We start from the raw sequence: 57,671 nt of genomic DNA on the forward strand, positions 1-57,671 counted from the left end.
GCCAAAGCTACGCTTGAATCAATTGTGGATAACTATGATGCGAAAGACGATATTTTGCCTGCAGCAAAAGAACGTCTAAATAAATTGAACAACAAAAAGAAATAGGATATAATGAAGAAGTTGCAAAATAGAAACGTGAAGAAATATACTTTAGCAGCGCTTTTGATGGGCGTGGGATTGAATTCTTTTGCACAAGAAACAGGCAAGAAGAATGATCCTGAGAAACCAGTCACTATCGATTCTTTTGATGTTGTTCGTGATTATAAACCCATTCTTGCGGATGCTGTGAAAATTCGGCGCAGTCCGGATATGACCAATAAAAGGGAATACCAGCCCAAGTTGACCTACAACAATATTTTGGATAAGAAATTGGATATCAATACTGGATTGAAACAGTTAAATGTGCAGGAGATTCCTTTCGCACAACCTTTTGAGCATAGTAGCAACTATGTCAAGTTTGGTATCGGTAACTATAACAGTATATTGGGCGAGGCTTATTTAGCTTCTGAACAGTATGAGAATACGCGATTCGGCTTATTTGCAAAGCATCTGAGCCAAAAGGGTAATATTGACGGACAGAAGTTCAGTACACAAGATATTGGTGTTTTTGGTCGCCGGGTGTTGGATGCGGTAACAGTAAAGGGGACGCTTGGTTACAATCGTTATGGTACAAATTTCTATGGTCAGACCTTTGATCAATCGGGAACAACATTGTTAAATACAAGTCCAGATAAACAGACATTTACAGATATCTATTTAAATGGTGAACTATCGAGTAATGTAGATCCCAAAAATGAACAGGCGATCAGCTACTCGGCGAAAGTTGACGGCTATTTATTTAAAGATGCCTACAAAGCCAAAGAAAATTCCATCGCATTATCTGGTTATCTGAACAAGCGTTTAAGTGCATTTAATGTCGGTGCAAATGTGAGCGTGACGATGAATAACGTGAAAGATAGTGCTGAAGTAAAGAATCATTTAGCCGTAGTCAATCCGTATATTCGTTTTAAAGGCGATAATTATAACGTTACCTTGGGAGCAAATTTAACTTCCGAATTTGGTGATAGCTCACGGTTCAATATTTTTCCTTCAGTAGAAGCTGATTTTGCTTTGGCACCTGAATATATCTCTTTGTTTGCCGGAATTAATGGGGGAGTAAAGCAAGCTTCTTTCCGCAGCTTTGCGAAAGAAAATCCTTATTTGGCCCCGAACGCTAAAATGATTAATTCGATCGAGAAAATGAACATTTATGCGGGATTAAAAGGGAATGCCGGAGCAACTTTTGGTTATAAAGTAAAGGTATTCTACAAACAGATCGAGGGCCTGCCTTTATTTAAAAATAGTGCATTTGGCGATACCCAAAATGGTTATGTTCCTTGGGCATTCGATGTCGTTTATGATGGCGTGATCAATAAGGCGAAGCATATGGGATTTGAAGGTGAAATTAATGTGCGCCTTTCACAACTGGTTAATCTAGGAGGTAGGGTGTATATCGACGATTATAATTTGAGCGATGAAGAGGAAGCTTGGGGATTGCCAAAATTCCGCATGCAGGCCAATGCGCGTTTCAATATCTCTGATAAACTTTTCGTAGATGCTGAACTTTCTACTCAGGGTAACACGTATGCATATATCTATGATTATGATACAGATGGCAGCCGTATTACTGGCAGTGGTCATAAGGCAACAATCGCTTCGTTCGCTGATCTTAATGCAGGCGCAGAATATCGGGTCAAAAAGCAATTTGGTATTTTCGTCAAAGCAAATAATATCTTTGGAAAAGAATACGAACGTTATATGTATTACCCACGATTGGGCTTTAATGTAATTGGTGGTCTTAATTATTCGTTTTAACGAATTAAGATTATAAATTTGCATCTTAAAATAGTGCGCAATGAATCTAGGCAAAAACATCAATAGTTTATTAAAACGTTATGCGGAAGTATACGTGCCGGGAATAGGTGTGTTCAAACGAATTCATTCTCCGGCTCAGTTCGATAAACAGCATAATGTATTTTTGCCGCCAATTTCCTATGTCGAACTTGACTATTCTGCGCAGCATGGATTTAATATCGTTCATTATATCCAGCAACAGGAAAATTTGGGACTAAGTCAGTCGCAGCAGATTTTATCGGATGCTGTTGATAGTCTGAGAGCTGATTTGGGTCAGTTTGGACAGGCTAAACTGGATGATCTTGGCCTATTGATTAGTTACGGTTCAAGCTTAGTATTCAAACCTTTGGATCTATCGGGTTTCGACTTCCAGCCCGTAACGAACCTTTTTGCACCGGAGATTGAAACAGTTGTTTCTCCTTTGGAAGGCGAAGACGAGCCTGCGGAACCAGCTTTGGAAGAAGAACCTATTGTAGAAGTCGCTCCTCAAGAGGACACTGTTGAGGAGTCTATTCCAGATAGGCCTGATGAAGATGAAGCCGTGGTGGTTGAAGAAGTTAGCGAAGAGGACGCCGAAGCGACAGATGAACCGGAAGCAGAAAAGAGTACGGTTGTTGATGAGCCTGCGCAGGAGACTGGATTAACAAGCAATCGCACCGATGATGTCGAAACCGAAGGATCTTCGGTAACGGAGGACAAAGATCAGCAGTCTGAACTTGTGAATGCACCTATGGTGGCTGATAACAGTCCATCTATTACTCCAAATGCAGAAACAGATTCAAACAAGGAAATCGGTGCTATAGCGACGGCTAATGCCAGCTCAACATATGCACCCAATAGCTATGAAGAGGAGCCACGAAATTCAAATGCGGTCTGGTATTGGATGACTGGAGTTATTGTGCTCGCCATGGTTGCCGTAGCGGTCGTTTACACCAATCCATCGTTGAAAGATTCGTTATTCGGGTCGACCAAGCCTGTTGTAAAAACGGCAGATACGCTTATTCAACCCAAGCCAATCATACCTGCTGATACAGTGTCCAATACGTTGCAAGCCGATAGTTTAAATAAAGTCGATTCATTGGCTACAACCGCTTTAAAAGATTCTGTTAAAAATACAGCAACTGTACCATCGAGTAGTGGAGCGGCCAAACCGACGGCTTTGGACGCGAACCCGGTGATCAAAGAATCTATCCCCGTGGCACAGCCAAGATATCAGGTAGTTATTGGATCTGCAAAAACTATGGTAAGTGCTGAGCAAGAAGCACAGCGTCTGCGAGCAATGGGCTATAAGACGGCACGCGCCGTTGAAGGAAAGAATAAAAAAGATAGAAAGAAAATTATCTTAAATACTTATATGACTAACCAGGAGGCTCAGCTCGCAAAAAGATCGGTGGTTAATAAGATTAAGGATGCTTGGGTAGAAACATTATAGAAACTATATAAAACTATTAATAATTATGTCATTAGTACAGGATACAGCAACAGCTGCTGTGGATTCATTTAATCAAGCTGCGCAACAACCGTTACCTGCCGCTGCAAGTACAGAAAACATGAGTTTGATCGATATGATGATCAAAGGGGGATGGATTATGATTCCGATCCTATTGTTGTTTTTTATTGGATTGGTAATCTTTTTTGAACGTTATTTAACCATTCGTCGTGCCGCAAAATACGATAATAGCTTAATGTCGCAGGTGAAAGCGAATGTACTGTCGGGAAATCTGGATTCTGCCTTAGCGGTGTGTCGCTCAAGTAACTCTGCATTGGGACGTATGTTGCAAAAAGGTTTATTGCGTGTAGGTAGACCTATCAAAGATATTGAAGGTGCCATCGAAAATGTATGTAAGCTGGAAGTTGCCAAATTGGAGAAAAATATTAATATCCTGGGTATCATTGCCGGTATTGCTCCAATGCTGGGCTTCGTGGGTACGATTTTTGGGGTAATTAAGATTTTCCATGAGGTTGAATTAGCAGGTGGTATTGATATTGCTTCTGTGTCAGGAGGTTTATATGTGAAAATGGTGTCATCTGCATCCGGTCTTGCGGTTGGTATCTTAGCTTACTTGGGTTACCATATTTTAAATATGATGGTCGAGCGTTTAATTTTGCGTATGGAAACTGATGCAGTTGAATTTATTGATTTATTGGATGAACCAGGAAGATAATGAATTTACGAAGTAGAAAAAATAAACCATCTGCAGAGGTTCATACTTCAGCGCTGAATGACATCATGTTTTTCTTGATGTTGTTCTTCCTGTTGGCCTCAGCAGTGTCTAATCCTCAAGTTGTTAAGCTCTTGTTGCCAAAGTCCAGCGCAGGAGAGCAATCTGTTGCTAAAAAGACCGTTACGGTTTCGATTACCAAAGATTTAGGTTATTTTATTGACAAAACTCCAGTTCCTATCGAAGGGTTGGAAGCTGCAATTCAATCACAAATGGCTGCCGGCGAGGAGTTGACAATTATGCTTTACGTCGATAATACGGTTCCTATCCAAAATGTTATTTCAGTGATGGATGTAGCCAATCGGTTAAAAGTGAAGGTCGTGTTGGCAACTGAGCCAAAAAAAGATAAGTAACCACCATTAAACTTTTTTTAAGTTTAATGGTCAGCTATTAATATAGGAGATTAATGCGATGAGATATCATCTTCAACATGAAGAAAATAATTTCCCCAAGGCATTGGGGATATCGACTCTGGTCATGGCATCGTTGCTCTTGATTGGTTTTTTTGTGGTGTTTAAGGCGGAAGAACCTCCTATGATAGGTATGGGAGGACTTATTGTTAACTATGGTACTTCTCCAGAAGGTATGGGGGATGACTATATGAGTGTCGAAGAACCTTCTGTAGATCCGAATGCCAATAATGAGCGTCCTGACCGTATCGATCCTGTGGAAACGCCGACACCGACCCCAACGCAACAGGTTGCTGAGAAGGCTGTCGTCACTCAAGATCTGGAAGATGCTCCTGCGGTTACAAAGACAGAGAAGAAAGTGGTGTCAAAAGCACCAGAAACAACCAAAGAAGTTAAAGAGGTAGCACCACAGGCGAATGCTAAAGCACTTTTTAAAGGCAATAAAAACAACGGTACTGGAGCAGGTGACGGCACAGGAACAACACCGGGTAATCAAGGTTCCAAATTAGGGGATCCCTTGGCAAGTAATTATGGCGAAGGGGGATCTGGAAACGGTAATATGATGTTATCCATTGAAAACCGCAGCTTCACCCAAAGACCAAGTATCGACGACAATGGACAGCAGGCGGGAAAGGTCGCTGTAGAGTTCAGAGTCAACAAGCAGGGAATTATAACCTATGCGCGTGCTGGTGTGAAGGGAACTACAATTACTGATCCTTCCCTTTTGGAAAAATGTGAGCGTGCTGTTAGAGGTGCTCGGTTGAATCAATTGCCGAATGCCCCAGACTCGCAGACTGGACGGATTGTATTCAATTTTAGATTAAGATAAAAATCATTCACATGAATGCTTATAATGAGGCAATCGAGTATCTGTATACTCGATTGCCTATGTTTACAAGGGATGGCGCCTCAGCCTTCAAAAAAGACCTTGACAATACCATCAAACTTTGCGCTGCGTTAGCTAATCCACAGCAAAAATTCAAAACATTGCATATTGCCGGAACAAATGGAAAGGGATCTACCTCCCATATGCTAGCCGCTATCTTAGCAGAAGCAGGTTATAAGACGGGCCTCTATACTTCGCCACATTTACTGGATTTTCGAGAACGTATCCGCGTCAATGGCCAGTTATGTGATAAAGAATTTGTTGTTGATTTTGTTCATGCACATCGCGAGCTGATCGAACAAGTAACGCCCTCTTTTTTTGAAATCACTGTAGCGATGGCTTTCGATTATTTTGAGAAAAAGAAAGTTGATATCGCCGTTATTGAAGTTGGCCTTGGCGGACGTTTGGATAGCACCAATATTATTCACCCGCTATTGTCGGTGATTACCAATATTGGGTTTGATCACATGAATCTCCTCGGTAATACGCTGGCGGAAATTGCAGGCGAAAAAGCAGGTATTATCAAAAGAGATACGCCCGTGATCATTTCGGAGTATGCCGAAGAGACAGCTGCTGTATTTTTGAAAAAAGCAGCACTTGAGGAGGCTCCCATACAATTTGCTTCCGACACATATCGGACAAAAATGTTGGGGGTAGATCAAGACTATCTGACCGTGCAAACTACCGATTCTTCTGGCCATTCATCATCATATCAGCTGGATCTGAAAGGTTCTTACCAGGTGAAAAATCTTGCTGGTGTTTTGTCTGCTGTTGATGAATTGCGTAAACAGGGCTTTGAGATCAGTGATCATCACGTTCATGAAGCCTTGAAGAAAGTACAAACGACCACAGGGATCCAAGGCCGTTGGCAACAATTGTCTAAAGAACCTTTTGTTATCTGTGATACAGGACACAACGAAGACGGAATTCATGAAGTGTTGAAAAACCTGGCGACTACAAATTATGATCAACTTCACTTTGTCATCGGGGCGATGCGCGATAAGGACTTAACACATATGCTCCCCCATTTGCCCAAAGACGCAATTTATTATTTCTCTGCTCCGGATATGCCGCGTGCGCTGCCAGCCAGTGAATTGCGTAAAGAAGCTCTTGGATTTGGATTAAAAGGGTTGGACTTTCCGAGTGTCGCGGCCGCATTTGATGCAGCAAAAAATGCTTACCAGCAGGGCAATCTTATTTTTGTTGGTGGAAGTAATTTTGTTGTTGCGGAAGTGCTTGCTGGCCTGCCCACTGAACAATAAAAATTGACATTGTAGCGAGATCTATACCGTGGAAATACATAGATCACAAAAGACTTATCACTCGATAAGTCTTTTGTGATCTATTGTCATTTATACTTAGTCATTTACAGTCAATTCACCGCGGATATCCTTTTCAATCCAATAAGCAACTTCTCTTTGATCTTCAAGTTCGCCCTGAAGATACATTAATTTGGTTACTGCAGCCTCAAATGTGAGGTCATAGCCATTGAGCACGCCGATGGATTTAAGACCTTGTGAGGTTTCATAGCGCCCCAATTCGACCGATCCAACTTTACATTGAGAAATATTGAGGATGTTTTTACCCTGCTCAATCGCTTCCTTTAGTAAATCCAGAAACCACGTGTCGGTGGTGGTATTTCCTGAACCGAATGTTTCCATCACAATGGAGCGGACATCGGAGTTTAATACCGCTTTGATTGTTTGCGCAGAGATTCCGGGGAATAGTTTCAATACTGCCACCCGATTATCCAATTTTGTATGCAAGATAAATTCTTTATTAATATTGTTCAATAAAGCATCTGTATTGTATTTGAGGTGAATACCAGCTTCTACCAATACGGGATAATTTGGGGATCTAAAAGCCTCAAACTTAGCGGAGTTATATTTAAAAGAACGATTACCGCGGAATAATTTATTGTCGAAAAGAATACAAACTTCCTGTATAATAGACACACCATCTTGTTTTGCCGATGCTATTTCAAGGGCGGTCATCATATTTTCTCGGGCATCCGTTCGAATTTCGCCAATAGGCAGCTGGGAGCCCGATAATATAACCGGTTTTTGGAGTCCTTCCAGCATAAAGCTCAATACCGATGCCGTAAACGCCATGGTATCGGAACCATGTAAGATCACAAAACCATCGTAATCTGCATAGTTATCCTTAATAATTTGTGCCATTTCAATCCATATTTCGGGCTTCATGTTGGATGAATCGATAATGGGTTCAAAAGAGTGCACGGTGAGTTTATAGTCTAAGCGACTTAAATCAGGGAGATTACGTTTGATCAATTCAAAGTCGAAAGGAACGAATGTGCCTGTCTCATCTTTAACCATGCCAATGGTCCCACCTGTGTAGATAATAAAGATATTATGCATTGAGTGTTGAAATTATATACCAAATATACGTTTTGAATTTTCTGTTGTGATTTCGGCTACCTTTTCGATGGAAATCTGGTGAAGGTCAGCTACTTTCTGTGCGATATAGGTCAAATAGCTGCTTTCATTTTCTTTACCTCGGAACGGTACAGGAGCCAAATAGGGCGCATCTGTCTCTAAGACAAGGTGTTTTAAATCGATTTCTTTGACCACCTGATCTAAGCCTGCTTTTTTAAAGGTGACGACTCCGCCAATACCCAGAGCGAAACCTAACTCGATGGCCCGATTGGCCTGTTCAAGGGATCCTGTAAAGCAGTGCAGGACGCCAAACAATTTGTCGTCGTGAAGTTCTTCCAGTAATTCGAACAATTCTGTAAAGGCTTCACGGCAGTGGATATCGATCGGGAGATTTAATTCCTTAGCCCATTGAACCTGCGTCCTAAAAGCATTTTTTTGAATTTCAAGCGTGCTTTTATCCCAGTAAAGATCCAGTCCGATCTCACCTATGGCATAGACTTTGTAAGTTTCCAAGCTTTTTCGGATGATTTCTAACTCTTCTAGATAGTTTTCCTTGACATCGCAGGGATGTAATCCAAGCATGGGAAAACAGTGATCTGGATAAGCTGCTACGGTGTCAAATACGGGTTTTATGGAAGCGCTATTTACATTTGGCAAAAAAAGACGTTGGATATCATTATCAAAGCAACGCTGAAGATTTTCTTGCAGTTTCGTCGTTCCTGCATGGTAATAAATGTGTGTATGTGTATCTGTAAGCAACATAGTTTTCTGCGTGGACGCAGCGGTTAGGGTAAAAAGTTGTTTTTATTATTATCGAATAAAGTGGTGTGATTAATTACCAAAATTTCAATTCGATCTCCAAAGATAACTTATTAATTAGCAAAAATGAAAAATAATAGCGGATTACTGCTGAAGGACTGGATTCCATTCTTTGCTTCTTCGAAAAAGCGATTTGTTGATGGGCAGTTACTGCTGCATGAATGTCCTATTGTTGCATGTTATTCGCGTTGAAAAGAATGTTGGATAAAAAGAGTTAGCAGTCAAACATACCGTAAGATTTACTGTTAAACAGATAAGCGAGGCGGTTATTGTCCTATTTTTATAAGAATTAATGAGTCATATGATGAATAAGAAGTTAAGCCTGGGTTTATTGACTTTGGCATCGGTTCTGTTTTTAAACAAACTACATGCGCAATCATTGATTGATCCGTCGGTAAAAGATATTATTCAAAAAGCTTTTCAGACCAATAAAGAATTGAAATTGAAGGCCTACGAAGTTGATAAAGCACGTTTCGAAGCCGAGGGTGTAAAAGCAAATCGGCTGCCCCATGTCTCTGCACTCGGATTATACGGTTATGTTCATAGCAATGGGAGCGTTGATATTCCGACCGTTAATATTCCATTACTAAACTTAGGCTTATTTGAAGGAGCAACGGGATTTAGCCTACATGGCCATGCTGCTTATGCAGGCGTGTCTGTCAAGCAGATTATTTTCTCGGGGCTGCAGATTCCGAATGGAATAAAAGCATTGCAGGAGAAAGCTGTTGCCCAGCAGTACCTGGAATCAGCGAGCCGGGAAACACTTTCAAAAGATATTATTGCTTCTTTCGATCAGCTGATGTTGTTGGATGAAGTTGATAAATTGATCGTGGATTCCGAAAAGCGATTAAAGAAAGAGCAAGAAAAGGTAAATAAAGCCATTCAAAATGGACTTGCAATACCTTACGATCGCGATAAATTGAAATTGGCCTTGCTGGAGCTGGAAGAAAAAAAAGTGGAGCTTTCGGGCAACCGCGACCTGTTGTGTCAAAAGCTTGAACAAGTAGCCGGGGTATCTTTTCAGGAGGTTGGTGCGATTCATTATGGACTTAAACCTATATTTTTGTCGGAGCTCCCTAGTGATGTTGAGCAGCGATCTGAGCTTAAAGCACTGGATGCTTCGTCCAAAGCCTATGAGTACGTGTACAAAAAAGAAAAAGGGGGAGCGCTTCCTGCTGTCTTTGCCTTTGGCTCTGCAAACTATCTGAATGTATTCAATTCCAAGCTAACTGTTAAAGACCAACCCCTATTGGGTACAGTCAACTTACCGCTTAATTCCATCAAGGGGAGCCCCAATCTAATGGTCGGTGTAGGGGTTAAATGGGATCTCTATACGGGAGGAGAGCATCACAATAAGATAAAGCAAGTTAAACTCGATCAACATATCAATACGACCAAACGGGAAGATACACAGGAAAAGTTAAACCTATTATTGAGCAAGAATAAGGTTAACTATACGACTGGCAACCAAAAGTTGAAAGTGGGCGAACAGCAATTAAAAGTAGCTGAAAATAACCTTTCTATGGCTGTGAAGCAATATCAAGCTGGATTGATAGATGTTACTGAATTATTGGCTGCTGAAAATGACTGGTACAAAGTCAATTTAGGCTATTTTAATAATGTGTTGCAGCAACGTACTGCAGCAGTGGAGTTATTACATACATCAGGAAAATTATTACAAACCATACATGAGTAAGATGAAGAATTTATATGGGATATTATTGCTGTTTATCCTAGTTTCTTGTGCAAATCAAGACAAAGAGAAGCCCATTGAGGGGAAGGTGGAGCGTGAGCAGGTAACAGTTGTGACTAAAGTTCCAGGAAAAATTGCAAAGCTGCTGGTTGAAGAGGGGGATTTTGTCCATACAGGGGATACGTTGGCCATTTTGAGTATCCCCGAGGTAGATGCGAAAGAGGAACAGGCAAAAGGTGCGCTGCAATCTGCCGATGCACAATATAACATGGCCATCAAAGGAGCTACAAAAGGGCAATTGACACAACTTCAGGCAAAAGTTGATGGTTTGAGGGAACAATATGAGTTTGCAAGGAAGTCGATAGGTCGATTAGATGCACTTTTGCAGGATAGCCTGATTCCACAACAAAAATATGATGAAACCTATGCAAAATATCAAGGGGCTAAAAATCAGTATCTCGCTGCTCAGGCTGAATTAGCCGAAGCTAAAGGGGGAGCTAGAAAGGAACAGCAGCTTATGGCTTTGGGACAGAAGGAACGTGCGCTCGGAGCGGTGTCTGAAGTGAAGGTTGCTGCGGGGGAAAAATATATCATTGCCCCACAAGCTATGAGCGTGGAGACCATTAATCTGAAAGTTGGTGAACTGGCGATGGCAGGTTATCCGATTATTAATGGCTCTCTTGATCAAACAACCTATTTTAGGTTCACATTGCCTGAAAACCAAATTGGAAAATTTCAAAAAGGTGCTGCTGTAGAAGTGGACATCCCTTATTTGAACCACAAAAAAGTTAAAGCGAAGGTGATCAGTATTAAGGCGTTAAATTCTTATGCGAGCATTGCCTCTGCCTACCCTGATTTTGATCCGCAACAGGCTGTGTTTGAGCTAAAGATTGTTCCTGAGGATAGTGCTGGCGCTAAAGATTTATTAACCAAAACGCTTGTGGTTCTCCATGCGAATTAAAGGGATTGAATGTGAAAAAATTTATAGAATTAATCCAAAGGGAGTTTAAACTTTTCTTCAATAACAAAGTGCTGTTGATGCTTTTCCTCGGTGCGCCAGTTTTGTACGGCATCTTGGTGGGGCATGTCTATCAACAGGGCAAAGTGACGGAGATGCCGATCATTGTTGTCGATGAAGATAATAGTCCCTTAAGCAGTTCCTTCATTGATATGCTTTCCGACAATGAGAGTATTGACGTTGCCCGTGTATTGCCTTCTCTTTTTGATTCCAAAGATATCGCCATGCAGTACGAAGCAACAACCATTGTATATATTCCCAAAGGCTTTGCTTCTGGAGTACAGCAAGGCAGGTTGCCCGAAATGACTGTTTTTGTTGATGGAGCCAATACATTGACCTCCAACACGGCGATGATGGCGGTGAATGTTTGTGCTTCAACACTTAAGGCGGGAATCCAAATTCAGGCACAGATGAAGCGAGGTGTTCCTGCCAAGATCGCTGCTCAACAATATGAACCTTTTAAAACAACCTTTGTGAAGCAAAATATTCGAAGCGGCAACTATCTTTATTTTATGCTGCCGGGGGTTTTAATTACGGTCTTGCAACAGGTATTGCTCCTTGGCTTGGCTTTGTCTTTTTCGTCAGAATTTGAAGGTAACACGTTTCCGGACCTTGTGCGTAAAATCGGTAATCCTGTCGGACTTATTCTTGTAAAGATTTTACCTTATATATTGATGTCTGTCGGTATTTTGATTCTATATTGGGGATTTGGTCAGTACTACCGTATGCCTTTGCAAGCTGATTTCGGCCGATTTGTGCTGTGTACAGGTATATTTTTGCTTGCTGTCTGTTTTATTGGTGTACTGGTTAGTATACTACTGCCTTCGCAGCTGAAATCGACAGAAGTTCTTATGGTGATTGCAACGCCCGCTTTTATCCTGAGCGGATTTACCTGGCCATCCAGCCTGATGCCAGAATGGGTGCAGGCGATTGCCAATGTTATTCCGTCTACACATTATCTCCGGATCTTTAGATTGCTATTTATACAGCATGCTGAAAATTACCACACCAATAAAGCACTTGTTTCATTGACCATCATTATGATCATTAGCTTTATGTTGGCTGTAGTCATCCTGTGGATGAAAATAAAGAAAATTAAAAGGACGATTAAATCATAAAAAAATAATGGTACAACAAAAAAGCGGTTTCATTAAGTTGAAACCGCTTTTTTGTTGTACTAAAATATACTGTTAAATTACTTTTTCGTCGCTGGAGCAGTTGTTCCTGTAGGTGCTACCATACCAGGAGTTGTTGCTGTAGGCGCTGGAACTTTTCCAGGTTTGATATCCAATACTTCTACTTCAAATACTAAAGGAGCATATGGAGGGATAACACCTGAAGGGCGATCGCCGTAAGCCAAAGATGAAGGGATAACTAAAGTTGCTTTCGTTCCCTTGTTAAACAATTGAAAAGCTTCAGTCCAACCTGGGATCACGCCGTCAACACCTAATTGGAATTTTAATGCTTCGTAAGGACGTTGTGCATTGAAGATTTTCTCTTTTTTAGCTACATCAGGAAGGTTTGTATCAAATACTTTTCCAGTGGTCAATGAACCTACGTAGTTTACGTGGACAGAATCTCCTACTTTCGCATTTGCTCCTGTTCCGGGTTTTGTAATTACATATTGAAGACCTGAAGCTGTTTTTGTTGTTTTTAAGTTTTTATCCTTGATGTATTTCTCCAATTTTGCAGGCTCAGCAGCTTTATGCTTGTTCAATTCTTCTTCAAAGTATTTCTGAACTTGTTCACCCAATTGTTGATCGGTCAACTTTCCTTTTTTGAAATGTTTTTTGACCTTTATGGAGTAAATGATGAATTTATCCGCGAATTCTGGTTTTGGTTGATGAGTTTTAGCCGCCATAGAATCCAAATTGATTTTGAATACCAAGCTATCGCCTTCACCTACGTATTTGAATAAACCTGTAGGGTCACCTGGGTTTTTTGCAATAATACTATCTGGATATAATTGAACGATCTGAGGGACTCCCATGTCATACGTACTTTGCATTGTAGAATCTCTGTCCGTTTTCACAACCATGTCAAGTGCTAATAAATCGCCAGATACCGCTTTTTCTTTTGCATTATCATCCACGATTTTATACTCAAGACCACCTTCAGCCTTTTTGAATTTTTGGCATGACGTCATCAAAAGACCGGCAGCCGCGAAAAATAGAATTGCTTTCTTCATTTTCTAATGTATGTTACTATATCTTATTTTGTTAATATTTCTTTATAATTTGGTAAAACCGATCTGAATTTGGCCACTACCGCTTCTAAGCTTTCTTTCGAATTGCCCCCTGAAGCATTAAGATGCCCCCCCCCATTGAAATATAGTTTACAGATCTCATTGCAAGGAACTTCTCCAATCGAACGCAAAGATAGTTTAATTTGTTCATTTCTGTCAATAATTAACGCGGCCAATCGAATTCCTTTAATAGAGAGTGCATAGTTGACCAATCCTTCCGTATCACCTGTGATTACTTCGAACTGCGTGAGGTCCGCTTTTGTCACATGGATAATGGCCGTATTATATTCATGAATGACTTCCAATCGATTAAGTAAGCAAAAACCTAAGAATTTAAGACGGCCTTCAGAGGAACTATTGTAAATCTCTTCGTGGATCGCCCAGTTTCGCGCACCACAATCGATGAGGGTTGCTATAATACGGTGGATTTCGGCGGTGGTAGAACGAAAGCGGAATGAACCGGTGTCGGTCATGATACCCGTATAAAGGCAGGTCGCCATGTCTGCACTGATATGTTCCGAATCTTGCATCTCATACGTTAAGAAGCGGTAGATCAATTGTGCTGTCGCTGCTGCAGATGGATCCCAAAAGGCGTAGTCTTCAAATCCTTCCGGATCTAAATGATGATCAATCATGCATTTGATTCCTTTCGCTTGGCGAATGGGTTCGGCCATATCGTGAATCCGCGCAAGGCCATTAAAATCTAAGCAGAAAATAAATTCAGCCGCATCAATCTGTTGATTGTGCAGATCCATATTTTGCGTATAAATTTGTACATTTTCTAAGCCTGGCAACCAATCCAAAAAGGCAGGAAAGTCTGAAGGCACAATCAGATTTACGTGGTGTCCTTTTGCGACCAACCAAAAATATAAACCTAACGATGAGCCTAATGCGTCTCCATCTGGTTTGTAGTGCGTTGTAATTACAATGCGTTTTGGTTTAGCCAATAATTCTTTTAATTCTTCTGATTTCAGCATAGTCATATTAAGTCTGCAAACCTACTATAAAAAAATTAGATTAGACAAATTTTTTCTAAAGATCTTTTCACACCTTATTGCATTTGAGGGTTATTTTAAAAAATTGATTTACAGTGTTTTAAAACTTATATACATAGACTTTGAAATCGCGCTTCATACAGATTAAATAATTGGCATTGTCGCCATAGTTAATCGGTCCATAATAGAACTTCGAGAAGCCTTCTACTGGGAATCCCTCCTGGACTAAACCATCGGACCCAAAAACATAAATCATGCGGTTGTCGGTACCAACCCCTATGATATCAGATTTTCCTATTCGTTTAAAAAACAAGGGTCTGTTGCTGGCATCTTCGATAAAATTTATATTCAAAGTAGGAAGAAGAGTCTCTCGCGCTATATGCATTCAGCTTGTTTTTGGACAGTATGACAAAGTCTCTGTCAGCACCACCGCTAATATCTTCGAAATTGAAGAAAGCATCTCTGCTCCAATCGCCTAATTTAATTTTTTTTGCATCACCCTCAAACGGTACTTTGAAAATGCTGCCTTTATTGTCTGCTAAATAAATGAAGGAATTTTTTTCGTCAGATGCAGCCATTAAACCAATTGGATTCTTAACACTTTCCCCATCCGTATCCAATGTCTTTTTATGTATAATTTTACCGTTTTGATCGAAGAAATAGACCGAAGCTGTGCTTGTACCTGCAATGATGTAATTTGTCTGGCCCAAGGTGGTGGTTTTTAAATCAAATATAATTCGGCCATCCACAGAATTGTTTTCAAAGCCTTCTACTTTTTTACCAGCTAAGGTATACGCCAAGATTCGATCTGTCGCTGGAATGTAAATGCGTTGTTCTTTATTGAAGTTAGCGAGCGTGGCCCCGTAGGTTGCTTTCGACGGTAGTTCAACCGAAAAACCGGTCATATTTTTCCCGTCGGGCATAAAGCGGTACAATCGGTTTTTTGTTACGGCGATAATACTGAGATCCTGTAACTGTATAGGCTCGCCCAAAATTTCACCTTGAAAGAGGTTTTGCCACAGTTCTTTTCCATCCGGAGAGAAGGCGTGTACGGTATGATCTTGTTCTTGAATCAGGATAAATTTGTTCTTTCCATCTTGATCGAAGATCCAAGGCTTATTAATAATCCGGCTTTCGAGCTGCACCGCCCACTCAGGTTTGCCCCCCAATCGCGTATCGCTTTTATAGAGGGCATATAAACTGGAGGAAAATGAGCCTTGATTGCCGCTAAGTTGATAGGACCACGAATAAAAATTCTGAAAGCCATATTCCTCCTCATCTCTAAAATTCTTTGCAAACTCGGTTTTTAAGTTATTCAAAATAGTGCTCTTACCAGCTTTAGGTTCTAAATAAAATGTCACATTACTACGACTGTTCTGTAATGCTGCATGATTTTTGAAAATCGCCGTTCCCGACAGAAATTGCTTTTCCCGGAAAGATTCCCGATAGTCTCTCAAAATCCCCGTTCGGCTGGCTATCACCATTATATTGTCAACAACGGTGAAATAGGGGCGGTTAAAACTCTTGAACGGTTCGCCAAAGAGTGCATATAAAAGATTCGAATATTTAAATTGATAGATCGAATCGCCAACAGCAGTACTGAATTTTTTGAGGTTATCTGCAAATTGTGTCGAATCTGAAATGCTGATCAAACCGATCGCATCCTGGTTGTCCAACTCTGCAAGAGCAAATTCATCGTTGAATATGGGTGCGATGATACTGTCAAATGATACTTGGCTGTCGTCTTCAAAGTTTTTTATGCTCTTTGCTAATCGGCTGTCTTCTTTTTGTTGTAAGAACAAAGCTTTCAATCCACTGCGAAAACTATGAGGATCTGAAATGCTGAAGTCGATATAAGATGCTGCATTTTTAGGAAGATAATTACCCAACGCCTGCACCTGAGCGGTCTGCGTGGCAAATAACTGTAGGTAGCTATTTTTGCTGTCCGTAAGCGCAGTTTCACCTTTAAAAATAAATGCATCCTTTTTAAAATTCATGTTCCAGGAAGTTTGTCCTTTCAGCGAATCTATTAGGCCTAGATAATTGCCGAATTTTGATTTCATCAATATTCGGGCAAACTGAGATAGCTGTTCATTGAAAAAATAGAGACTTAGGGGAGTGTTTTTATTGTTGTGGTTGACAAAAAACTCAATCTGTTTTGTATTTATTTTCTTAACATTTTTGTCGAAGATCTGAGCGAGTACTTTTTTGGAATAGCTGGCAAAAATAATTTCGTGAAAATAGGAGCAATAAAGTGTACTGTCTTTAGTGCCTTGGTTAAGCCCATAAAATCGGTGCCCTAGGGTATCAAAGGGTTGTATTTTATAATTTTTCCCCACGTTGCCAAGTAATGTTGCCAAGGTCTTATCATCTAGACTTTGCCCCACCTGGACGCTATACAAAGGTGTAATTTGCTCTTTTTCCTGGTGAAAAGAGAGTAGTATCTGCTGTCCATCTACTAGTGGTGCAAGCTGATCATTCTGCAATAAATCTTCTTTCAGGCGTTTGAGGTGACTGAAATTCTGCTGGCCAATAATTGCTTTAAAAAGTTCATAGTCGTTAAAGATCGTATCCACCGTTTGATCATTTGTAAAGGAAGCAATAGCTAATGTATTTTCGGGAAGGTATTGTAAGGCTTTAGAATCTTGTTTGTTATTTTTATTAAAATCTCCGAAAAGGTAGATCGTGGCCGCGATGACCGCGATGAATAATATCACAGTGATGATGATTGTTTTTTTCATCCTTTTTATTTTTTTCTATGGCTGATCAATTGACTTATATCGTTGCTAACTTACCGTCGATATGATTAATGTAAATTTAATCAGAACAAATATGTATGAGTAAGCTATTTCCGCAGGCAATAGCATACGTTAAACTCGAATTTTTAATGGCGATGAAGTATTCATGAAGCCAATGTTTCTCATGGAGATAAAATCATTGTACGTCTTTCAATAACTCGGTGAGCAGCATGATGCTCATGAACACCCATACGTAGAAACAAACCTAATAAAAATATATGGGAAGAGACAGATAATCGTTCCAATAATACCTCTTTAACATATAAATTTAACAAAAAATTCCTTATTTTGATCGGTTTTTAATACATTTATCGCTAGAAACTCATTTTCAGCATTCAATCAACATAATGAATAAGAAAATCATTTTAGCCGCTTCTTTGTTGGGAGCGTTAGCTGTAATATTAGGTGCCTTTGGTGCTCATGGTCTAGAAGGAAAGGTAAGTACATATCATATTGAAACTTGGAAAACGGCCAATCAGTATCATTTCTATCATACCTTTGCTTTGTTATTTTTATCCACTTTTTCCCGGGCCAAGACATAATTCGATTAAAGTATCCTTTATTGCTTTTCTCATTGGTATTCTATTTTTTTCGGGATCCTTGTATATTTTAAGTGTACGAGAAATAACAGGTGTTGGTAATCCATCGATTTTGGGCCCTATTACACCTTTAGGAGGTCTTTCGTTTATCATCGGTTGGGTAGCGTTATTTATTGCGGCACTGAAGAACAAGTCATAATTTCATTTGCTAATTGCATCAATCGATACAGATCGATTCGTATATCTAAAATATAAGGAGCCTTCCCGGATAGATTTGGGGAAGGCTCTTTTAGGTTATAATTACATGGTGAATGTATTGTTTTTTTTGTTGTGATTTCGCCAATACGACAGTAGTAAAAGATGTAGGTTTTGATCATCGCTAGAGTTGTTCGATATCTTTTCGTGAAGGTTTTTTTGTACTTTTATACCATAATTTGAATTTATGTCCAATCCGCAATCTACGATTTTTAGTGAAAGAGATACGCTGTTTGTTGATGTGGTCTTACCACTAGCATTAGCAAGAACATATACCTATCGTATTCCAGCCGACTGGAACGATCGTGTGCAGCTAGGAGTACGGGTTATTGTGCAGTTTGGAAGAAATAAAATCTATTCAGCGCTTGTTAAGTCCATTAGCCGGGAAGCACCAAAGCACTATGAAGCAAAATATATTTTGGACATTATCGATGAACATCCGATCGTCAATTTGGCTCAGTTCAAGCTTTGGGATTGGCTTGCCGATTATTATATGTGTAGCTTAGGTGAAGTGATGCAGGCAGCGCTCCCCGCAGCATTGAAGCTGGCCAGTGAGACCAAAGTGGTTCCTTCGATTGCTAATGAGTTTAATCGTTCTACACTCTCAGATAAGGAGTATCTTATCATTGAAGCACTGGAGGTGGCTGGCGAACTTAAGGTGAATGATATTGTGAAATTGCTGGGGCAAAAAACTGTTTTTCCTATTTTGAAGCAGTTATTTGACAAGGGAATAGTATTGATTTCTGAAGAGATTACCGAGCGATATAAACCTAAGACCAAAGCATTTTTACGTTTGGCTCCTGATTTTAAAAATGAAGATGCCAAAAGAGCGCTGCTGGATAGTCTAAATCGTGCGCCAAAACAGCAAGATGCGGTATTGGCATTTATGCAACTTGTTAAAAAAACGGAGGAGATTACACGGCCGATGTTAACCGAGGCCTCAGGCTGCGGCAACGGCGCTATTACGGCTTTGATTGACAAAGGCGTTTTTGAAATCAGAGAGAAGGTTGTCTCCCGGTTTCAGGGAGAAGATATCGAATTGGATGCCAATTTTCAATTTAATGAAAATCAGCAACGCGCTTATGATGAAATCAAGAAGTCATTTGAGGATAAGGAAGTGACGCTGTTACATGGAGTGACTGCTTCAGGAAAAACACAAATTTATATCCGGCTGATAGAACAAGCAGTCGCTGCGGGAAAATCAGCCTTGTATCTATTGCCCGAAATTGCGCTTACAGCGCAGATTACTGCTCGCTTAAAGTTGCATTTTGGCGATAAACTGGGCGTTTATCACTCCAAATTTAATGATAATGAACGTGCCGAGGTATGGCATAAAGTGATGAAAAATGAGTTTCAGGTGGTGATTGGGGCGCGTTCATCTGTCTTTTTGCCTTTTCAGGACCTGGGCATTATCATCGTCGATGAAGAACACGAAAATTCCTATAAGCAATTCGATCCGGCTCCTCGGTACCATGCTCGGGATACGGCCATTTACCTCGGATTCCTACATCAGACCAAGGTACTTTTGGGATCAGCCACACCTTCTTTGGAAAGTTATTATAATGCCAAAGCGAAGAAGTACGGTTTTGTGCAACTGCTAGAACGATACGGGAATGCGCAGTTGCCAAGTATTGAGCTGGTAAATATCCCCGAAGAAGGAAGAAAGGAAAATATGTTTTCCTATTTTTCAGGTACTTTACTCAAGGCCATTGATGAAGCTGTAAAAAATAAGGAGCAGATTATTTTATTTCAAAATAGACGTGGACATACGACCATGATTCAATGTAATACCTGTGGATTTGTCGCAAAATGTGTCAACTGTGATGTCAGCTTAACCTATCATAAGAGTTCCAATATGATGCACTGTCATTATTGCGGTCATGTGGAACCACCTTTGCGGGTATGTCCAGCCTGCGGAATGCCACATATTGAAAGCAAAGGATTCGGTACAGAACGGGTGGAGGAAGAGCTTGAGCTTCTGATGCCGGAAATTCGCATCGGCCGGTTGGATCTGGATTCCACAAAAGGCAAATATGGATTTGATAAAATTATCACAGCATTTGATGAGCATGAATTCGACGTGCTTATTGGAACGCAAATGGTAGCTAAAGGGCTCGATTTTGGAAGGGTAAGTCTGATTGGTGTTATTAACGCGGATACCATTATCAACTTTCCTGATTTTCGTTCCTATGAGCGTGCTTTTTCACTGTTTTCACAAGTTGCAGGCCGGGCTGGTCGTCGTGAAGCTGGCGGACGGGTGATTATCCAAAGTTATACAACCAAGCACAGAGTGCTTGAGCAGGTAGTTAATAACGATTATGACGATATGTTTATGACTGAAATTACAGAACGAAAAAATTATCTTTATCCACCTTTTTACCGTCTCATCCGAATTGATATTAAGCATGCTGATTTTCAAAAATGCTATGATTCGGCCAATCGTTTTGCCTCAGCATTGCGCCAACAGCTGGGAGCGAGGGTATTAGGGCCGGAACCACCATTGGTTTCACGCGTGCGCAATAATTTTATCCAGACCATCACCTTAAAGATAGAACGTACAAATATTAGTATTGCAAAGGTCAAGGAATTGATCCGTTCGGTTCTGCTGGATTTTGAAATAGATAAAAGCAATACGGGCGTACGTGTTCAGGTCGATGTGGATCCCTATTAGCGCCAGCTATTGCCCGCATTAACTTGCAAAAACGAGCGTTCTTTGTAAACTTAAATCACATGCGCCTATCGTTTTGTTTGCTGTCCAATTCGAACGGTCAACGTACACTGGGTATAAGGTCTGGTGATTTGGAAAATAAAGTAAATTGAGTTATAAATGTGTACCGTGTTGGTATTGAGTTATTTGTGATTAATTCTGCTGAATATGCCTTTTAAAAGGTAAATTTGAAACATCATGGCGTATAAGTTTATTGATAATTATCGAGAGAAAGGTGCTCGTAAGAAATTGGTTGAACATCTAAAAAGCCGGGGCATTGCGGACCAGAAAGTATTAGATGCCATTGGAAAAGTACCACGTCATTTCTTCTTTGATGAGACATTCTGGAATCAGGCCTATCGGGATATTGCATTTCCAATTGGTGATGGGCAGACAATTTCACAGCCTTATACCGTTGCTTATCAGTCCGAATTACTCCACGTGAAAAAAGGCGATAAAGTATTGGAAATCGGGACGGGATCTGGATACCAAACCTGTATTCTACTGGAACTTGGTGCTGAAGTGTATACCATCGAGCGCCAAGAAAATCTGTACCATCGAACCATTCAGGTACTGCCCTACATGGGCTATAAACCTTATTTCTTTTTGGGGGATGGTTCTAAGGGAATGGAAGAGCACGCTCCTTATGACAAGATTATCGTGACCGCGGGCGCACCATTTGTGCCCGAGGTGATGTTAAAGCAATTGAAAATGGGCGGAATTTTTGTAATCCCTGTCGGCGATGAAAAGTCGCAAAAAATGGTCACCATTATCCGGGTTGGTGAAAATGATTTTGACCGTATCGAACTGGATACTTTTCGTTTTGTTCCTTTGGTGGGAGACCAAGCTTGGTAAAGCTATTCAACCTGTTTAAATATGCATCTCCAAGGTCTCAGCGACTATGGCCCCTCCTTTTATAAAAAATAGAAAAGATCCTCGATTAAATTAAAATGAAGTGAAAGACTAAATATTCGCGTTATGACTCCAACATCAATATTATATGATCAGAAGTATCAAGAAATAGCTTTAACCGTGCTCAAGTTAAATAAGCAAGTCAATACATTAAGTTTGTCGCGCCTATTTGTAATCGTGGGAGGAGGAGCATTATTATTTTATACCTTTCAGCTCGAAAGCCTGCCTTTGGTCTTTTTCTCTTTTTTTGCATTGTTATTTTTGTTCGCTTATCTCGTGCGGAAGCAGAGCAAGCTGGAACTTCAGAAAAACTATTTTGAAGCTTATCTTAAGGTTTTGGCAAACGAGCAGGCTATGGCAGAAGGAAAGTCAAATATGTATGATCATGGCCAGCATTTTGAAGATGGTGCTCATCCGTATAGTGCTGATATGGATGTCTTTGGATCCTATGCTTTATTTGCTCAGATAAATCGTGCAACCACAAAACAGGGCATCGATCTTTTGGCATCATGGCTGGATAAACCGCTTCAAAAATATCAGATTCTGCTTAATCAGGAAGCGACTCAGGAACTGGAAAGCGAATCGGAGTGGATTTGGGATTTTCAGGCTAAACTTTTGGCAAACCTGAACCATAAACTGGACATCAAGGCTTTCTTGACAAATTACTTTCAGGATCGTAATTTTCAATTCGGCAACGGTTTTATGCGTTTCTACATCAAAGCAGGTCCTATTCTATTTTTACTTGCTTTAGCCGGAAGTTTTTTTGTTCCAAAGTTGGCTGGAATTGCAACATTATTGGGCTTGTTCCATATCCTTTGGGCACTAGCCAAAGCGGGAAGTGTGGGGCTGTTTTCCTCTCGAATAGACAAGATCGGTGGTGTGCTAGGCTCCTATGCCGAAGCGATTCAATCGATTGAACGCAAGGAGTGGAAGTCCTCTTCCATGCTGGGAATCGCCGGGGAACTTAAACAGCATCAAGGTGCTGATTCCATTTCCCTTGCATTTAAAAAGCTTGCAGGTCTCATTAACAATCTGGATGCCCGCAATAATATCTTTGTTGGTGTTTTTTTTAATTTATTTCTGCTTTGGGATTTTAGGCAGGTATTGGCAATTGTTGACTGGAAGAATAAATATGAGCATGAAATTTTAAATTCATTCGATACTTTGGCAAAGGTAGAGGCGGTAACCAGTCTTGCCATTTGGAAGCGAAATCATCCGACCTATATTGATCCGATAATTTTGGATAACCCATTGCAAGATAAGATCAATGCCCAAGGATTATATCATCCCTTGATTCCGATCAATCAGGTAGTCGCCAATGATTATAACAGTATGGATCATCGAATTGCTTTGGTAACAGGATCCAACATGGCTGGTAAAAGTACCTTTCTGCGTACTGTGGGCATAAATGCTATTTTGGCCTATGCTGGGGCGGCTGTTGCAGCAACAGCTTTTCAGCTGCCGATTTACAAACTGATATCCTATATGCGGATCAAAGATAATCTGAATGAAAGTACGTCTACCTTTAAGGCGGAACTGAATCGGATGAAATTCATATTAGATACTGTGTCGCTACACAGCGATAGCTTTTTTCTGATTGATGAGATGTTACGGGGTACAAATTCGGTGGATAAATACCTCGGTTCGCGGGCAATCATAAAGAAATTGGTGCGGTTAAATGGTAAAGGTATGGTGGCAACACACGACTTACAGCTGTCTAGTTTACAGGAGGAATTTCCTAGAGATATCAAAAATTATCATTTTGATATTCGTGTTGATGAAGGTCAGATGCTATTTGACTATAAGCTGAAGATTGGCGAGTGCAAGATATTCAATGCGTCGCTCTTATTGAAGGGTATCGGTGTGGATATCAACGAAAATATAGAATAAAAATGACTCAACTGAGATGAGATTAATTTACATTTGTGTCGGCTTAAATATACTAAACAAAACAATAAATGACTTTACAAGAACGTATTGATTTGTCTGAAACACATGTTTGTACCACTGTGTTTCCGTTTTTGACGAATCATCACGATACTTTATTCGGCGGCAAGGCCATGTCCATTATGGATGAAGTGTCGTTTATGGCTGCAACACGATTTTGTCGCAAAACGTTGGTCACTGTATCAACGGATCGTATAGACTTTAATAAAGCTATTCCCTCTGGAAGTATTATAGAAGCTATCGCAAGAGTTCAACATGTAGGCCGGACCAGCTTAAAGGTGAAGGTCGAGATATTTTTGGAGCATATGTACAAGGAGGGGAGAGAGTTGGCAATAGAAGGTGTTTTTACATTCGTTGCCCTGGATGAAAATAAGCAGCCAATTCCGGTACTTGAAGGTTTGGATATTGAATAGAATTTGATGGCTCTTTTTTAAGGTAGGAGACGAAAATTCTGAAAATTTATAACATGGAAAAAGGACCGTCATTAAGGTCCTTTTTTGTGGAGAGATCGGTCTAAGAATTTCGATTGTCGTCTCCGATAGGGTTGTGATTCTATGGATTTACGTATTTTTTTATTCGTTTCTCTTGACGGGGCTTAAATTATTGAGCTCTTCTGATGTAAACAGTCTGTAGTGGACTTTGAATGTTTTACCAAGTGGCGTTTCCAGCGAGAAGCCCCCCGGGCCAAATCCATCCAGTACGTCTAACGTGAAATGGGCATGTTTCCAGTATTCAAAGAGATCGCGATCAACCCAGAATTCATAGCCTTCCGCCAGTCCGATCATGGCGTCATTTGTACGGGGGAAGTACCCCTCTTCTTCAAAGCACTGTGGTTGAGTACCCTCACAGCAACCTCCTGCTTGGTAGAACATTAATTTACCATGTTTAGCTTCAAGTTCATGAATAAGATCTTTTGCTTTATCCGTAACGTCTAGTCTATTTATCATAATAAAATTGGATCATGTTTTTTTTAATTAGCCCCTATCAAATTTAGTGCAAAAGATCGATTGATTGTTTAAAGCGTACCAGGCAGCATGGCGTTTGACGTTACCACCTGGTACGGCGTTAGCTTACTCTTAAACTTCTGTTAGAAGAAACCAAGTTTTTCTTTACTGTAGGAAATCAGCATGTTTTTAGCCTGTCTATAGTGTGCAAGCATCATTTTATGATTTTCCCTTCCGATACCTGACTGTTTGTATCCACCAAACGGAGCTCCAGCAGGGTAGGAATGATATTGATTTACCCAAACACGGCCCGCCTGAATAGCACGTGGAATCTGATAAAGCTGATGCGCATCTCGGGTCCATACACCAGCTCCCAGTCCATACATCGTATCGTTGGCGATGGCAATTGCTTCCTCCTCATCTTTGAAAGTAGTGACCGCCAGTACTGGTCCAAATATTTCTTCCTGGAAAATCCGCATTTTATTATTGCCTTTGAATAGGGTTGGCTTAATGTAATAGCCGTCTTCAAAGCCCTCGCCAACGTTGTTTTCATCGCCACCGGTCAAGACTTCTGCTCCTTCTTCTTTGCCTAGTTTAATGTAGGACATGATCTTGTCTTTTTGGATTTTTGATGCCTGAGCGCCCATCATGGTTGATGGATCTAATGGGTCTCCGACTTTGATCTGATTGACCCGATCAACGACTTTAGCTATAAATCTATCGTAGATATCTTCCTGTACCAATAAACGTGAAGGACATGTACAAATCTCTCCTTGGTTGAGTGCAAATAGCACTGCGCCTTCTATCGCTTTATCCAAAAATGCGTCATCGGCATCCATCACCGAACTAAAGAAAATATTAGGGGACTTTCCGCCTAGTTCGAGCGTTACTGGAATGATGTTTTCAGTGGCATACTGCATCACCAAACGGCCTGTTGCTGTGGATCCCGTGAATGCGGCTTTGGAAACCTTTGGGTTGGTGACTAAGGAGCGACCAAGTTCCGCACCGAAACCGTTGACGATATTAACCACTCCGGAGGGAATCAAATCACCAATTATTTCCATCAGGATAAGAATAGATGCCGGTGTGCTTTCAGCGGGTTTTAGTACAACGGTATTCCCTGCGGCAAGCGCTGGAGCTAGTTTCCATACCGCCATTAGAATCGGGAAATTCCATGGAATGATCTGTGCAACTACCCCGATTGGTTCGTGTACAATCAAGGACACGGTGTTACTGTCCAGTTCACTTATGGAACCTTCCTCAGCTCGTATTACACCCGCAAAATATCGAAAATGGTCAATTGCTAATGGGATGTCAGCATTTAGCGTTTCGCGTACCGCCTTACCGTTGTCTATGGTCTCAACGGCAGCGATATATTCTAGATTAGCTTCAATACGGTCGGCGATTTTATTTAGGATGATGCTCCGTTCAGTAGCTGAAGTCTTTCCCCAAGTTTCAAAGGCTTTAGCAGCAGTATCAACAGCTAGATCCAGATCTTCTTTTGTGGAATGGGCAACTTGCGTAAATACCTTTCCGTCTACTGGTGAGATGTTATCAAAATATTTTCCTTGTACTGGTGCGACGAATTTACCACCAATGTAGTTGTCATATCGTTCTTTGAACGATGGCCTTTTAATTGCGCTCATATGGTTTATTTTTAATTATTTTTAATCCCTTCTTATCAAAGTTAGCCAGCAATTATTCAATCCCGTAGCAGTATCGATCCAAAACATAGCACGATTGTTTCAAATAGGTGAAAACTGACGTTTCATTTTTTTTGTTATATTTGATCTAAAGCCATTTTATTTAATTGGTACATCATGGGAGACAGGACTTTAATTCATACATTGCCATTTTCTCAGGCTCGGGAGTTGAGTACATTAGTGGAAAACCGTCGCGCATTCACGTTAGATAGCCTGGAGCTTAACATCTACGAAACGTATCGAGTTTCGGAACATGTACCGCTGTGTTTCGATGATCTGGTTATGATTAATATGATCCAAGGGAAGAAGATCATGCATTTGGATAATATAAAGGCTTTTGATTATCTGCCGGGGCAGATGATGGTATTGCCCGCGCTTGTTGGCATGCACATCGATTTTCCTGAAGCAACTTTAGAAAAGCCTACGCAGTGTACTGCTTTGACAATTCATAAAGAAAAGATAGCGGCAGTTTTGGACTATTTGAATGAATTTTATCCCAAAGAGCAGGTCAATCAGTGGCGTATTGATCCCGATCTTTTTCACCTCTATAATTCTACGGAGCTTGCCGATTTGGTGAACAAGTTATTTCAGATCATTATCAGCGAAAATCCGTTAAAAGATGTGCTCGCCGATCTCGCTTTTAAAGAACTTACAATTCGGTTATTGCAGTCCCAGTCATCGATAGCATTGAAAATTGGGCAATCGCCCAACAAGATTCTGCTACATTTGCAGGAGTTTATTCAGAAGCATATTACGGAGAAAATCACAATGGCACTGCTGGAACGTACTGCTCACATGAGTAAGGCGAGCCTAACGCGGATGTTTAACCGCGAGCTAGGACTGAGTCCTATGGAGTATGTGATCCAACAGCGTATTGAGGTAGCAAAAAAGATGCTTTTGCTAACCCGCAATGTAAAGGAGTCTTGCTATGGTGCCGGGTTTAACGATGTCAACTATTTTGTTCGGCTTTTTAAAAGTAGAGTGGGCATTACGCCAGGCGCATATGTCCTGGCGCGTTAACCTAAAATTTCATTACACGGTCAAGTTCACGCTTGACATCTCTTTCTTTAATGTTTTCCCGTTTGTCAAAATCCTTTTTCCCCTGTGCCAACGCAATTTCGACTTTAGCAAAACCACGCGGACTGATAAAAATGCGTAAAGGGACAATGGTAAAACCACGTTCTTCCCCTTTCTCTTTCAATTTTTTTAATTCTCTTTTTGTCAGCAGCAGCTGACGGTCCCGTTTTGCCTCATGATTATAGAAAGAACCCATGGAGTATTCGGCAATGTGCATGTTACGAATATAGAGTCCGTCTTCAAAAAAACTGCAGAAACTATCGTTAATATTTGCCTTGCCTTCACGAATGGATTTTATTTCTGTTCCCAATAGGCGAATTCCTGCTATGTACTTGTCTAGTAGGTGATATTCAAAAGAAGCTTTTTTATTTTTTATATTGATATCTGAAGATAAAGCCATATATTGTTGTATATTAGTAAGTCTACACCATTGCTATTGCAATGAACCTAAATGTAACTAATTATAGGATAATTTAAAGTTCGCAAATATAATTATTAAAATTGTCTTATTTTAAAGTAGAATTATGTGGAGGGATGTTAGCGGAGTATTAAAATAAAATTAACTGTTTTGGACGATGTCTTAAAAATATGACTAAATTTAAGTGAAAGTCAGATTATGTTTTCGTATGTTTGCAACGTTTTTTTGGAATTATTGTGAATATATACAACGTAGAATTTTAGCTTACATTGTGGATATAGCAGATTTTTCATCGGAGGCCGAGTTTTTTATATAAAAGTCCAGTTCGATAATTTTGTTTGTTACAATAACATCTAAAAGTTAGAAATAGTTTTAGAAATACCTTTTTATCGCATGAGTAAAGGAAAGTTAGGCGAAAAAATATCGCAATTTAAGATTGTTGAGGAGTTGAAAGCTAAAGGCTTATATGCCTATTTTAGACCTATTCAATCAAAACAAGATACCGAGGTAAAAATCGATGGTAGACGTGTATTGATGTTTGGTTCTAACTCTTATTTAGGGTTAACGACTGATGCACGTATTATAAAAGCAGCGCAAGACGCTTTGGAAAAGTATGGTACTGGATGTGCTGGATCTCGTTTCCTAAACGGTACGTTGGATATTCACGTAGAACTGGAAGAAAAATTATCTGCTTATGTAGGTAAAGAAGCTGCTATTCTTTTTAGTACAGGATTTCAATCAAATCTTGGCCCTTTGTCATGTCTCATGGGGCGTAATGATTATATTTTATTAGATGAACGCGACCATGCCTCTATTATTGACGGTAGTCGATTGTCTTTTTCTAAGGTAATTAAATACGGTCACAACAATATGGAGGATTTGCGTGCAAAGTTATCTCGCCTACCTGAGGATAGTGCGAAGTTAATTTGTACGGATGGTATCTTTAGTATGGAAGGTGATATTGTTAATTTACCTGAACTTACTGCTATTGCCAATGAGTTTGATGCGGCAGTAATGGTTGATGATGCACATAGTTTAGGCGTTATTGGTCACAAAGGAGCGGGTACGGCTTCGCATTTTGGGCTTAATGACGATGTGGATTTGATCATGGGTACCTTTAGTAAATCTTTAGCATCTTTAGGTGGATTTGTAGCTGGCGATGCCGATGTAATTGATTTCTTAAAACATAATGCACGCTCGGTGATGTTCAGTGCTTCAATGACTCCAGCTTCTGTAGCTTCAACATTGAAAGCATTGGAAATTATTCAGAATGAGCCAGAGCACATTGAAAAATTATGGAAAAATACAGATTATGCCAAAGCACAGTTACTGGATCATGGATTTGATCTAGGTGCGACGGAAAGTCCAATTTTACCAATCTTTATTCGTAGCAATGAAAAAACGTTCTGGGTAACAAAAATGCTCCAAGATGATGGCGTGTTTGTCAATCCAGTTGTTTCTCCGGCAGTTCCTGCTGAAGAGTCTTTGATCCGTTTTTCATTGATGGCGACGCATACTTATGACCAAATCGACGAGGCTATTGAAAAGATGGTTAAAGTATTCAAACAAGCTGAAGTTGAAACATTAATATAAAATCTAATCGTATGATTCAGATTATACCCGTTGAAACGAAGAAACAAAGACGGCTGTTTATAGATTTCCCTCATAGTCTCTATGAGGGAAATCCTAATTATGTACCGGCCTTATTTCTTGAACAAAACGATTTGCTTTCCCCTGACAAGCATCCTTTTTATAAACATTCTCAAGCACAACCTTTTCTAGCTTATCGTAACGATAAAATTGTTGGCCGCATTTGTGCAATCTGGAATAACAACCATAACGCCTTTAATCATGTGAATGAGGGGCAATGGGGATTTTTCGATTGTATAGATGATCAGGAGGTCGCAAATGCATTGTTTGAAACAGCAGAAAAATGGGTTAAAGCAAAAGGTGGTGATACGATTGTGGGGCCGATTAACTTATCGACCAATGACACTGTAGGTTTATTGGTTGAAGGCTTTGATATGCCACCGGTAGCTATGATGCCGTATAATTCACCCTATTACATCGATCTAATTACCAATTCAGGCTATGGTCATAAAGTAGACTTACGCGCTTATTTGGTGATGGAGAAATCTGCTGATAAGCGTTCTGTATTGCTTTTGGATAGGTTGGAGGAGCGTCTGAAAAGATCTGGGATCACCTTGCGTCAGTTCAATGTGAAAGATTTTAAAAATGAGGCGGCGAGAGTTCGTGATATTTACAATAGAGCATGGGATAAAAATTCGGGATTTGTTCCCATGACTGAAGACGAGTTTAATTATACAGCCAAGGATCTAAAAATGATCCTCGATCCTCGGTTTGCTATCGTAGCTGAGAAAGACGGTGAGCTTGTTGGTTTTGGTCTGGGCATACCGGATATTAACCAGATCCTGATCAAGGTGAAGCGGGGACGTTTACTTCCTACGGGCATTTTTAAATTGTTATTTGGAAGGAAAAAAATAAATTTGCTTCGCGTACTCATGTTAGGGGTGCTGGAAGACTACCGTAAACTAGGTATTGAGGCATGTTTGTATGGTCGAATTATAAAAGAATCTAAAGATTCCAATATTAAAGGGGCCGAATGTTCATGGATGTTGGAGCACAATTATATGATGAACCACGCTATTGAGCAAATGAATGGAGAATTGTACAAACGTTATCGTTTGTATCAAAAATCATTATGATAGAAAAAATATTAATCACCGGAGCGAGTGGTTTTGTAGGCTATCATTTGACAAGAGCAGCGAAGGCGGCAGGGATGGAAGTTCATGCTGCGGTGAGAAAGTCAAGTGATGTTTCAGAAATTCGCTCCGTTGTAGATAAATTTGTTTATCCGGATTTCTCTGATGAAGGATCTATCAGAGAATTGTTGGAAGCAGAAAACTATACCTTTGTAGTTCATGCTGCTGCAATGACCCGCGCCAAACGTGAAGAAGATCTTGAAAAGGTCAATGTTGGGTATACAAAAAATTTGGCATCGGCTTGTTTTTCATTAAAAAATCGCATTAAAAGATTTGTTTTTGTTAGTAGTTTGGCCGCTATTGGTCCCGTTCGCTATGATGCAATGCTAATCGATGAAAATAATCCCTATCATCCAGTTACAGCATATGGACGAAGTAAGCAGAAAGCGGAACTCGTATTGAATGACTTTAAAGATCATCCAATTACAATTTTGCGGCCTACTGCAGTATATGGCCCCCGTGAAAAGGATATTTTTATTCTTTTTAAAACCATGAATGGAGGTATGGATGCCTATGTTGGCCGCTCGCCTCAGAAGCTTAGCTTCATTTATGTTGCCGACTTGATACAGGCCATTATTCATGCCTGCCGTTTTGACCAGGGAGGGAAACAGGTGTATAACCTTAGTGACGGACAGGTATATAGCCGCTATGAGATGGCGAAAATTTTTAAAGAGTTTAGCCAAAAGAGAATGTTTCGTATGCATATTCCTTTAGGGCTTGTGAAAACGATAGCCGTTCTTTTTGAGCTTCTGTATAGGAAATCTAAAGCAATACCGGTATTATATCCGGAAAGGCTAAATGAACTTACAGCGGAAAATTGGGGCTGTGATATCTCTGCTGCCCAACGTTACATACAATACCAACCTAAATATGATTTGAAGAAAGGCTTAATGGAGGCATTGGCTTGGTATAAAGAAAATAAATGGCTATAATAGCAGATAATGAGTGAGTTAAAAATAAATAAAAAGCTTTTTCAGGATAGAAAGCGAACAAATATCTTAAGTGAACCCGAACAAAAGCTTATTTCGTATCTCGTTCCCCGAATCCCAAATTGGATTACTTCTGATGGACTTACAGCAATCGGATTTCTAGGTTCGTTAATGATATTGGGGAGTTTTATACTGGCCGAATACGTTGATATCCGTTATTTACTTTTAGGAATTCCTGGTTTTTTTGTGCAGTGGTTTGGTGATTCATTGGATGGACGGATCGCATTTTATCGAAATAAATCCCGCCGCTGGTACGGTTTTGCGTTGGATATTGTAATGGATTGGATCAGTACGGTTTTTATTGGACTGGGATATGTGCTTTACACTGTAGGAGATTACAAGTACCTGGGGTTTTCATTGGTTGCATTATACGGTTGGGCAATGATTATTTCTCAGCTTAGGTATAGAATTACGGATAAGTATACAATAGACGCTGGAATTTTGGGGCCCACTGAAATTCGAGTGATTATTTCATTAGTGATGCTCTTCGAAGTCTTAATGCCTGGATCCATTAATTGGTGCGTACTTGTAATTTGTATTGCACTATTTATAATTAATGCGAATGATACGCGCCTACTTCTCAAATTGGGAGATGAAAAAGATAAAGAGGATAAATTGAAGAAACAGCAGGAGGGGGATATTTAACGATGTCTTCCAAGTTTATTACTTTTTTAAAAGCCCAGCTTTCCGCCTTTTTAGGCGGATTGTTTGATTTTGGGGTATACTCAGCTTGTTATAAGTTACTTCATATCAGCGCTCCTTTTTCTAATGCTATTAGCGGTAGCCTTGGAGCTATTATTAATTTTCTGATCAATCGCTACTGGTCGTTTGGAAGCACACAAAAGTCTGTAGGAAGCCAACTATGGAAATTTGTAATTGTTGTTTGTGGTAGCATTGCACTGAAGTCTACAGGTATTCATTTTTTAGTGGATGTATATCATATAAATTTCCTTTTCTCAAAACTTGTTGTAGAGTTGCTCGTTTCTTTGGGTTTCAACTATACACTTCAACGTTTTTGGGTTTTTAAAACGGATGAAAAGCACTAATTTATTTCTTTATTTCCTAATTCAGCAGTTCTAGCTCGTTTTCATCTTTTTTCTATTTCTATTATTTTTTCGATCGCTGATAAGCGAGCGGCGTAGCTGCGATTTATATTTGCTGGCTTTCTGAATGATCCTATTGTGGGAGCAGTCTCACTCTGCGAGATGGCGGTGGCATTATTGCGCTTATCCCGTTATAGTGTGGGGTTTATATCGAAGCAACATAATTGGTACCTTCTTGCCCCTTATTTTAGAATTTGCTTACCTATAGCTTAGTCTTAAGTTAGGTTTAGTATAGGTTGTACCTATACTAAACCTAAACTAACCCTAACTAAACCCTAACTAAACCCTAAACTAACCTATAACATGATAGCGTCTTTGATGCCTTCGATCGGCCTTCCTATACTACGCATTCGGCAGGCCTTTTAACACGGCTGTGTCTACTTGATAAAACCCGGGCAAGAAACCTTGCTATAATCCCCGGCGGCGTGCCTTCCACAGACTTGGGCCTCCCGGGCCATTCCGCCAGAGCGCAGCTGCCGTTCGCCAGTTACCCGCCCGGAGCTCCGTTTATCTGCCATCCGTCCCTGCAATATCGCTCCGGGAGACCCCATTCGAAAAAGAATCTCCCATCCTTCCAGGCAGTTAAGGACAAAATGAAATAAATAAGAACAAAATGCTTGGAAGTTTGTTTGTAAACTTCCTATCTTTGCACCACTCCGCAAGGGAGGGACGGTTACCACGAAAGAGGGAGCCAATGAAAAAAGAAGGGTTTAAGTGAGTTTGGCAGGATCTAGAATCCCGCTGGGTTTATTTTAAACGCAGAAATCGGAAAAAGAGAAAAGAAAAAAAACTTCAAAAAGTTTTTGGAAGTTCAGAAAAGATTTCTACCTTTGCAGTCCCAACGGAAACGGAGGGAAAACAAAAAAGATAAAGAGGGGCGCAATGCCCATCGGAATAAAGCGGATACGGAAGTTGAAGCGACAAAGTTCTTTAAGAAAACACAATCATGTAAGCGTGACGAGTAGACAGACGAAAGTCGAAAGTCATGAACAAATTCAAGTAATTGTTCCATTCGATCCAAGATCAGAGATATAAAAAAAGAATTCTGATTATTTATAAATAGTTGGAATCAAAAACTTCATTTTACAATGGAGAGTTTGATCCTGGCTCAGGATGAACGCTAGCGGCAGGCCTAATACATGCAAGTCGGACGGGATCCATCGGAGAGCTTGCTCGAAGATGGTGAGAGTGGCGCACGGGTGCGTAACGCGTGAGCAACCTACCTCTATCAGGGGGATAGCCTCTCGAAAGAGAGATTAAGACCGCATAATATATTTGACCGGCATCGGTTAGATATTAAATATTTATAGGATAGAGATGGGCTCGCGTGACATTAGCTAGTTGGTAGGGTAACGGCTTACCAAGGCGACGATGTCTAGGGGCTCTGAGAGGAGAATCCCCCACACTGGTACTGAGACACGGACCAGACTCCTACGGGAGGCAGCAGTAAGGAATATTGGTCAATGGGCGGAAGCCTGAACCAGCCATGCCGCGTGCAGGATGACTGCCCTATGGGTTGTAAACTGCTTTTGTCCAGGAATAACCCCAGATACGAGTATCTGGCTGAATGTACTGGAAGAATAAGGATCGGCTAACTCCGTGCCAGCAGCCGCGGTAATACGGAGGATCCGAGCGTTATCCGGATTTATTGGGTTTAAAGGGTGCGTAGGCGGCCTGTTAAGTCAGGGGTGAAATACGGTGGCTCAACCATCGCAGTGCCTTTGATACTGACGGGCTTGAATCCATTTGAAGTGGGCGGAATAAGACAAGTAGCGGTGAAATGCATAGATATGTCTTAGAACTCCGATTGCGAAGGCAGCTCACTAAGCTGGTATTGACGCTGATGCACGAAAGCGTGGGGATCGAACAGGATTAGATACCCTGGTAGTCCACGCCCTAAACGATGATAACTCGATGTTGGCGATAGACAGCCAGCGTCCCAGCGAAAGCGTTAAGTTATCCACCTGGGGAGTACGCCCGCAAGGGTGAAACTCAAAGGAATTGACGGGGGCCCGCACAAGCGGAGGAGCATGTGGTTTAATTCGATGATACGCGAGGAACCTTACCCGGGCTTGAAAGTTAGTGAAGGATGCAGAGACGCATCCGTCCTTCGGGACACGAAACTAGGTGCTGCATGGCTGTCGTCAGCTCGTGCCGTGAGGTGTTGGGTTAAGTCCCGCAACGAGCGCAACCCCTATGTTTAGTTGCCAGCATTTAAGGTGGGGACTCTAAACAGACTGCCTGTGCAAACAGAGAGGAAGGTGGGGACGACGTCAAGTCATCATGGCCCTTACGTCCGGGGCTACACACGTGCTACAATGGATGGTACAGCGGGCAGCTACATAGCAATATGATGCTAATCTCTAAAAGCCATTCACAGTTCGGATTGGGGTCTGCAACTCGACCCCATGAAGTTGGATTCGCTAGTAATCGCGTATCAGCAATGACGCGGTGAATACGTTCCCGGGCCTTGTACACACCGCCCGTCAAGCCATGAAAGTTGGGGGTACCTAAAGCATGTTACCGCAAGGAGCGTGTTAGGGTAAAACCGATAATTGGGGCTAAGTCGTAACAAGGTAGCCGTACCGGAAGGTGCGGCTGGAATACCTCCTTTCTAGAGTATCGCGGATCGGTACTCGTCACGTTACATATGATTGCAAAAGAAGAAAAAAACATCAGAAGAAAGTGCCCGCCCCTAAGGGAGCAGGACCGAGAGAGATAGATGAACAGGAAATAGCTAGTCCCGTAGCTCAGTTGGTTAGAGCACTACACTGATAATGTAGGGGTCAGCAGTTCAAATCTGCTCGGGACTACGAAAAGTTAAGGGGAATTAGCTCAGCTGGCTAGAGCACCTGCCTTGCACGCAGGGGGTCAACGGTTCGAATCCGTTATTCTCCACATCTCCGGTAGGAACATCGACAGATGCTCCGAAGAAACAAACCGGAAAAAGAGTTCTTTGACATATTGAAAGAGAAAAAAAATTACAAGAGAAGACAACAGTATAGAGACAATACGTGTATGTGTTCGATGTAGAGAGGAGACCCTCGGTCCAGGCCGAACGAATCTTTACGTAGCATACGTGTATATATATCAAAAGCAGCCGCATAGTAGCAAAAGGCTATGCCGGTGAAGAAAGTAAATAAGGGCACACGGGGGATGCCTAGGCTCTCAGAGGCGAAGAAGGACGTGATAAGCTGCGATAAGCTTTGGGGATTGGCAAATGCGACTTGATCCAGAGATTTCCGAATGGGGCAACCTGGCTATTTGAAGAATAGCCGTATAAAACGCGAACGCGCTGAACTGAAACATCTAAGTAGGCGTAGGAGAAGAAAATAACAATGATTTCCCAAGTAGTGGCGAGCGAACGGGAAAGAGCCCAAACCGTTTATGTTACGGCATAGACGGGGTTGTAGGACCACGATATTGTACAATGCTATGAACTGGAAGCAGGTGGGAAACTGCGCGACAAGGGTGAGAGCCCCGTACAGGTAAAGAATATTGGCATAGTGGTATCCTGAGTACCGCGGGACCGGAGAAATCCTGTGGGAATCCACCAGCACCATCTGGTAAGGCTAAATACTCCTGAGAGACCGATAGTGAACCAGTACCGTGAGGGAAAGGTGAAAAGAACCCCGAACAGGGGAGTGAAAAGAACCTGAAACCGTGTGCTTACAAGCGGTTGGAGCAGACGAGTTCTGTGACAGCGTGCCTTTTGCATAATGAGCCTACGAGTTACTCTTGTCTGGCAAGGTTAAGTCCTTCAGGGACGCAGCCGAAGCGAAAGCGAGTCTTAATAGGGCGGATAGTCAGATGAGGTAGACGCGAAACCTTGTGATCTACCCTTGGGCAGGTTGAAGTTGCAGTAACATGTAATGGAGGACCGAACCGATAAACGTTGAAAAGTTTCCGGATGACCTGAGGGTAGGGGTGAAAGGCCAATCAAACTGGGAAATAGCTCGTACTCCCCGAAATGTTTTTAGGAACAGCGTCGGCGTGGAGTTTGATAGAGGTAGAGCTACCGATTGGGTGCGGGGGAGTCAAATCCTACCAAATCCAGACGAACTCCGAATGCTATCAAATATAGCCGGCAGTGAGGCTTTGGGTGCTAAGGTCCAAGGCCGAGAGGGAAAGAACCCAGACCATCAGCTAAGGTCCCCAAATCCGTTCTAAGTTGAACTAACGAGGTCCGGTTGCCCAGACAGCTAGGATGTTGGCTTGGAAGCAGCCATTCATTTAAAGAGTGCGTAACAGCTCACTAGTCGAGCGGCCGGGCGTGGATAATAAACGGGCATCAAGAACGGTACCGAAGCTATGGATTTGCACTGAAAGATGTGCATCTGGTAGGGGAGCATTCCATCGCCGGAGAAGCAGTTTGGCAATGAACTGTGGAGGTTATGGAAAAGCAAATGTAGGCATAAGTAACGATAAGGCGGGTGAGAAACCCGCCCACCGAAAGACCAAGGTTTCCTGATCAACGTTAATCGGATCAGGGTCAGTCGGGACCTAAGGCGCACCCGAAAGGGGCAAGCCGATGGACAACTGGTTAATATTCCAGTACTCTTCATAACTGCGATGTGGTGACGGAGTAGTGACACTGCCGCGAACTGACGGAATAGTTCGTTGAAAGGCGTAGGTATTGGAGTTGTAGGCAAATCCGCAACTCCAGCTGAAACCCAATAGTACAGCAAAGCTCCGGTGGCGCTGATAGAGCAGGTAAACAGACTTCCAAGAAAACCCGCTAAGCTTCAGGTTATGAAGACCCGTACCGCAAACCGACACAGGTGGTCGAGGAGAGAATCCTAAGGTGCTCGAGTGAGTCATGGCTAAGGAACTCGGCAAAATGGCCCTGTAACTTCGGGAGAAGGGGCGCTGTCTCGTAAGAGCAGCCGCAGTGAAAAGGCCCAGGCGACTGTTTAACAAAAACATATGGCTTTGCAAAATCGCAAGATGAAGTATAAGGCCTGACACCTGCCCGGTGCTGGAAGGTTAAGAGGGGATGTCATCGCAAGAGAAGCATTGAATCGAAGCCCCAGTAAACGGCGGCCGTAACTATAACGGTCCTAAGGTAGCGAAATTCCTTGTCGGGTAAGTTCCGACCTGCACGAATGGTGTAACGATCTGGGCGCTGTCTCAGCCATGAGCTCGGTGAAATTGTGGTATCGGTGAAGACGCCGATTACCCGCAACGGGACGGAAAGACCCCATGCACCTTCACTATAGCTTAACATTGAGATTGGGTACAGGATGTGTAGGATAGGCGGGAGATGTTGAAGTGGCTTCGCCAGGAGTCATGGAATCAACCTTGAAATACCGCCCTTTCTGTATCCGGTTTCTAACTCCATCATGTGGAGGACATTGTTTGGTGGGTAGTTTGACTGGGGTGGTCGCCTCCAAAAAGGTAACGGAGGCTTTCAAAGGTAAGCTCAGTACGCTTGGTAACCGTACGCGGAGTGCAATGGCATAAGCTTGCTTGACTGTGAGACCGACAAGTCGAACAGGGTCGAAAGACGGACATAGTGATCCGGTGGTTCTGTATGGAAGGGCCATCGCTCAAAGGATAAAAGGTACGCTGGGGATAACAGGCTGATCTCCCCCAAGAGCTCATATCGACGGGGAGGTTTGGCACCTCGATGTCGGCTCGTCACATCCTGGGGCTGGAGAAGGTCCCAAGGGTTGGGCTGTTCGCCCATTAAAGTGGCACGCGAGCTGGGTTCAGAACGTCGCGAGACAGTTCGGTCCCTATCTGTTGTGGGCGTTGGAAGTTTGAGTGGATCTGACCTTAGTACGAGAGGACCGGGTTGGACAGACCTCTGGTGAACCTGTTATGCCGCCAGGTGTACGGCAGGGTAGCTACGTCTGGAATAGATAAGCGCTGAAAGCATCTAAGTGCGAAACTAGCCACGAGATGAGACTTCCTTATAGGGTCGTAGAAGATGACTACGTTGATAGGCCATAGGTGTAAAGGTTGAGAGACCAAAGCCAAGTGGTACTAATAGCCCGAAGCTTTCTCAAGCAGACAGACACTGTTGTCTTCCTCTTTAATTTTTAGAAACGAAAAGAATAACAAAACAGAAACGTAACTCTTTCAGTATATATGTCATTTGGCATGGATCACATGATATGGATATCATATATCAGCCAATAAAGATTTTTAGGTGCCTATATCGGCGGTGTCTACCTCTTCCCATTCCGAACAGAGCAGTCAAGCCCGCCAGAGCCGATGGTATTGCCGTAACAGGTGGGAGAGTAGGTCGGTGCCTTTTTTTACACGGAAGCCCTTGCTGGAAACAGTCAAGGGCTTCTTTCGTTTGGATGCTGCCCCCGACCGTCGGTGAGGCCGGTCCAGCGGAGGGTAATCCATCTGCCATGTACCTTTCCCATCCTTACCTGATTCGGGACCAGTGAAGATCCACTTTCTATATTCTATTGTCATTGCTATTTCCAGTAGTGGGTAGCTGGTTGAATGCATTGTATTACCAAACCCTATATTATTTTTATACACGCTTTAGCCTAAAGAAGATCGAAATATTGACTTCAGCCGATAAAGATAATTTTAGGCGGTATTTGTCATTTTAAAAATGTGAACAGTTTTCATGCTCTATTAACGTGTGCCTACTTCCTATGACGATTCGCCGATGCTAGCAAGTAGGGGAAATTTCTCGGGTTTGAAGGAACGGGTGAATAATAGTTGATATAAGTTATCTTGGGAAGGTTTTCGGGACGCGCGGATCAGTTTAACATTCGATCCTAAGAAAGTAATGGTGACATATGATTTTAATTGAGTAACTTTGCATGGCAATGGGTACATTATTGGATAACGGAATTAAACCGTATAATCATTACGGGGCTTATTTAAAGCAAAAGTATAACGGACAACGAGTGTTTAAAGTGATTGTGGATGGTAATTTTACCTGTCCTAATCGCGATGGCAGTAAGGGCTACGGCGGTTGTACGTACTGTAATGTTGATTCTTTTACGCCGGATACAGCGCGCAAAATTCCATCGATACGGGAACAAGTGGAATCGGGAATCGCAAGAGCGCGCAATAGCTATGGTGCGGAAAAGTTTATTATCTATTTCCAGCCGAACACGAATACGTATGCGCCGACTCATTTACTAAAAATGATGTATGATGAGGCACTAAGCATTGATCCTGAAAATACCTTAGGTCTTTCCGTGGGAACACGTCCTGATTGTTTGGATTTTGAAAAGATCGCATTATTGGAGTCTTATACGGATCGCTATGATGTAGATTTGGAAATGGGCATGGAATCTATCTACAACGATACATTGGAGAAAATTAATAGAGGCTGTTCGCATGATGAGTTTATTCAGGCAATGGATATGTTAAAGAATACACCTCTAGAGATTTGTGTACATACAATCTTTGGTTTTCCATGGGAATCTGAAGAGATGATGTTAAAGTATGCAGACGAGATTAACCGGTTTCCACAGATTAAATTTGTGAAATTGCACCATTTACATATTGTAGAGGGCTCCATTATGGGGGTAAAATATAAAAGGGAACCTTTCGAACTTTTCTCGATAGAAGGTTATACTGATTTCTTAGCCAAATTGATTCCAAGATTACGGCCTGATCTGATTATTCAACGTATTTTCGGGATTGCAGACAAAGAGTTGTTGATAGCACCAAATTGGGGCTTTCCGAAGTCACATATACAAACGGCAATAGATAAAGGCTTGGAGGCACGTCAAGTTGTGCAGGGAAGTCTCTTTTAGCGTCTATATTCTTTTCTTTTAAAGTTTGCAACACGTGCATTGAAAAGATGGTTTGAACGTAAAATAAGATAAATAAATAAGGCTTCTCTAGAGAAGCCTTATTTATTTATCTTTTCCATTTAGCCCTCAACAATCGTTTTTAGATCTGCTGGAGAATAATTGATGGATTTTAAAGTTTTGTTATCAGCAGTTCTGAATACTAAAAACTTGCCATCAACTTCTTTGTAATAAGATTCTACACCCTTCAATTTATAGTGTTCTTGGGTAGCAATTGCTTCCGCTTCGTCTTTACATGCTTTACTCATGTTAGAACGTTGAACCTCATCAAAAAGGGCCGAGAATTTATCTTTTAAGCCAAATTCCAATACTGCGCCGGCAAGTACATATTGGATGTCACATAGTGCATCTGCAATCTCTACCAAATCTTTATCTTGTATAGCTTCTTCTAATTCTTTTAATTCTTCAGCAATCAACGATACCCTTAAAGCGCATCGTTGTTCAGATGGAATAGTAGGCGTGTCGAGGATGGGATGTTGGAATGTTTTATGGAATTCCGCAACGGAAGAAAGTGTTTTCGGATCAGTCATATTCTTTGTTTTTTTATTTTAAAGAGCAAATATAAAAAAATAAGGACGGTTAACTGAATGACCGTCCTTTATTTTTATTGATATCCTTGAGCGATTAAAGGAGATGCTTTAATTGCACGATTTCTCGTTCTTCTAGGTATCTCCAACGGCCACGAGGTAAGTCTTTTTTAGTCAGATTGGCATATACCACACGATCTAATTTAACTACTTCATATCCTAAAGATTCAAAAATACGGCGTACGATACGATTTTTTCCGGAGTGAATCTGGATGCCGACTTCGCGTTTTGATCCGCCTTGTACATAGCTCAAATCGTCTGGTTTGATCACACCGTCTTCTAATTCGATACCAAAGTTAATTTTGTTAAAATCGCCTTGTGTAAGGCTTTTGTTTAGTTCGACATTATAGATTTTGCTGATGCTGTTACGCGGGTGCGAAAGCTTTTCGGCAAGGCTTCCATCATTTGTCATTAAAAGGAGTCCAGTCGTATTTCTATCAAGGCGACCGACAGGATAGATTCTTTCTTTGGTTGCTTTAGAAACAAGTTCCATCACCGTATGACGCTCTTGGGGATCGTCTGTAGTCGTGATATAATCTTTTGGTTTGTTCAATAAAACATAAACATTTTTTTCACGTTTCAAGCGTTCGTTGTTGTAGCGGATTTCATCTGTTGCCGGGTCTACTTTAGTACCCAATTCGGTAACAGGTTCTCCATTTACCCAAATGACACCAGCCGTGATAAGTTCATCTGCTTTACGTCTTGAACAAATGCCAGCATTAGCGATGTAACGATTCAAACGAACTAAGCCGTCGTCTTCTGACTCCGCAGCTTTTTTCTTCGGACGTTTAATATATTGTTTTTCACCAAAGTTCTTGTTATCATCGAAATTTCGACTTCTTTCTCCGTCGAATTTTCTGTTTGAAGACCTTGGACCGTCATTTCTGTCGTTACGTTTGAAGCTATCTTTTTTGTCAAAAGAACGTTCTGATCTGTCGAATGACCTTGGACCGTCATTTCTGTCGTTACGTTTGAAGCTAGCTTTTTTATCAAAAGAACGTTCTGATCTGTCGAATGACCTTGGACCGTCATTTCTGTCGGTACGTTTGAAGTTATCTTTTTTATCAAAAGAGCGTTCTGATCTGTCGAATGACCTTGGACCGTCATTTCTGTCGGTACGTTTGAAGTTATCTTTTTTGTCGAAAGAACGTTCTGATCTGTCGAATGACCTTGGACCGTCATTTCTGTCGTTACGTTTGAAGTTATCTTTTTTGTCAAAAGAACGCTCTGATCTGTCGAATTTATTGAAGGAATCTTTTTTATCAAAAGATCTAGAAGAATTATTTTTATCAAATGGACGAGATCCTCTACCGAATGATTTTTCTGAATTATCTTTTGAACGGGAGGAATTATTATCTTTTTGGAATGATGGTCTGTCTGAGAATTTTTTAGATCCGAATGATCTATTTTCACGATTATCATCTTTTCTGAAAGATCCTCTTTCAGAAGAGTCGTTTGACCCGTATGATTTTTTTCCGAAACTATTGTTCTTGTCGCTTCTAGATTTGAAGCTGTCTGAGTTGCCTCGTGACTTTCTGGAGTTGTCATCACGACTGTTCCTTTTATTGCTGAATGGCATTGTGTTTTACTAAAAATGTGAACAGCAAAGTTAGGTATAATTTTGGGTTTTGCGAAAAAATCCTTATCTTTTTCTCTTTTCCTGAATTTACTTCATTTTTAAGCTAAAAAGCCGCTTAAAAGTGCTTAGCAGGTAACTATTTGTTTTTTAAATAAATAGTGTTTACCTTTGTACCCTTGAATTTGAACCAAGCTATTTTTTGATCGATTAGACTCGTGGATAAGATAGCATTAAGGGAGTAAATGATAAGAAAGAAAGTTTTATGTAGTAGTGTAATTTTATTTGCTTTATTGCTGTCGAAATTATACTCAACCCCACACAACAACGCTTCGAACGGCGGTAAGATCGCCGAGCCAAAGCTTATCTTAATTCCAGCTCATTCTGGAAAAGATGAAGAGAAGAAAGAAAAAAGCAATTCGTTGGAATCTTATATGAATTCCTTGACATTTGCTGAAGATTCCTTACCTATGGATCGTCCGCTTGTGGAAAGTAAATTGCGCAAATTTTTCAATCGATTCTCGTTTAAAAAGACAGGATCATACGATATGCATAGAAAGGCAGAGACCTATTTGCCGATGATCGCTAAGATCCTTAAATCACATGGTATTCCGGAGGACTTTAAGTACATTCCATTGGTGGAGAGTGGGCTCAGTAAGGCTGTAGTCTCCTCCAAGGGTGCAGGTGGTTATTGGCAATTTATGCCTGCAACAGCCCGTTTGTATGGATTGAGAGTCAATGGTAAAGTCGATGACCGGAAAGATCTTGTTAAATCAACACATGCTGCTGCCAGATACCTTAAATATCTGTATGCCCAATTTGGAAACTGGACTTTGGTGGCTGCTGCATACAATGTCGGTGATGGTAGTCTAAAGGGCTCCATGAGGAGGCAAAAAAAGGACGACTATTTCGCGTTGAAGTTGAATAATGAAACCGGTTCTTATGTATACAAGCTTGTTTCAATGAAGGAAATTATTGAACATCCGCAGAAGCATGGCTATTCGCGTTATGCAAATAAAGAATCGGAAACCTTAGATCAGGAACCCAATATGCTGTAAAATCAGCTGAATTACAATAATGTCTACAGTGCAATAGAAAAGGCTTTCCGATTTTGAAAGCCTTTCTATTGCACTGCGTTTTTAAGTCGTATATGATCGATGCATTCTTATCTTAAATCGACTATATCGAATCCTTTGTAATCATTCTTGTTAAATACGAATAGATTTTCTGATAGTGCCTTATTTCCCTGTTGTGAAGCTAATGTATAGGTATAGCGGTTTCCACTTTTATCAAATATAGTGGTATCGTAGATCAAATTTGTTGCTTTATTGATGCGCAGCTTTATCTTTGAATAGTTTTTTTTGCTATCCACTGGGGTTAAATTCACGACATTCAGTGTAAGTCCATTGACCTTTTCGGCATTGGTCAATGTATACTTAAAACCAGTCGTATAGAAGCTAAAGATGTTTGTTGCGTTGATCTCATTGGTCGAATTGCTGGCTTCTGAAATTTCAACTTCTTTTTCAGCTTTCATGATATTCCACTGTGTTTTGGCGTCTGATATCAATACTTGATTTTTGGTGTTCACCTGATATTTGTTGTTAGCCTTGTCCAGGTATAGGGTTCCAGCATCTGTATGTGATCCTCCGCTCGCTTGTTTAATAAGCAATGAGAAGTTGGCCTGTATTGTCTTGTATGTATTGTACTTTTGGCTCACTTTTGTCAATAACGCCTTAGCAGCCGCATCATTTTGTGCATAGCTGTTTTGACTGTACATCATAAATAGCAGCCCTACAATAAACCATAATTGTTTTTTCATTTTAGTTGTCCTTTTTTAACGTCTCCAAAAATTGTTCTAATGAATACTCATCTGGATAGAGCACTTCGCGTGCTTTACTACCTTCAAATGGACCTACAATTCCTGCAGCTTCCAATTGATCGATGATTCGTCCTGCTCTGTTGTAACCCAATTTTAATTTACGTTGGATTAATGAAGTTGAGCCTTGCTGATGCATGACAATCAATCGGGCAGCTTCTTCGAACAATTGATCGCGGTCTTTGGGATCGAAATCTGTACTGCCAGAACCATCACCGTTTTCATCTACGTATTCCGGAAGCATAAATGCCGAAGGATAGCCTCGTTGTGCACCGATGTAGTCTGAAATCTGTTCAACTTCAGGCGTATCGACAAATGCACATTGGATACGTATCAGATCACTTCCCGTTGCCAGCAGCATGTCACCTCGACCAATCAACTGATCTGCACCTCCCGTATCGAGAATGGTCCGTGAATCGACTTTTGATAAAACACGGAATGCAAGACGAGCAGGGAAGTTGGCCTTAATTGTACCGGTAATGATATTAACAGATGGTCTCTGGGTCGCTATGACCAGGTGAATGCCCACTGCACGGGCTAATTGGGCCAAACGCGCAATTGGTGTTTCTACCTCTTTTCCTGCTGTCATCATCAAGTCGGCAAACTCATCAACAATAAGAACGATATAAGGTAAGAATCGATGACCCTCCTGAGGGTTTAATCGGCGATTGATAAATTTTGAATTATATTCCTTTAAATTACGTACCTGTGCATTTTTTAACAAATCATACCGCTGATCCATCTCTATACATAAGGAATTTAGTGTGTTAATTACTTTTTTAGTATCGGTAATAATGGCATCTCCGTCATCAGGTAATTTCGCAAGGAAGTGTCGTTCAACTTTTTTGAATAAAGAGAGCTCCACTTTTTTAGGGTCAACAAGCACAAATTTGAGCTCAGCCGGATGTTTTTTGTACAGCAAAGAGGTCAAAATGGCATTAATACCGACTGATTTACCTTGGCCGGTAGCACCTGCAACCAAGAGGTGGGGCATTTTCGCTAAATCTGCAATATACACTTCATTGGAGATTGTTTTACCTAACGCGATAGGGAGATCCATTTCTGTTTTTTGAAACTTTTCAGTAGCGAGTACCGATCGCATGGAGACCATCTCTGGATTGGAGTTTGGGACTTCAATACCGATAGTTCCCTTTCCGGGCATAGGTGCAATAATGCGGATGCCTAAAGCAGCAAGACTTAAGGCAATGTCATCTTCCAAATTCTTAATTTTTGAAATCCTTACCCCTGGTTTTGGTATAATTTCATACAAAGTTACCGTTGGCCCTATGGTTGCTTTGATGCTTTCGATCTCAATGCTATAGTTTCTCAGGGTATCAACAATCTTGTTTTTGTTTGCTTCGAGTTCGTGTTGATTGATTGTTATTTTACCCCCACCATAGTCTCTCAGTAAATCCAACGTTGGGTGTTGATAACCTGAAAGATCCAATTTTGGATCATATTGTCCGAATTGCGCTACAAGGTCGCTGGCGGTGATTTCTTTTTCTTCTTTGATATCTTCCACAACAAGACCTGGCACTGCTTCGATTTCGAGTGATGGTTCAGGTTCTTTCTGGGACGGAGTTGCAACAGCTGGCGGTTGGTATTCACGTATTAGCGGTACTTCTGCGTCTTCGAATTCTTCACTCGGCTGGTCAATTGTAAAACTGATAGATGGTGTATGATCTGTTCGATCCATCGGGCTATCATCAAATGATAGTACCACTTTGTCTTTCGGATCAATTTGTACATCAGGAATTGGATGGTGGGTAAATGCAGGGCGTTGAAGCTCTTCTTGGACTTCCTTTTCACGGGCAGATTGAAAACGTTCGTTGATGGATGTCGGCCGTTGGATAGATTCCCGGACAGATTGGATGGAATCATCTTCAATATGAATTTTGTTCCTTAGGTGTTGTGTAGCGTATTCATCTTCGTCCTCCTGATCTATATCTCCCGAAAATGACCTGGATTTTCTATTACTGAAAAGAACAAATTTGAAATCGAGGTTGTATAGTAAGATTAATGTGGTGAGGTATGCAAAAGCTAATATACACCCAACGCCGACAATGCCAACTTGTGCTTCCAATAATTTATTGGTCCAAAAGCCAAATTTACCCTCGAGCATATGCGGAGTGTCGGCCATAAATCCATGTAAGAAGCCCAGTGTTACGGAAATAAAAACGATGGCAACAAAGGAATAGACCACAGCACGGTACAATGGCAGCAAAGATTTTTTAAACAGCAAGCGATAGCCTAAAATAAAGATCACTGGGATAAAAAGAAACGATGCGACACCAAACCATTCGTACATGAACTGGTTGGCAAGCAATGCCCCAAATTTTCCTAATTTATTATCGACAACAGGTAGATCCACCGCTTCATCATTGATCTCTTCTACAGACCGGAATAATGTAGACCAGCCGCCATTGGTTTTGGCGATATAACTTTGATCGTCTTCCCAGGTGAATAGATACGAAACGAAAGCTGTGGCAAAAGCCAAAGAAAGCAAGATCAATAAAATTCCTAATATCTTGACCGCCTTTTGCTGTGCATCAGAATAATCTGTTGGTACAGTGTTTTTTAGACTTTTTTCTTTTTTAAATGTTGTCGATTCCTTTTGAGAGGCACGTTTGCCAGAAACTGAATTTCCTGTCTGCCTAAATGTATTTCCTTTGTTTGACATTGAAAAGCTCACAATTATACTGCTTACAAACTTAGTTATTTTGATAGTATTTAAGGATTTCTATGATCTATTATTTTAAGTTTGTCGTTTTTTATGAATGAATAAATTTAGATGTCGCTAAAAAGCGTGATAGGTATAAGGACTAGCAAATACTATGCCCTGCAAATGGGTCGGATAAAAGAATGGTGAATAGAGTTGCAGTAAAATATGTAGTTTTACGAAAAAATACACGAGATAGCATGAATAAGTTTGAGATACGTAAAGCTACATTAGCTGATAAAGGACGAATTTGGGAGATCATACAGCAGGCGATTGCCTTAAGGAAGGAACAAGGCAGTAGGCAATGGCAAGATGGGTATCCGAATGAGGATGTCGTGCAGTCGGATATTGATAAAGGATATGGTCATGTCGTTGAAGTAGCGCATAGGATTGTAGGTTATGTTGCAATAATTTTTGATTTGGAGCCTGCTTATGATGATATTGATGGGAAATGGTTGAGCAATGGTCCCTATGTCGGTATACACAGACTTGCCTCGGCGCAGGATCCTCATATAAAGGGTCTAGGAACGGCTATTATGCTGGGGGTTGAGGAGATTGCAATTGACCATTCGGTTTATAGTATCAAGGTAGATACTAATTTTGATAATGGTGGTATGTTGCATGTGTTTCAAAAATTGGGATACCAATATTGTGGTGAGGTGCATTTTAGGGGCGCGTCACGTAAAGCTTTTGAAAAACTATTGAAATAATCCGCTCAATTTTTTTATAGTGAAAAAACAGCTTTTGACCGCATAACAAAAAGTCCCTTTTGATTTGTTCAAAAGGGACTTTTTGTTATGCTTATGGATTATTAAATCAGGATATTGCTGATCACTAATCTGCGATAATCAGGTAATAATTCTTTTTACCGCGTTGTGCAACAATATATTTATTGTTTAGCAGGTGATTGATTGTAATGGAGGCGTCAATATCCGTAGCCTTTTCTCTATTGATAGAAACTCCCCCGCCTTGTAGCATTTTTCGGGCTTCGCCTTTTGAAGGGAATACTTGAGTCTGAACAGCCAGTAAATCAAGAATATTGATTCCTGCAGCGAGATCTGTACGAGCGATCTGGAATTGCGGAATACCTTCAAATACATCTAGAACAGCCTCATGATCTAAGTTGTCCAAGAATTCTAAGGAACCATTTCCAAAAAGAAACTCAGAAGTTTTGATCGCTGTTTCATAAGCTTCTTCCGAGTGAGTGCGAATGGTGATATCTTTTGCCAATGCTTTTTGAACTACACGTAGATGAGGTGCGGCATCATGGTTTGCAATAATAGCCTCTATTTCACTCTGAGGTTTTAGCGTAAAGATTTTGATCCAGTTTTTAGCATCATCATCGGACGTATTCAACCAAAATTGGTAATATTTATACGGAGAAGTTTTCTTTGGATCTAGCCATACTGCCCCAGATTCTGTCTTTCCAAATTTTTGGCCATCCGCTTTTTTGATCAATTGTGTGGTGATGGCATAGGCTGTTCCTTGATCCTGACGACGAATCATTTCACTTCCTGTTACGATATTACCCCATTGATCAGACCCACCCATCTGAATTTTGCAGTTGTGGTGCTTCCAAAGGTAATAGAAGTCATATCCTTGAATCAATTGATAGGTAAACTCTGTAAATGAAAGACCATTATCGCCTTCTAAACGTTTTTTTACAGAATCTTTTGCCATCATATAGTTAACGGTAATCATTTTACCAATATCACGGATAAAGTCCAAAAATTTAAAATCTTTAAACCAATCGTAATTATTAACCATTTGGGCATCATTTTCACCTTCTCCAAATTCGAGAAATTTGCCTAACTGTTTTTTCAGACAAGCTACATTATGCTGTAGGGTAGCTTCGTCCAACAAGTTACGCTCTGCAGATTTGAAAGAAGGGTCTCCAATCATCCCCGTTGCTCCTCCAACCAAAGCAACCGGCTTATGGCCCGCATTTTGGAAATGGATCAAGGTCATGATTTGAGTTAAGTGTCCTACGTGTAGAGAGTCTCCTGTGGGGTCAAAACCGATATAACCAGCGACTTTTTCCTTATTTAGTAAGTCTTCAGTTCCCGGCATAATGTCTTGTAACATGCCTCTCCAACGTAATTCTTCTACAAAGCTCATTGTTAAATGGATTTAATTTTTTAATTTACAAGATGCAAAGATAGGAGATTAAGCGTATATTGAGCGAATAAATCCGTATAAAACCACACGCTAATAAGCTGGTATGAATTTTTTATCACATTTTTATTTTGAACGGTTTGCCACTAATCCCGAACGTATTGTAGGTGGATTACTACCCGATCTATTAAAGAATGCTGATAAATCTTTTATGCTAAAGCCTCGTCAGTATGAAGATGAGCTTTTGAATAATCCTTTATTGGAGCAAATGTATATCGGTTGGAACCGTCATATTGAAGTGGATCGACTTTTTCATAATTCAACTTATTTTTTTCATCATACGCATCAGCTCAAGTTACAAATTCAGCCGAGTTTGGTGGGATTGCCTATCCGGCCTTCCTTTATGGCACATATTGGGCTAGAGCTGTTGTTGGATCATATACTCACACAAAAGAGCGCTGTTTCTATCGATAAATTCTACGCCGCGCTAATACACGTCAACCAAGATGCCCTGCGAAAGTTTTTGGCAATAAATCAACTTCATGACATTCCGAAGTTTGAAAAATTCTATCATCAGTTTATAGACTGGAAGTATATTTACGACTATGCACAGGTGGAAAAAATTGCTGGGGCGCTTTTCAACATTTGTAAGCGATTGTGGCATTTTGACGTTTCAGCGCAGCAAAGACAGGCACTTACCCAACAGCTGATTTCTTATCTGCATATACAGATGGCCGATTATCAGGAAATTTACCAGTATATTCAATATGAGCTGATGGACTTTAGTTAGCCTATCAGAAAATACCAATAGTATAAGACCTTGAAAATATTTATTTTCGCATAATTTTAAGTATCAAAACTAAATTTACATGTCACATAGACTTTTTCGGAAGAAAAGTGTTGATCAGATTCTCCATGACACTCAAAAAGAAGAGGGAACAGGCCTTGCAAAGGTATTGGGTGTAACAGATCTGGTCTCTTTGGGTATCGCCGCCATTGTTGGAGCTGGAATCTTCAGCACAATTGGATTGGCCAGTTATGAAGGTGGACCTGCAGTATCACTTCTCTTTGTTTTTACAGCTTTTGCCTGTGTTTTTACGGCATTGGCTTATGCGCAATTTGCCAGTACAGTTCCTGTTTCGGGCTCGGCGTATACCTATGCTTATGTGGCATTTGGTGAATTGTTTGCCTGGATCATCGGTTGGGCATTGGTTTTAGAGTATGCTGTTTCGAATACGGTGATTGCGATTTCGTGGTCGCAATATTTTGTCTCTATGCTGGAGGGCTTTGGTGTTCACATACCGCCTTGGTTATCCATGGCTCCAGGCTATGCTTACGATGCTGTAGACAAGATGAACCAGCATGGTGCGGCTGCTTTAACTGCAATCGATCAGCATGGGTTAGATGCTTTTAACAGTGCTCCGCGAATAGGAGGGCTACCTATTATTTTCGATTTACCAGCGGGGGTCATTACATTTTTGGTCACATGGTTGGTTTATATCGGTATAAAGGAATCTCAAAAAGCGAGTATGATCATGGTGATGATCAAAGTTGCTATTATTCTGGCGGTAATATTCGGTGGAATATTCTTCATAAAGCCCGAAAATTGGACTCCCTTTGCACCTAATGGCCTCAAAGGTGTACTCGGAAGTGTTGCCGCGGTTTTCTTTGCTTTTATCGGATTTGATTCGATATCGACGACTGCCGAAGAGTGTAAAAATCCCCAGCGCGACCTGCCTAAAGCCATGATTTATTGTTTATTGATTTGTACAGTACTCTATGTAGCCATAACTTTGGTATTGACAGGAATGGTCAATTATACAGAATTGAATGTAAAGGATCCGTTGGCTTTTGTCTTTAAGTACGTTGGCTTTGATCATATGGCGGGAATTATATCGGTGACTTCTGTAATTGCCATCACTAGTGCCTTATTGGTATATCAACTGGCTCAACCAAGAATCTGGATGACCATGAGCAGGGATGGTCTGTTGTGGAAGAAATTTGCAACAATCCATCCCAAATATAAAACGCCTTCTTTCGCTACGGTCGTCACGGGATTGGTGGTAGCCATCCCGTCGTTATTTTTTAAAATGGACTTCTTTGTGGATTTGACGAGCGTGGGCACCTTTTTTGCCTTTATCCTTGTTTGTGCAGGTGTATTGTATATGGACTATTCCGGCTTGTCTGCAAAGTCGAAATTTAAGGTTCCGTATATCAACGGTAAATATGTAGTTGGTGGGGGACTGTTGATTGCTATTGTGCTCATTTTTATCTACGGCCAGGGAACGGTGCAGGAATGGAAATCGCTGTCGGCACTTGAAATTATAGAACATAAAATGCTCGTCATTATATTTTGGCTGATTTGGCTCGGGCTAAGTGTTTACAGTTTCAAAATGAATTTTTCTTTATTGCCTGTTGTTGGCATCTTGATCAACCTGTATTTAATGACTGAATTGGGGGCCAGTAACTGGATTATATTTGTGATCTGGCTCGTGGTCGGCTTGGCTGTGTATTTTATGTATGGCTATAAACATTCTAAGTTAAACAAGTTGACGCGAGTATAATACTTGACAATCCTATTCAAAAAAGGAGCTATCTTTCGTAAAATAGCTCCTTTTTTGAATCCTGTATGTCGTTATTAGAATCTCCATAGGAGGATCCGGCTTACTTTGTTGCCTTGTTCCATGCGGATCACCTCCGTCTCTTTTACATTTATTTTCTTTAGTTTGTGTTGTAGAAAGCGAATGTCTTCACGATGTGCCACTAACGTCGTGAACCATTTTACTTGATCTTTGTGAAACTGGCTTTCAAAGATCATGCGTGACAGGAAGGCTTTTTCACCACCATCGCACCATAATTCGCTTCCCTGCCCAGAAAAAGTTTGTGTGACTGGTTTTTCGTCTATCTTAGCATCTTTTATACCGGTGGTTTTGCGGATGGATTGTTGTAAAGCCTCGGTTTGAGAGCTAAAAAATGGCGGGTTACAGATCACTGCATCGTATTTTTCACCTGGAAGGATGATATCTTTGAATATGGCCTTTGGATTATTTTGCAAGCGTATTTGTATGCTCTTTTTCAGGCTCATGTTTGTTCGTGTTATCTCGATTGCATTTTTGTATGCGCTCTTAATGATTTCGGAACCTACAAAGCTCCAGCCATATTCCTGATGGCCGATGATCGGGTAAATACAATTGGCACCAACACCGATATCAAGGATATGGATACTTCCGCCTTTTGGAATTTCATTGTTGTTATCGCGCGCAAGCACATCCGCGATATAATGAATATAATCAGCGCGGCCGGGAATAGGAGGACAAAGATTCTCTTTGGGAATGTCCCAGTGTTGAATGTGATAGTATTTCTTTAGAAGCGCCTTGTTTAATGTCTTCACGGCATCAGAATTGTTAAAATCGATGGATTTTACATTGTAAGCATTTTCTATTACAAATTCCTTGAGCGAGGGTTCTACTTTGCTCAGTTCTTCAAAATTGTAGTTATCGAGATGTCTATTTCTAGGATGTAATTTCTTTTTTGGATTAGCGTCTGCCATGATGTATTATTTGCAACAAAAGTAATGCAATTCTATTGAATAAAAAAGGTGATGCCAAAGCATCACCTTGAAACGTATTAATCTTTGCGTATAAGATGGACTTCTGAAGTTTGTGGAAAGTTGAGCGGTACGCGCTCTATGGTAACAAAACTGGAATCCAAACCGAAACCTTTTTCTTCGGATAAACTCATTTTTTTGAGGTAACCATAGATGTCCATAATAACCTTTTCAATCCAGGTCATCTGATTGGTTTTGGAAAGTACCTTTTCTAAGACAACAAATTTGAAATCGCCTGGTATATTATGTTTCCGTAAGGTATCGTACTGGCTGGTAATGTCGATTTCACCCTTTTTCACCATTTCTTCCACAACTTTTCTAAACAATAAACTGATGCGTTGTTCTTCTCTAAACCCAAGTTTGAAATCGATTCGTATTAACTTGCCAGGAATAAGTTGATCGATTGAATATTCTTTGGTGTGTGGATGATCCATCACATCAACATGTACCAGCCAATATACGTCAGCCCGCTTTGGTTTTTTATTTATAATGGAATAAATAATTTTTGCTTCTATCTCTGATTTAAAATTTGCGCTTGTTAGGTACACTAAATGCGATGCATATGGTGGCACAGATTTGTCTTCGCTTAATTCTGAGATGATGGGGTAATATTTGTTGATATTGATAAAGTTGACATAGCGATTTTTAATTTTCCGCGCTGTATACCAACAGTACATCGTTACGAATAATGCTGTGGCAAGCATCAGGGTTAACCAGCCACCATGGGCAATTTTTACACCATTTCCTACTAAGAAAGTTAACTCGATGACAAAGTAGGCGATCAAGAATATAGCAATCACTGCACGATTGACTTTTTTCATTGACAGAAAATAACCCATTAAAACTGTCGTCATCAAAACGGTTAGATTGATAGCGAGACCATAGGCTGCATCCATTCGGCTTGATTCTTCGAAAACCCAGATGACAATCATACAGCCTATCCATAAAATTAAATTGATGGAAGGAACATACAGCTGTCCTTTATGTTCGCTTGGATAGCGAATAGCAACTTTAGGCCATATATTCAATCGTACTGCTTCCGAAATTAAGGTATAAGATCCGGATATCATGGCTTGACTCGCTATGACAGCAGCAATTGTCGCTATAGCGATACCGTAGCCGATAAACCAATCGGGCATGATCGAGTAGAAGGGGTTTGCTCCCCCTAGGACACGTCCCTCCTGGGTCAATAACCAGGCACCTTGTCCGAAATAATTTAATATCAGTGTGATCTTTACATAAATCCAGCTAATACGAATATTGTTTTTACCACAGTGCCCCATATCGGAATATAAGGCCTCGGCTCCGGTAGTGCATAAAAACACGGCTCCAATCAATAATAGCGAATGCGGGTAAGTAATCAGAATATGAAAGGCGTAATAGGGATTGATTGCTTTCATCACCTCCGGTGCAAGGTGGAGATGGGATAAACCAAGCACGCCAATGATTGAAAACCAGATGGTCATTAACGGTCCAAAAACCTTTCCAACAACGGATGTTCCAAATCGCTGAATAATAAATAACAAAGATATGATTGTAACAACGATAGGAACTGTAGGTAATCCTGGGAATTTGATGTCTAGACCTTCAATAGCCGAAGATATGGTGATGGCAGGTGTGATCATTCCATCAGCCAAAAGGGTGGCTGCACCTATCATCGCAGGAAAGATTAACCAAGGCGCCCGCCTACGTACCAAAGAATAAAGGGATAAGATTCCACCCTCACCTTTATTGTCTGCCCGTAATGTAATCCAAACGTATTTAACGGTTGTTTGGAGTGTCAGTGTCCAAAAAACGCAGGATAGTCCTCCCAAGACCAGGTCTTTTTGGATGGCTCCTTGTCCCATGATTGCTTTGAAAACGTATAATGGGGAGGTTCCTATATCTCCAAAAACAATTCCTAAACTGATCAATAATCCGGCGAAACTCACCTTATTGATACTGCTGTGATGACTATTGTCTGCCATTTGTCAAGTATTTTATTTCAAAATATACTGCAAAAATATACTTTTTGCCTGTACTTTAAGTAGGTACATTTGCTGCGCCAAATTTTAGCATTTCATTTGACATGCGCAAGAGCTGTTAAAATTTGTTAAAAGAAACTTAGAAAGGCTCTTCTTGATAAAAATCTTTTAAACAAAATACTAACTTTGTTGTTGATAATTCAAATAGTTAGCGTTATATTTGATTAAACCGTAACCAGTATTTGAAGTCTAATTTAACACTATGGGGAGAAATCTACTTAAAGCAGCTTTTTTAACACTATTATCCGCACTGACATGGTGCAGTGAAGGGGCGCGGGTGTATGCAAAGTCTCCTTATGACCATACTTTTTCGCAACACATTTGGGACGGCATTGAGTCATTCGGAAGTGACAAATCGATCAAAGAGACCGAGAAACTGATCAATAATGTTAAGGTATTCTATAATCCGATTGCAGAACAAATAAACCTTTCTTTTAAATTGGCAAAATCTTCGGGTGTTTCTATCAAAGTTATGGACGCATTAGGCAATGAGATTCTTCAATTAATGAATGGTAATCTGGATTCAGGAATTCAAAATCTTTCTTTTGAACATGGTGGAAAATTAACCACAGGATTTTACTTCGTAAGGGTAGTGGCTGGTTCTGAAACTGTTGTTAAAAGATTTTCTATCCGATAGGGAGATAATTTACGGCGTAATTCGTTAGTATACAAAAACAGCAGCGGGAATATTTGATTCCCGCTGCTGTTTTTGTATAGTTTTAGTTGTGGCTTTAGTCTTGTAATTCTTCGATCCAAAGGCCATCATCTTTAATGATCTTGATCAATTCGTCCAAGGCATGTGCAGAACTCACATTTTTCTTGACAACCTGCTGCCCTCTATACAAAGTAACTTTATCAGGTCCCGCTCCAACATAGCCGTAGTCTGCATCAGCCATTTCACCAGGGCCATTAACAATGCAGCCCATGATACCAATTTTTAAGCCTTTTAAATGGTTCGTGCGGCTTCGAATCATCTGGGTAGTTTCTTGTAGATCAAACAAGGTTCTGCCGCAACTTGGGCAGGATATATATTCTGTTTTGGATATTCTGGATCGCGTTGCCTGCAATATTCCGAAAGATAATGAGGCTATGTTTTCCAATGCTGTCGCAGGAGATTCAATCCAGATTCCCGATCCTAAGCCATCGATCAATAGCGCGCCTAGATCTGTCGATGCATAAAGCTGTATTTTGGAAATAGGTTCTTCGGGATTCATATATTCTCCAATAGGGCCTGAGAAATCTTCTTTTGGATAGGAGCGTTTAATAATGACAGGATTGTTGATGCCTATTTCCTGCAAATTACGGAAAAATTGTCTTTGATCTGCCATGCCGTGCAAGTAATCGGTTTCTACTATAAATACAACCGTTTTGTCAAGCTGTAAAGATTCAAACAGTGGGGTCAACAAATCTGAATTGCAGATTTTGACCATATTCAACACCGCATCTTTATGATCCGATGCTACGAATTGTTCTAAGGTAAAGAGGGGATGTATGTTGGTCTTATCAGCAAGTTTGAACCAAGTGTCGTAGTTATAAATCTGTTTCAGGTTGGCCGGCATGGTGAAAGACGGCAAACTATCAGCGAGATAAACAAAGTCTACAGACTGCTCGCCCATGTGATATTTATCCAATAGGATATCATAGCGATAGCCAACTTTGGCAAGTATCTGGGCGTCTTTCAAATTTTCTTTTGAGATATCAACGACAATCCTGGGAACTAAAGACCCCCCGATGAATGTATTTACTTCTTCGCTGGTATAAGGGACAATGGGTGTGTCTGTGGACAGTTGAATAATTTCTTGTTTGGGATGGAGCTCGAGGTTTGCCTGCCGTCTGCTATATCGATTGACAAGGGCTATTGCAACAGGGGCTTCACGTTCGGGCTCTTCGGTTAACGACACACGTACCGTATCTCCCAGTCCATCCTCCAACAGTGTTCCAATGCCGACGGCAGATTTTACACGACCATCTTCTCCGTCTCCGGCTTCGGTTACTCCAAGATGTAGCGGGTAGTTCATGTTTTCGGAAACCATTTTTTCGACCAACAAACGGTAGGCCTTTACCATGACCTGCGGATTGGATGATTTCATGGAGATACAGAGATTATAAAAATTCAGGTCTTCGCACATCCGGATAAACTCCATGGCCGATTCAACCATCCCTTCAGGCGTATCACCATAATGGCTCATAATTCTGTCGGATAAGGAGCCATGGTTTGTGCCAATGCGCATGGCGGTACCATTTTCTTTACAAATATTGACAAGTGGAGCAAATTTGTGATAGATGCGCTCCAATTCGAGTTTATATTCACCCTCTGTATACGACAGCTGATCGAATTTTTTCTTGTCTGCATAGTTTCCGGGGTTGACCCTTACTTTCTCTACGATACGGGCGGCTACCTCAGCAGCATTGGGGGTAAAATGGATATCAGCAACTAAAGGAACTTGATATCCTCTTCGCCGGAGTTCATTCTTTATATTGGCTAAATTCTGTGCTTCTTTAATACTGGGAGCGGTAATACGAACGTATTCGCAGCCCGCTTCGACCATCCGAATGGTCTGTTCAACTGACCCCATCGTATCCATGGTATCTACCGTTGTCATACTTTGAATACGAATG

The 57,671-nt window shown here is 40.9% G+C and carries 47 protein-coding genes, 2 tRNA genes and 3 rRNA genes (2 of these 52 running past the window's edge); 35 read left to right on the forward strand and 17 right to left on the reverse strand.

What is annotated here, in order from left to right; all coding sequences use genetic code 11:
* The 7 genes in view from QE382_RS04885 to QE382_RS04915 are tightly spaced (at most 58 nt apart) and all read left to right on the forward strand, a layout consistent with a single transcriptional unit that may run on beyond the window.
* Positions 1-105 carry the 3' portion of a tetratricopeptide repeat protein gene (locus QE382_RS04885; protein WP_307184922.1) on the forward strand. The gene continues 2,934 nt to the left of window position 1, outside the view, so 105 of the gene's 3,039 nt are visible here — the last part of the coding sequence; its start codon lies beyond the left edge, outside the window; its stop codon occupies positions 103-105.
* Positions 106-111: 6 nt separating this feature from the next.
* The gene (locus QE382_RS04890; RefSeq protein ID WP_307184923.1) at positions 112-1,854 is read left to right on the forward strand and encodes a TonB-dependent receptor; all 1,743 of its coding nucleotides are present in this window, start codon (positions 112-114) and stop codon (positions 1,852-1,854) included.
* Between the two features lie 40 nt (positions 1,855-1,894).
* Entirely contained in the window at positions 1,895-3,325 is a 1,431-nt protein-coding gene (locus QE382_RS04895; protein ID WP_307184924.1) for an HU domain-containing protein, read from the forward strand.
* Positions 3,326-3,350: 25 nt separating this feature from the next.
* A complete protein-coding gene (locus QE382_RS04900) occupies positions 3,351-4,058 on the forward strand; it encodes a MotA/TolQ/ExbB proton channel family protein (RefSeq protein WP_307184925.1) in 708 nt (235 codons plus the stop codon).
* A complete protein-coding gene (locus QE382_RS04905; protein WP_209580579.1) occupies positions 4,058-4,468 on the forward strand; it encodes an ExbD/TolR family protein in 411 nt (136 codons plus the stop codon). The genes QE382_RS04900 and QE382_RS04905 overlap by 1 nt, the downstream gene beginning before the upstream one ends.
* A gap of 58 nt (positions 4,469-4,526) precedes the next feature.
* The gene (locus QE382_RS04910; protein ID WP_209580580.1) at positions 4,527-5,354 is read left to right on the forward strand and encodes an energy transducer TonB; all 828 of its coding nucleotides are present in this window, start codon (positions 4,527-4,529) and stop codon (positions 5,352-5,354) included.
* A gap of 11 nt (positions 5,355-5,365) precedes the next feature.
* Positions 5,366-6,673 carry a bifunctional folylpolyglutamate synthase/dihydrofolate synthase gene (locus tag QE382_RS04915; RefSeq protein ID WP_307184926.1) on the forward strand — a complete coding sequence of 436 codons (1,308 nt, stop codon included), beginning with the start codon at positions 5,366-5,368 and terminating at the stop codon, positions 6,671-6,673.
* A 96-nt stretch (positions 6,674-6,769) separates the two neighbouring features.
* On the opposite strand, the gene QE382_RS04920 is transcribed toward QE382_RS04915, so the two are convergent.
* Entirely contained in the window at positions 6,770-7,789 is a 1,020-nt protein-coding gene (locus QE382_RS04920) for an asparaginase (protein WP_209580582.1), read from the reverse strand.
* 12 nt (positions 7,790-7,801) lie between these two features.
* Complete coding sequence (locus QE382_RS04925; protein WP_307184927.1) at positions 7,802-8,569, reverse strand: TatD family hydrolase; 768 nt, start codon at positions 8,567-8,569, stop codon at positions 7,802-7,804.
* A 123-nt stretch (positions 8,570-8,692) separates the two neighbouring features.
* On the opposite strand from QE382_RS04925, the gene QE382_RS04930 reads away from it, so the two are divergent.
* The 4 genes from QE382_RS04930 (at position 8,693) to QE382_RS04945 (ending at position 12,455) form a co-directional block, all read left to right on the forward strand.
* Entirely contained in the window at positions 8,693-8,818 is a 126-nt protein-coding gene (locus QE382_RS04930; RefSeq protein WP_293883827.1) for a hypothetical protein, read from the forward strand.
* Between the two features lie 109 nt (positions 8,819-8,927).
* Complete coding sequence (locus QE382_RS04935) at positions 8,928-10,322, forward strand: TolC family protein (protein WP_307184928.1); 1,395 nt, start codon at positions 8,928-8,930, stop codon at positions 10,320-10,322.
* Position 10,323: 1 nt separating this feature from the next.
* On the forward strand, positions 10,324-11,280 hold the full coding sequence (locus tag QE382_RS04940) for an HlyD family secretion protein (protein ID WP_307184929.1): 957 nt from the start codon (positions 10,324-10,326) through the stop codon (positions 11,278-11,280).
* A gap of 11 nt (positions 11,281-11,291) precedes the next feature.
* The gene (locus tag QE382_RS04945) at positions 11,292-12,455 is read left to right on the forward strand and encodes an ABC transporter permease (protein WP_307184930.1); all 1,164 of its coding nucleotides are present in this window, start codon (positions 11,292-11,294) and stop codon (positions 12,453-12,455) included.
* A 77-nt stretch (positions 12,456-12,532) separates the two neighbouring features.
* Here the strand turns inward: QE382_RS04945 and QE382_RS04950 are convergent, their stop codons facing one another.
* From QE382_RS04950 to QE382_RS04960, 3 genes are all read right to left on the reverse strand, one after another.
* The gene (locus tag QE382_RS04950) at positions 12,533-13,525 is read right to left on the reverse strand and encodes an FKBP-type peptidyl-prolyl cis-trans isomerase (RefSeq protein ID WP_307184931.1); all 993 of its coding nucleotides are present in this window, start codon (positions 13,523-13,525) and stop codon (positions 12,533-12,535) included.
* 23 nt (positions 13,526-13,548) lie between these two features.
* Complete coding sequence (locus QE382_RS04955) at positions 13,549-14,559, reverse strand: DHH family phosphoesterase (RefSeq protein ID WP_307184932.1); 1,011 nt, start codon at positions 14,557-14,559, stop codon at positions 13,549-13,551.
* A 320-nt stretch (positions 14,560-14,879) separates the two neighbouring features.
* The gene (locus QE382_RS04960; RefSeq protein WP_307184933.1) at positions 14,880-17,318 is read right to left on the reverse strand and encodes a hypothetical protein; all 2,439 of its coding nucleotides are present in this window, start codon (positions 17,316-17,318) and stop codon (positions 14,880-14,882) included.
* A gap of 404 nt (positions 17,319-17,722) precedes the next feature.
* Here QE382_RS04960 and QE382_RS04965 point away from each other — a divergent pair, with 404 nt between their 5' ends.
* From QE382_RS04965 to QE382_RS04990, 6 genes are all read left to right on the forward strand, one after another.
* Positions 17,723-17,917 carry a DUF423 domain-containing protein gene (locus tag QE382_RS04965; protein WP_307184934.1) on the forward strand — a complete coding sequence of 65 codons (195 nt, stop codon included), beginning with the start codon at positions 17,723-17,725 and terminating at the stop codon, positions 17,915-17,917.
* Positions 17,874-18,113: a DUF423 domain-containing protein gene (locus tag QE382_RS04970; protein ID WP_307184935.1), complete on the forward strand. Its 240-nt coding sequence runs from the start codon at positions 17,874-17,876 to the stop codon at positions 18,111-18,113. The genes QE382_RS04965 and QE382_RS04970 overlap by 44 nt, the downstream gene beginning before the upstream one ends.
* Before the next feature lie 243 nt (positions 18,114-18,356).
* Positions 18,357-20,840: a replication restart helicase PriA gene (gene priA / locus QE382_RS04975; RefSeq protein ID WP_307184936.1), complete on the forward strand. Its 2,484-nt coding sequence runs from the start codon at positions 18,357-18,359 to the stop codon at positions 20,838-20,840.
* A gap of 234 nt (positions 20,841-21,074) precedes the next feature.
* The gene (locus tag QE382_RS04980) at positions 21,075-21,731 is read left to right on the forward strand and encodes a protein-L-isoaspartate(D-aspartate) O-methyltransferase (protein WP_307184937.1); all 657 of its coding nucleotides are present in this window, start codon (positions 21,075-21,077) and stop codon (positions 21,729-21,731) included.
* A 123-nt stretch (positions 21,732-21,854) separates the two neighbouring features.
* A complete protein-coding gene (locus QE382_RS04985; RefSeq protein WP_307184938.1) occupies positions 21,855-23,678 on the forward strand; it encodes a MutS-related protein in 1,824 nt (607 codons plus the stop codon).
* Between the two features lie 68 nt (positions 23,679-23,746).
* Positions 23,747-24,148, forward strand: a complete 402-nt coding sequence (locus QE382_RS04990) for an acyl-CoA thioesterase (protein ID WP_307184939.1) — start codon at positions 23,747-23,749, stop codon at positions 24,146-24,148.
* Positions 24,149-24,307: 159 nt separating this feature from the next.
* Here the strand turns inward: QE382_RS04990 and QE382_RS04995 are convergent, their stop codons facing one another.
* Complete coding sequence (locus QE382_RS04995; RefSeq protein ID WP_307184940.1) at positions 24,308-24,682, reverse strand: DUF779 domain-containing protein; 375 nt, start codon at positions 24,680-24,682, stop codon at positions 24,308-24,310.
* 140 nt (positions 24,683-24,822) lie between these two features.
* A complete protein-coding gene (locus QE382_RS05000) occupies positions 24,823-26,325 on the reverse strand; it encodes an aldehyde dehydrogenase family protein (RefSeq protein WP_307184941.1) in 1,503 nt (500 codons plus the stop codon).
* Positions 26,326-26,499: 174 nt separating this feature from the next.
* On the opposite strand from QE382_RS05000, the gene QE382_RS05005 reads away from it, so the two are divergent.
* The gene (locus tag QE382_RS05005) at positions 26,500-27,402 is read left to right on the forward strand and encodes an AraC family transcriptional regulator (protein ID WP_307184942.1); all 903 of its coding nucleotides are present in this window, start codon (positions 26,500-26,502) and stop codon (positions 27,400-27,402) included.
* Position 27,403: 1 nt separating this feature from the next.
* Here the strand turns inward: QE382_RS05005 and smpB are convergent, their stop codons facing one another.
* The gene (gene smpB / locus QE382_RS05010; protein ID WP_209580610.1) at positions 27,404-27,859 is read right to left on the reverse strand and encodes an SsrA-binding protein SmpB; all 456 of its coding nucleotides are present in this window, start codon (positions 27,857-27,859) and stop codon (positions 27,404-27,406) included.
* Positions 27,860-28,270: 411 nt separating this feature from the next.
* Here smpB and spt point away from each other — a divergent pair, with 411 nt between their 5' ends.
* From spt to QE382_RS05035, 5 genes are read left to right on the forward strand one after another with little or no spacing between them, the layout of a single operon-like run.
* On the forward strand, positions 28,271-29,470 hold the full coding sequence (gene spt / locus QE382_RS05015; protein WP_293883857.1) for a serine palmitoyltransferase: 1,200 nt from the start codon (positions 28,271-28,273) through the stop codon (positions 29,468-29,470).
* Between the two features lie 11 nt (positions 29,471-29,481).
* Complete coding sequence (locus tag QE382_RS05020) at positions 29,482-30,603, forward strand: GNAT family N-acetyltransferase (protein WP_293956745.1); 1,122 nt, start codon at positions 29,482-29,484, stop codon at positions 30,601-30,603.
* A complete protein-coding gene (locus tag QE382_RS05025; protein WP_307184943.1) occupies positions 30,600-31,592 on the forward strand; it encodes an NAD-dependent epimerase/dehydratase family protein in 993 nt (330 codons plus the stop codon). Before QE382_RS05020 ends, QE382_RS05025 begins: the two co-directional genes overlap by 4 nt.
* A 9-nt stretch (positions 31,593-31,601) precedes the next feature.
* Positions 31,602-32,294 (forward strand): CDP-alcohol phosphatidyltransferase family protein, encoded by a 693-nt coding sequence (locus QE382_RS05030; RefSeq protein WP_307184944.1) that lies wholly within the window; start codon positions 31,602-31,604, stop codon positions 32,292-32,294.
* A 2-nt stretch (positions 32,295-32,296) separates the two neighbouring features.
* Positions 32,297-32,695 carry a GtrA family protein gene (locus QE382_RS05035; protein ID WP_307184945.1) on the forward strand — a complete coding sequence of 133 codons (399 nt, stop codon included), beginning with the start codon at positions 32,297-32,299 and terminating at the stop codon, positions 32,693-32,695.
* Positions 32,696-33,129: 434 nt separating this feature from the next.
* Here QE382_RS05035 and QE382_RS05040 read toward each other — a convergent pair whose 3' ends face one another.
* Positions 33,130-33,447: a hypothetical protein gene (locus tag QE382_RS05040; protein WP_307184946.1), complete on the reverse strand. Its 318-nt coding sequence runs from the start codon at positions 33,445-33,447 to the stop codon at positions 33,130-33,132.
* A gap of 108 nt (positions 33,448-33,555) precedes the next feature.
* Between QE382_RS05040 and QE382_RS05045 the strand changes: the two genes are divergently transcribed.
* From QE382_RS05045 to mnmL, 7 genes are all read left to right on the forward strand, one after another.
* Positions 33,556-33,717: a hypothetical protein gene (locus tag QE382_RS05045; protein ID WP_307184947.1), complete on the forward strand. Its 162-nt coding sequence runs from the start codon at positions 33,556-33,558 to the stop codon at positions 33,715-33,717.
* A 120-nt stretch (positions 33,718-33,837) separates the two neighbouring features.
* A 16S ribosomal RNA gene (locus tag QE382_RS05050) occupies positions 33,838-35,366 on the forward strand.
* A 125-nt stretch (positions 35,367-35,491) separates the two neighbouring features.
* Positions 35,492-35,565, forward strand: a tRNA-Ile gene (locus tag QE382_RS05055).
* A gap of 11 nt (positions 35,566-35,576) precedes the next feature.
* Positions 35,577-35,650, forward strand: a tRNA-Ala gene (locus tag QE382_RS05060).
* 231 nt (positions 35,651-35,881) lie between these two features.
* Positions 35,882-38,763: ribosomal RNA gene (locus tag QE382_RS05065) — 23S ribosomal RNA — on the forward strand.
* A gap of 139 nt (positions 38,764-38,902) precedes the next feature.
* Positions 38,903-39,014 (forward strand): 5S ribosomal RNA (gene rrf / locus QE382_RS05070).
* Together the 16S, 23S and 5S rRNA genes with 2 tRNA genes alongside form the textbook arrangement of a ribosomal RNA operon.
* 535 nt (positions 39,015-39,549) lie before the next feature.
* Positions 39,550-40,491 (forward strand): tRNA modification radical SAM protein MnmL/YtqA, encoded by a 942-nt coding sequence (gene mnmL / locus QE382_RS05075; RefSeq protein ID WP_307188012.1) that lies wholly within the window; start codon positions 39,550-39,552, stop codon positions 40,489-40,491.
* Between the two features lie 119 nt (positions 40,492-40,610).
* Here the strand turns inward: mnmL and QE382_RS05080 are convergent, their stop codons facing one another.
* A complete protein-coding gene (locus tag QE382_RS05080; RefSeq protein ID WP_046671593.1) occupies positions 40,611-41,078 on the reverse strand; it encodes a pyrophosphohydrolase domain-containing protein in 468 nt (155 codons plus the stop codon).
* Positions 41,079-41,172: 94 nt separating this feature from the next.
* The gene (locus tag QE382_RS05085; protein WP_307184948.1) at positions 41,173-42,714 is read right to left on the reverse strand and encodes a pseudouridine synthase; all 1,542 of its coding nucleotides are present in this window, start codon (positions 42,712-42,714) and stop codon (positions 41,173-41,175) included.
* Between the two features lie 242 nt (positions 42,715-42,956).
* On the opposite strand from QE382_RS05085, the gene QE382_RS05090 reads away from it, so the two are divergent.
* On the forward strand, positions 42,957-43,769 hold the full coding sequence (locus QE382_RS05090) for a lytic transglycosylase domain-containing protein (RefSeq protein WP_307184949.1): 813 nt from the start codon (positions 42,957-42,959) through the stop codon (positions 43,767-43,769).
* A 107-nt stretch (positions 43,770-43,876) separates the two neighbouring features.
* On the opposite strand, the gene lolA1 is transcribed toward QE382_RS05090, so the two are convergent.
* Complete coding sequence (gene lolA1 / locus QE382_RS05095) at positions 43,877-44,530, reverse strand: outer membrane lipoprotein periplasmic chaperone LolA1 (RefSeq protein ID WP_307184950.1); 654 nt, start codon at positions 44,528-44,530, stop codon at positions 43,877-43,879.
* 1 nt (position 44,531) lies between these two features.
* A complete protein-coding gene (locus QE382_RS05100; protein WP_307184951.1) occupies positions 44,532-47,267 on the reverse strand; it encodes an FtsK/SpoIIIE family DNA translocase in 2,736 nt (911 codons plus the stop codon).
* A gap of 239 nt (positions 47,268-47,506) precedes the next feature.
* Here QE382_RS05100 and QE382_RS05105 point away from each other — a divergent pair, with 239 nt between their 5' ends.
* The gene (locus QE382_RS05105; protein ID WP_307184952.1) at positions 47,507-48,016 is read left to right on the forward strand and encodes a GNAT family N-acetyltransferase; all 510 of its coding nucleotides are present in this window, start codon (positions 47,507-47,509) and stop codon (positions 48,014-48,016) included.
* A 124-nt stretch (positions 48,017-48,140) separates the two neighbouring features.
* Here QE382_RS05105 and tyrS read toward each other — a convergent pair whose 3' ends face one another.
* Positions 48,141-49,424: a tyrosine--tRNA ligase gene (gene tyrS, locus QE382_RS05110; protein ID WP_307184953.1), complete on the reverse strand. Its 1,284-nt coding sequence runs from the start codon at positions 49,422-49,424 to the stop codon at positions 48,141-48,143.
* Positions 49,425-49,527: 103 nt separating this feature from the next.
* Here tyrS and QE382_RS05115 point away from each other — a divergent pair, with 103 nt between their 5' ends.
* A complete protein-coding gene (locus tag QE382_RS05115; RefSeq protein WP_307184954.1) occupies positions 49,528-50,211 on the forward strand; it encodes a hypothetical protein in 684 nt (227 codons plus the stop codon).
* A gap of 79 nt (positions 50,212-50,290) precedes the next feature.
* Positions 50,291-51,985: an amino acid permease gene (locus tag QE382_RS05120; protein WP_307184955.1), complete on the forward strand. Its 1,695-nt coding sequence runs from the start codon at positions 50,291-50,293 to the stop codon at positions 51,983-51,985.
* A 74-nt stretch (positions 51,986-52,059) separates the two neighbouring features.
* On the opposite strand, the gene rlmF is transcribed toward QE382_RS05120, so the two are convergent.
* Together rlmF and QE382_RS05130 are read right to left on the reverse strand one after the other, a co-directional pair.
* On the reverse strand, positions 52,060-52,971 hold the full coding sequence (gene rlmF, locus QE382_RS05125; protein WP_307184956.1) for a 23S rRNA (adenine(1618)-N(6))-methyltransferase RlmF: 912 nt from the start codon (positions 52,969-52,971) through the stop codon (positions 52,060-52,062).
* Between the two features lie 77 nt (positions 52,972-53,048).
* Positions 53,049-54,995 carry a KUP/HAK/KT family potassium transporter gene (locus tag QE382_RS05130; protein ID WP_307184957.1) on the reverse strand — a complete coding sequence of 649 codons (1,947 nt, stop codon included), beginning with the start codon at positions 54,993-54,995 and terminating at the stop codon, positions 53,049-53,051.
* A 259-nt stretch (positions 54,996-55,254) separates the two neighbouring features.
* Here QE382_RS05130 and QE382_RS05135 point away from each other — a divergent pair, with 259 nt between their 5' ends.
* Positions 55,255-55,689 (forward strand): T9SS type A sorting domain-containing protein, encoded by a 435-nt coding sequence (locus tag QE382_RS05135; RefSeq protein ID WP_307184958.1) that lies wholly within the window; start codon positions 55,255-55,257, stop codon positions 55,687-55,689.
* Between the two features lie 94 nt (positions 55,690-55,783).
* On the opposite strand, the gene ispG is transcribed toward QE382_RS05135, so the two are convergent.
* On the reverse strand, positions 55,784-57,671 hold the 3' portion of the coding sequence (ispG, locus tag QE382_RS05140) for a (E)-4-hydroxy-3-methylbut-2-enyl-diphosphate synthase (RefSeq protein ID WP_307184959.1). The gene runs 119 nt beyond the window's last position; only the last 1,888 of its 2,007 coding nucleotides appear in the window; its start codon lies beyond the right edge, outside the window; its stop codon occupies positions 55,784-55,786.

It is taken from the genome of Sphingobacterium zeae, from assembly GCF_030818895.1.
GTDB lineage: Bacteria > Bacteroidota > Bacteroidia > Sphingobacteriales > Sphingobacteriaceae > Sphingobacterium > Sphingobacterium zeae.

Bases quoted from the DNA above. Each gene is read 5' to 3' on its own strand.
- QE382_RS04890 (WP_307184923.1), top strand. From the start codon at position 112: ATGAAGAAGTTGCAAAATAGAAACGTGAAGAAATATACTTTAGCAGCG.
- QE382_RS04895 (WP_307184924.1), top strand. From the start codon at position 1,895: ATGAATCTAGGCAAAAACATCAATAGTTTATTAAAACGTTATGCGGAA.
- QE382_RS04900 (WP_307184925.1), top strand. From the start codon at position 3,351: ATGTCATTAGTACAGGATACAGCAACAGCTGCTGTGGATTCATTTAAT.
- QE382_RS04905 (WP_209580579.1), top strand. From the start codon at position 4,058: ATGAATTTACGAAGTAGAAAAAATAAACCATCTGCAGAGGTTCATACT.
- QE382_RS04910 (WP_209580580.1), top strand. From the start codon at position 4,527: ATGAGATATCATCTTCAACATGAAGAAAATAATTTCCCCAAGGCATTG.
- QE382_RS04915 (WP_307184926.1), top strand. From the start codon at position 5,366: ATGAATGCTTATAATGAGGCAATCGAGTATCTGTATACTCGATTGCCT.
- QE382_RS04920 (WP_209580582.1), bottom strand. From the start codon at position 7,789: ATGCATAATATCTTTATTATCTACACAGGTGGGACCATTGGCATGGTT.
- QE382_RS04925 (WP_307184927.1), bottom strand. From the start codon at position 8,569: ATGTTGCTTACAGATACACATACACACATTTATTACCATGCAGGAACG.
- QE382_RS04930 (WP_293883827.1), top strand. From the start codon at position 8,693: ATGAAAAATAATAGCGGATTACTGCTGAAGGACTGGATTCCATTCTTT.
- QE382_RS04935 (WP_307184928.1), top strand. From the start codon at position 8,928: ATGATGAATAAGAAGTTAAGCCTGGGTTTATTGACTTTGGCATCGGTT.
- QE382_RS04940 (WP_307184929.1), top strand. From the start codon at position 10,324: ATGAAGAATTTATATGGGATATTATTGCTGTTTATCCTAGTTTCTTGT.
- QE382_RS04950 (WP_307184931.1), bottom strand. From the start codon at position 13,525: ATGAAGAAAGCAATTCTATTTTTCGCGGCTGCCGGTCTTTTGATGACG.
- QE382_RS04955 (WP_307184932.1), bottom strand. From the start codon at position 14,559: ATGCTGAAATCAGAAGAATTAAAAGAATTATTGGCTAAACCAAAACGC.
- QE382_RS04960 (WP_307184933.1), bottom strand. From the start codon at position 17,318: ATGAAAAAAACAATCATCATCACTGTGATATTATTCATCGCGGTCATC.
- QE382_RS04965 (WP_307184934.1), top strand. From the start codon at position 17,723: ATGAATAAGAAAATCATTTTAGCCGCTTCTTTGTTGGGAGCGTTAGCT.
- priA (WP_307184936.1), top strand. From the start codon at position 18,357: ATGTCCAATCCGCAATCTACGATTTTTAGTGAAAGAGATACGCTGTTT.
- QE382_RS04980 (WP_307184937.1), top strand. From the start codon at position 21,075: ATGGCGTATAAGTTTATTGATAATTATCGAGAGAAAGGTGCTCGTAAG.
- QE382_RS04985 (WP_307184938.1), top strand. From the start codon at position 21,855: ATGACTCCAACATCAATATTATATGATCAGAAGTATCAAGAAATAGCT.
- QE382_RS04990 (WP_307184939.1), top strand. From the start codon at position 23,747: ATGACTTTACAAGAACGTATTGATTTGTCTGAAACACATGTTTGTACC.
- QE382_RS04995 (WP_307184940.1), bottom strand. From the start codon at position 24,682: ATGATAAATAGACTAGACGTTACGGATAAAGCAAAAGATCTTATTCAT.
- QE382_RS05000 (WP_307184941.1), bottom strand. From the start codon at position 26,325: ATGAGCGCAATTAAAAGGCCATCGTTCAAAGAACGATATGACAACTAC.
- QE382_RS05005 (WP_307184942.1), top strand. From the start codon at position 26,500: ATGGGAGACAGGACTTTAATTCATACATTGCCATTTTCTCAGGCTCGG.
- smpB (WP_209580610.1), bottom strand. From the start codon at position 27,859: ATGGCTTTATCTTCAGATATCAATATAAAAAATAAAAAAGCTTCTTTT.
- spt (WP_293883857.1), top strand. From the start codon at position 28,271: ATGAGTAAAGGAAAGTTAGGCGAAAAAATATCGCAATTTAAGATTGTT.
- QE382_RS05020 (WP_293956745.1), top strand. From the start codon at position 29,482: ATGATTCAGATTATACCCGTTGAAACGAAGAAACAAAGACGGCTGTTT.
- QE382_RS05025 (WP_307184943.1), top strand. From the start codon at position 30,600: ATGATAGAAAAAATATTAATCACCGGAGCGAGTGGTTTTGTAGGCTAT.
- QE382_RS05030 (WP_307184944.1), top strand. From the start codon at position 31,602: ATGAGTGAGTTAAAAATAAATAAAAAGCTTTTTCAGGATAGAAAGCGA.
- QE382_RS05035 (WP_307184945.1), top strand. From the start codon at position 32,297: ATGTCTTCCAAGTTTATTACTTTTTTAAAAGCCCAGCTTTCCGCCTTT.
- mnmL (WP_307188012.1), top strand. From the start codon at position 39,550: ATGGGTACATTATTGGATAACGGAATTAAACCGTATAATCATTACGGG.
- QE382_RS05080 (WP_046671593.1), bottom strand. From the start codon at position 41,078: ATGACTGATCCGAAAACACTTTCTTCCGTTGCGGAATTCCATAAAACA.
- QE382_RS05085 (WP_307184948.1), bottom strand. From the start codon at position 42,714: ATGCCATTCAGCAATAAAAGGAACAGTCGTGATGACAACTCCAGAAAG.
- QE382_RS05090 (WP_307184949.1), top strand. From the start codon at position 42,957: ATGATAAGAAAGAAAGTTTTATGTAGTAGTGTAATTTTATTTGCTTTA.
- lolA1 (WP_307184950.1), bottom strand. From the start codon at position 44,530: ATGAAAAAACAATTATGGTTTATTGTAGGGCTGCTATTTATGATGTAC.
- QE382_RS05100 (WP_307184951.1), bottom strand. From the start codon at position 47,267: ATGTCAAACAAAGGAAATACATTTAGGCAGACAGGAAATTCAGTTTCT.
- QE382_RS05105 (WP_307184952.1), top strand. From the start codon at position 47,507: ATGAATAAGTTTGAGATACGTAAAGCTACATTAGCTGATAAAGGACGA.
- tyrS (WP_307184953.1), bottom strand. From the start codon at position 49,424: ATGAGCTTTGTAGAAGAATTACGTTGGAGAGGCATGTTACAAGACATT.
- QE382_RS05115 (WP_307184954.1), top strand. From the start codon at position 49,528: ATGAATTTTTTATCACATTTTTATTTTGAACGGTTTGCCACTAATCCC.
- QE382_RS05120 (WP_307184955.1), top strand. From the start codon at position 50,291: ATGTCACATAGACTTTTTCGGAAGAAAAGTGTTGATCAGATTCTCCAT.
- rlmF (WP_307184956.1), bottom strand. From the start codon at position 52,971: ATGGCAGACGCTAATCCAAAAAAGAAATTACATCCTAGAAATAGACAT.
- QE382_RS05130 (WP_307184957.1), bottom strand. From the start codon at position 54,995: ATGGCAGACAATAGTCATCACAGCAGTATCAATAAGGTGAGTTTCGCC.
- QE382_RS05135 (WP_307184958.1), top strand. From the start codon at position 55,255: ATGGGGAGAAATCTACTTAAAGCAGCTTTTTTAACACTATTATCCGCA.